Below are 54,946 nucleotides of genomic sequence, written 5' to 3' on the forward strand. Positions count from 1 at the left end.
CGCGGCCGGCTGGGCCCGCGCGAGGCGCTGCAGGCCATGCAGCCGGTGCTGTCCGCGCTGGGCGCCGCACACCGCGCCGGGCTGATCCACCGCGACGTCAAGCCGGAGAACGTCCTGCTCACCGCCGACGGGCAGGTGAAGGTCGCCGACTTCGGCCTGGCCCGCGCCGAGACCGCGAGCAAGCAGACGAAGACCGGCATGATCATCGGTACCGTCGGCTACCTCGCGCCCGAGCAGGTCATCTCCGGCGACGCCGACGCCCGTACGGACGTGTACGCCGCGGGCATCATGCTGTTCGAGCTGCTCACCGGCCGCCAGCCGTACGAGGGCGGCACGCCGCTGGCCGTCGCCTACAAGCACGTCAACGAGACGGTGCCGCTGCCCTCGAGCGTCATCCCGGGCCTGCCGCCGCAGATCGACGCGCTGGTGGCCAGCGCCACCAACCGCGACCCGGCGCGCCGGCCGTCCGACGCCGACCACTTCCACGCCGCGGCGGGCGAGGTCTACCGCCTGCTGCCGCCGGAGGTCGACGCGTCGCTGGCCGGAGTCGCGCCGGCACCGCCGCCTCCCCCGACCCCCGCGCTCCCGGCGCCGGCCGTCGGCCCCACGGTCACGGACGGCTCGACGCAGATGCTCGGCCACCACGCCGGCGGCTACGCGCCGCCGCACGCGGGGACGCAGATGCTGGGCGCGCACACGATGACGGTGCACCACGAGCCGCCGCCGCCTCCGACGATGCGCGACCGGCTGCTGCGGCCGCCGGGCGTGTACGGCGTCATCGCCGGCGCGCTCGCCATCGTCCTGCTGCTCGGCGGGATCGTGTGGTACCAGACGGTGGGCAACAAGGAGGCCGTGCCCAAGCTGGCGGGGTTGACCGAGGAGCAGGCCCGCGTCGCCGCGGAGAACGTCGGGCTCAAGGTCAAGGTCGGGTCCTCGCGGTTCGACCCGAAGATCCCCAAGGACAGGGTCGCCGAGGTCCAGCCGCAGGCGGGCACCAAGGTCGAGAAGGGCACCCTGCTCACGTTGATCCTGTCCAAGGGCAGGCAGCCGGTCGCGATCCCGGATGTCAAGAACGATCCGCTCGACACGGCGAAGCAGAAGCTCCAGCAGGCGGGGCTCACTCCTGGTGACGTGGTGAAGGACGCCAGCACCACCGTGCCGGTCGGCTCGGTGATCAGGACCAGGCCCGCCGCCAAGACGATGCAGAGCCCGGAGGACCCCGTCACGCTCGTGGTCAGCCGTGGCATCCAGATGCCGAAGCTGGTCGGCCTCAAGCGCGACGTCGCCGCCCAGAAGCTGAGCAAGCTCGGTCTCAACCCGCAGTGGCAGGAGCAGGACCCGGGCGACGGGCAGCAGCCGAACACCGTCATCAACCAGGACCCACCGTTCGGCCAGCAGCTCACCCCGGGCCAGACCGTCACCGTCACCGTGACCAAGGCGCAGAAGGACTGCGCGCCGCTGGACTTCGCCTGCCTGTGGCGGCGGATGCACGGCCACGACCAGCAGAACGGTCAGCCGGCGCCGGTCCCCGGGGTGCTGGGCCAGCCGATCGCCCAGGCCGCCCAGGCGCTCGTGGAGGCCGGTTTCCAGGTGCAGGTCACGGGCGGCCAGCCCGGCGACCCCGTGACCGGACAGGACCCGCCCCCCAACACCCCGACGCCGAAGGGCTCGGTCGTCAAAATCTGGCACTGAGCGTCCCGCCGGCACGGCGACCGCGCCGTGCCGGCCCGTCAGGACGGGCCGGGGCACTAGGCTGGATCGGTCATGGTCAGAGCAGATTTCAACGCGATCGGCGCCCACGTCCCGGTGGCGGGCGGGCTGGCGACCGGCGGGCTCCGCTACGCCGCCGAGATCGGGGCCGAGGCCGTCCAGGTCTTCGTCAGCAACCCACGGGGCTGGGCGCGAGCCGCCGGGAAACCCGAAGAGGACCGGCGGCTGCGGGAGCACAGTGAGCAGCACGACCTGCCGGTGTTCGTGCACGCGCCGTACCTCATCAACCTCGGGTCACCGAGTCCGGAGACGATCGACCACTCGGTCGCGTCGATCCGGCACGCCCTCCAGCGCGGTGCCGTGATCGGCGCGCGGGGCGTGGTCGTGCACACCGGCTCCGCGGTGTCGCAACCGCGCGAGGACGCGATGCGGCAGATCCGCGAGCACCTGCTGCCGCTCCTGGACGAGATCCCCGCCGACGGTCCCGACCTGCTCCTGGAGCCGATGGCCGGCCAGGGGCAGATGCTGTGCGCCACCGTGACCGACCTGGGCCCCTACCTCGACGCCGTCGACCGGCATCCCCGTGCCGGGGTCTGTCTCGACACCTGCCACGCCTTCAGCGCCGGGCACGACCTGACGGCGCCGGGAGGCGTCGCCGCGATGCTCGAGGCCCTGGCCGAGACCGTGGGGGCCGACCGGCTCAAGCTCATCCACGCGAACGACAGCAAGGACCCCTGCGGGTCGTGCCGGGACCGCCACGAGAACATCGGCGCCGGGCTGATCGGCGCGGCACCCTTCGCCGAGCTGTTCCGTCACCCGGTCAGCCGCGGGGTGCCTCTCATCATCGAGACGCCGGGCCGCAGCGCGGAACCGCACCGCGCGGACATCGAGACCCTCAAGAAGCTCCGCGCCGGCTGACCGCCGCCCGGCTCCCCGCCCGCGCCGCCTGACCGCCGTCTGGCCTCCGACCCGTGCCCGGCCGACCACCGCTCAGGCTCACGTCGTGCCCACGCCTCCCACGCCCGGCGCGGGGCCGGGCATGAAAAAGGCCTGGGTGCTGCTGAACAACCCCCCGACCGTTCAGCAGCACCCAGGCGCGCCGCCTGGCGTCCACCCCCCCGAGTCGGAGCCTGGCGGCCGTCCCGAGAACGTTGCTGTGTCCGAAACCCTAGGGTCCACGCGCCCCGCCGCGAAACCCATATGGCCCTCGCCTCGGCAAACGGTTCGTAGTGAGCGGTATACGTTCGGTAAGCGAGGGCCGAGCGGTCGGTGCGACGCGACGAACGGTCTCAGCCCGGCCCGCCCGGCTCGGCGTCCTCGGGCAGGTGCATGCGAGCCATGGCGCGCTCCGTGCGCTCGGGTACCTGCCCGGAGGTGAGCAGCGACACCGTGACGGTCACCGCGAAGGCCAGCGGCACGGTGACGATGGCCGGCTGCTCCACGAGCGTTCCCAGCCAGCCGGAGCCCGGGCCGGGGTCACTGAGCACCCGCGCCAGCCCGGCCGCGGCCGCCGGCACCCCGCCCGCGACGATCCCCGCCGTCACGGCGGGCGGCGTGAGCCGCCGCCACCACACCCCCAGGATGAGCAGGGGGCACAGCGACGAGGCGGCGACGACGAACGCGACGGTCACCAGGGCCGCCGACTGGGGGCTGCAGGCCCAGGGCGCGATGAGCAGGGGCACGGCGACGGCGACCAGGACGGCGGTACGGAAGCCGCGCGCTCCCCCGCCGAGTCCCTGCGCGATGCTGCCCGACACGGCCACCACGACGCCGCAGGAGGTGGAGGTGAAGGCCGCGAACGCGCCGGTCGCGATGAGGGCGGTCAGCAGGTCGCCGGTGACTCCGGGGACCATCCGGTGCGGCAGCAGGAGCAGCGTCGCGTCGGTCTCCCCGGTCATCAGCAGTTCCGGGGTGTACACCCGGCCGAGGGTGCCGAACAGCGCGGGGAACAGGGAGAACACCGCCAGCATGAGGACGACGAGCCCGGCCGTGCGCCGGGCGGTGCGCCCGCAGGAGTTGGTGTAGAACCGCACGGTGATCTGCGGTAAGCCCATCGTCCCGAGGATCGTCGCGAGGAGCACGGAGTACGTCGCGGCCAGCGGATGTTCGCGGCCGCCCGCGAACGGCGTCGCCCAGCGGTCGCCGCGCAGCAGCGCGATCCGCGACGTGTGCGGCACCGGCGCGCCGGCGGGGAACCGGATGCGGGTGCCGGCGCGGACCCGGTGCCGACCCGCCACGAGGCGCAGCCGCTCGCCGTGGTGACGACGGCCGTCGAGGACGCCGGTGACCGCGACCGCGACCGGCGCCGTCAGGTGGATGCCCGCGGCCGTGTCGGCGGTGACGGTGGTGTCGCGGTGGAAGTACGGCGGCCGGGCCGCGTCGGCGTCGTTCTGAAGTCGCCAGACGGCGATGAAGACGAGCGCGGGGATGGTGACGGCCATCAGCTTCAGCCAGAACTGCACGGCCTGCACGCCGGTGATGCTGCGCACCCCGCCCGGCAGGACGAGGACGACCACCGCCGCCACGACGACGAGCCAGCCCATCCACACGGGCAGTCCGCTGATCACCGACAGCGTCACGCCGGCGCCCTGGAACTGGGGCAGCAGGTAGAACCAGCCGATGACGAGCACGCACGCGCTGACGGCGCGGCGCACCCGCCGCGAACCCAGCCGCCACTCGGCGAAGTCCGACAGCGTGTACGCGCCGGAGCGCCGCAGCGGGGCCGTGACCGAGGCGAGCAGCACGACGTGACCGGCGGCGGCGCCGATGGGCAGCCACAGCATGTCCGCGCCGTACGCGAGGACCAGGCCGGCCATGCCGAGGAACGCCGCCGCGGAGACGTACTCGCCGCTGATCGCCGAGGCGTTCCACCACGGCGAGACCTCACGGGCGGCGGCGTACAGGTCGGCCACCTGGGTCGGCCGGCCCCGCGCCGGCACGATCGCGAGCGAGGCGATGAGCAGGGCCATCGCGAGCATTGTGATCATTTGTTCTCCTCGCCCGGTGGGGAGGTGTACGGCCACCCCGCGGGTACGGCGTCGACGCGGGCTCCGGTCATCGGCGCCGGGGCGGCTCCGGTCACTCGCGCCGGGCCATGGCCGCGAAGTCGCGCTCGGCCCGCTCGGCGAGGCGTACGTGCCGGCGCGCGACGGCGACCCACACCACCGGGACGACCGCGGACAGCACCAGCCAGGGCAGCCGGACGCCGAACAGCCGGACCCGCGACAGCGCGGGCTCCCACGCGAACAGCAGCGGCAGCCCGCCGCTGACCAGCGCCACGATCGCGCACGTCAGCGCGGCGTGCCCCGCCTGGACGCGCATGAGCGACCGGACGGGCGCCGGGTCCGGCTCGTCCCGGTCTTCGGCGGCACGGTGCGGAGGTCGCGGCGAGCCGCTGGGCGGCCCGGTGACGGTGACGCGTTCACTCATCGGGCGCGGGCGGCTCACCGGGCGACGGCGGCCGCTGCCGGAAACGACGGATCAGCAGGTCGCGAACCTCCCGGGCTTGGCGGCGGCTCACCGGCAGCCGCAGGTCGCCGATCTGGACGACCGTGCGGCCCTCGTCGAAGTGGAGCTCGGTGATGTGCGCGGCGGCGACGAGCGTCTTGCGGTGGATGCGGATGAACCCGGCGGCCTGCCACCGCTCGGCGAGCGCGGCGAGCGGCATCCGGAGGAGGTAGCTGCCCTCGGCGGTGTGCAGGCGGATGTAGTCGCCGTGCGTCTCGGCGTGGGTGACGTCGGCGCGGGAGATCAGCCGGGTGCGGCCGCCGAGCTCCACCGGGATCACCTCGTCCGCCTCCGGCTCGTACGGCGCGGTGTCCCGGTGCACGATCTCGTCGACGCGCCGTACGGCCTCGCCGAGGCGGTCGGGGTCGATCGGCTTCAGGAGGTAGTCGACGGCGCCGAACTCGAAGGCGGTGACGGCGAACTCGTCATGCGCGGTGACGAAGACGATGGCGGGCGGGTCGGCGAAGCCGGCGACGAGGCGGGCGAAGTCGATACCGTCCAGTGCGGGCATGCAGATGTCGAGGAAGACCGCGTCGAGCCGCTCCCCACTCTTGATCATCCTGCCGATCTCGCGCAGCGCCTCGGCGGCGTCGCGGGCGGGCGTGACGTGCTCGATTCGCGGATGCCGACGAAGCAGGTAGGTGAGCTCCTCCAGCGCGGGGGCCTCATCGTCGGTGGCGAGGACGCGAAGCATGGCAGGAGACTCCCTCTTTTACGCAGAGTATGCAACTCATTTCACAAAGTAGTTGTTTTTTATTACCGGGCGACGGCGGTGTGGCTCTTCGGCACGCGGAGGCTGACCTTCATCCCCGCCCCGACGGCGGTCTCGATGACCAGGCCGTGCCCCTCTCCGTAGACCTGACGCAGGCGGTGGTCGACGTTCACCAGGCCGATGCCGCCGTGCGGCGCGCTCTCCCGACCCTCCTCGAGGAGGTCTCGCAGCTTGCCGGGGTCCATCCCGACCCCGTCGTCCTCCACACTGATCGCCGCCTCGGCGCCGGCGTCCCCGGCGACGATCCGGACGTGCAGCCGCTCCATGCCGCCACACCGCATGCCGTGCCGGATGGCGTTCTCCACCAGCGGCTGCAGGGACAGGAACGGCACCGCGACCGGGAGCACCTCGGGCGCGATCTCGACGGTGAAGCGCAGCCGCTCGTCGCCGAAGCGCGCCCGCTCGAGGAGGAGGTAGCGGTGGATCGACCGCAGTTCCTCGGCCAGCGTCGTGAAGTCGCGCCGGTCGCGGAACGAGTAGCGCGCGAAGTCGGCGAAGTCGAGCAGCAGTTCGCGGGCGCGCTCGGGGTCCGTGCGGATGAAGGACGCGATCGTGGTCAGCGAGTTGTAGACGAAGTGCGGGGAGATCTGGGCGCGGAGGGCCCGCATCTCCGCCTCCATCAGGCGTGTCTTCGACGACTCCAGCTCGGCCAGCTCCAACTGCCCGGAGGCCCAGCGGGCGACCTCGCCGAGGGTCTGCAGGCGTTCGTCCCGGACCCCCGCGCCGTACGCCGCGAGGGCCCCGGCGACGCGGCCCTCGATGGTCAGCGGCGCGATCACCGCGGCCCGGATGGGGCAGTCGGGATCGCCGCACGCGATCAGCTCCGACACGACCACGCGGGGCCGCCCGGTGCCGAGCACCTGGGCGACGAGCGGGACCACGGTCTCGGCGTGGGCGTCCCCGGCGCCGTCCCAGGCGAGCAGGCGCTCGGTGTCGGTGACGGCGACGGCCGGGACGCCGAGGAGCTCCCGCAGGTGACGGGCCGCCCGGCGCGCCGACTCCTCGGTCAGGCCGGTCCGCAGGGAGGCCGACGCCAGCGAGATGGTGTGCAGGACGGCGAACGTCGCCTCACCGCTCGGCGCGCCCGGCCCGTCGCGCCGGCGGACCGAGCCGAGCGACCAACCGGCGGCGGCCGCCATCAGCGCCGCCGTGGCGGCCAGGACCGCCTCGACCGATATCCCCACCATGAACACAGACGGTAATGCCATCGTCACGGAAACGTCGGGATTTCGGCAACTCCTCTTACGCCGGAGGCTCGTCCTCCTGGTAGGAGTACCGCTGTTCGTGCCACGGGTCGGCGATGTTGTGGTAGCCCCGCTCCTCCCAGAAGCCACGGCGGTCCACGGTGAGGTACTCGATGGCGCGCACCCACTTCACGCTCTTCCAGCCGTACAGGTGCGGCACCACCATCCGCAGGGGCGCGCCGTGGTCGGGCGTGAGCGGCTCACCACCCTGATGGGTGGCCAGCAGCGTCTTCTCCTCAAGGAAGTCGATCATGCGCAGGTTGGCGCTGTAGCCGTACTCCGCCCACACCATGACGTGGGTCGCGTCGTCGGCCGGGGGCGCCAGCCGGACGAGCGTGGCCGTGAGGATGCCCTCCCACTCGACGTCGGGAACGGTGAACTTCGTGACGCAGTGGAAGTCGGCGCTGACCCTGCCCCGCGGCATCGCCTGGAGCTGCGGCCAGGTCCAGCGGTACTCCCGCCCGGCCTCGGTGGCGCCGTACACGCGCAGGTCCCAGCTGGCGGGGCGGAACTTCGGCACCGGGCCGTAGTGCAGGACGGGCCAGCCGCGCGGAACGTACTGTCCCGGCGGGAGGCGGTCGTCAGGCCCCACAGCGTCGTCCTCGACTCTCCGATTGCCCGCTCATGGTCATCGGCCATCCTGCCATCCCCCGCGCACGCGGTGTGCCGAACCCCTCCGCCCACGACGCTCGGCGCATCGGCTAGGCTGTCCTCCATGCACAACGTCTTCTCCTTTACCTATGGCGGGCCCGGGACACGGGTGACTGCCGGAAGGACGCTGCGCTAGAAGGCAACCACCGACAGATGCCCCGGGCCCGATGGGTCCGGGGCATCTGTCGTTTCCGGCCAAGAACCGACTGTTTCGGAAGAGGAAGCATCATGGTCGTTGTCATGTCCGCCGACGCGGAGGAAGCCGATATCCAGGCCGTCGTCACGGTCGTCGAGGGCGCGGGCGGCGAGGCGTTCGTCAGCCGGGGCGTCAACCGTACGATCATCGGGCTGGTCGGCGACGTCGAGCAGTTCGGCACCCTGAACCTCCACGCCCTGCGCGGCGTCACCGACGTCGTACGGATCTCGGTGCCGTTCAAGCTGGTCAGCCGGGAGAACCACCCGGACCGTTCGATCGTGCGCGTCGGCGGCGTGCCGATCGGCCCCGGCACCATGACGCTCATCGCCGGGCCGTGCGCGGTCGAGACGCCGGAGCAGACGCTCCAGGCCGCACGGATGGCCCAGGCCGCGGGCGCGACCCTCCTGCGCGGCGGGGCTTTCAAGCCGCGCACCTCCCCGTACGCCTTCCAGGGCCTCGGTGAGAAGGGCCTGCGCATCCTGGCCGACGTGCGCGCCGAGACCGGCATGCCCATCGTCACCGAGGTGGTGGACGCGCACGACGTCGAGCTCGTCGCCTCGTACGCCGACATGCTCCAGGTCGGCACCCGGAACATGCAGAACTTCGCGCTGCTGCAGGCCGTCGGCGGCGTCGGCAAGCCCGTCATGATCAAGCGCGGGATGAACGCCACGATCGAGGAGTGGCTGATGGCCGCCGAGTACGTCGCCCAGCGCGGCAACCTCGACATCGTGCTGTGCGAGCGCGGCATCCGCACGTTCGAGAAGGCCACCCGCAACACCCTCGACATCTCGGCCGTCCCGGTCGCGCAGCGGCTGTCCCACCTGCCCGTCATCGTCGACCCGTCGCACTCCGGCGGCCGGCGCGACCTCGTGCTGCCGCTGACCCGCGCGGCGATCGCGGTCGGCGCCGACGGGGTGATCATCGACGTGCATCCGAACCCGGAGAGCGCGCTGTGCGACGGCCCGCAGGCCCTCGTCGACGACGACGTCCGCGAACTGGCGCAGACGGTACGCGACCTGCCGCCCATCGTCGGCCGCACCCTCGCCACCGCCTGACCGCGGGCGGCGCGCCGCCCGCGGTCTCGCGGGCGGCGCGCCCGGTTCGGGGCCGGACGCCCCGGATGTGCATCGCGGTGCGCGAAAGGTAGTCTTCGCTGCATGGCGTACTACACCGCCCAGCTTGGGCCGCCCCGGTTCTGACCGGGGCCACCACTCCTACGCCCGGCACCGCCGGGCGCTTCTTCTGACGCCGCCGCCGAGCGGCTCTTCGGCGCGCCCCGGATCTCGCGTTCCCTGAACCGTTCGATATCTGGAGCGTTCTCCTTGACGACCACTGAGGTCTCCTCCGCCGCGCCCGTGCGCCGGCGGCTCGGCGGGTCCGCCGACATCGTCCTCGCCGCCTCCCTGTGGGGCACGACCGGCACCGTCCGCAGTTTCGTCCACGCCAGTCCGGTCGCCGTGGGCGCCGCCCGGCTCCTCATCGGCGGCGCCTTCCTGTTCGCCGTGGCCCTGCGCTGCGGCGGGCTGCGGCCCCTGCTCGCCCGCGGCACCCGGACCCGGCTGATCCTCCTCCTCGGCGCGGTGCTCGTCGCCGTCTACCAGGTGGCGTTCTTCAGCGCGGTCGCCCGCACCGGCGTCGCGACGGGCACCGTCGTCACGATCGGCAGCGGGCCCGTCTTCGCCGGCCTGCTGTCCCGGCTGCTGCGCATGGGCGCGCTGACCCGGCGCTGGCTGCTCTCCACAGCGGGGGCGGTCGCCGGGTGCGCCGCGCTCACCCTGGGCGGCCAGGCCGCCGGTGTCGAGCCCATCGGCGTCGCGCTGGCCCTGATCTCCGGGTTCGGCTACGCCGCGTACGCCACCGTCGCGTCGTACCTGATCACCCGGGGCGACGACAGCCGGGCGGTGCTCGGCGCGCTGTTCGGCGGGTCCGGAGTGCTGCTGCTGCCGGTGCTGCCCGTCGTCGGCTCCGGCTGGCTCCTCACCGGGCCGGGCGCGGCCGCGGCCCTCTACCTCGGCGTGATCACCACCGGGCTCGGCTACCTGTTCTACGGCCGGGGGCTGCGGACGACCCCGGTCGCCGCCGCCACCACCCTCACCCTGGCCGAGCCGGCGGTCGCGGCGGTCCTGGGCCTGTGCGTCCTCGGCGAGCACCTGGGCGCGCTCGCCCTCGCCGGCCTGGCCCTCCTCGCCGCCAGCCTGCTCGTCCTCACCGTGCCCACCCGCTCCCGCTGAGCCTGCCGGGCCGGGTGCCCACCCGTCGATTCCCGCGCCGTCTACTCAGGCGAGCTACCGTCTCGCCTGAGTAGACGGCCACGTCAGCGGCACCGGCACGGCCTCAGCCGGCCGTTTCAGAAGCCGCACTGAGCGATCAGACGTATAGCAAAGAAACGTCGTATTTCTGCACCATCGCGTCCCGGGTCACCAGCGTCAGGCCTTCGGACTGTGCCTGCGCTACGAGCATCCGATCAAACGGATCCCGGTGTATGGAGGGCAATCTCCCCGCGACCATCGCGTGGTGCGCCGTTATAGGGAGCTCCCGCAGATCGCAGGCCGCCACCTGCTCCGGAATATCGGCAGGACCGATCTTCTCCGTCGCCTGCTTGATCGCCAGTTCCCAGATGGAGGCCGCGCTGAGGAACACGTCGGGTTCTGTGTCGATCCGTTCCTTGACGTCGTCCGCCAACTCCGGGGCATCGGTCAGCCACCACAGGACGACATGTGTGTCCAGCAACAGTCTCACGGTCAGAGCCCGAAGTCGGTGGCGATGGCGGCATTCGTCTGGTCCGAGTCCCAGTCATCGGCGAGTGCAAGCCTGCCGCGCAATGACCCCCGCCCCTTGCGGTGGACCCGAGTGGCCAAAGGCACCACCTTGGCGACGGGCTTCCCCGCACGGCTGATGATGATCTCTTGGCCTTCCTCGACCCGATCTATGATCCGGGAGAGGTGTGTCTTGGCCTCGTGGATGTTGAACTGCTCCGCCGTTCGTTCGGACATGAGCACCTCCTGAGTCGACCAGACTAAGTCTAGTCAAGTAGGTTCCGGCCTACCGAGGTTCGCGAGATGACGACTTCCCCTCGGGAAGTCTCACCCTGCTCGCCATGCGCTTGCCTCGTCACGTAGGCGCCCCGATCTGCGCGACCTCGTCGGCCGTCAGAGTGACCTCTGGTGCGACGATGATGACGTGCACGGTCTTTCCGTGCTCCGCGTAAGTGACCCAGCGCGCAGCGGCCCCCTGGTCAACGATCGTTAAGCCGCGTCCGTGTTCCACGAGTTGGCCGCCCTGATCGCAGCCGAGCATCGGCCGGTGGTCGGGGTCGGTGACGGCCAGATGTACGCATCGCCCGGTGACCTTGATTGTGACGCGAATCGGATGCACGTCGTCCGGCCACGAGCGCAGAGCGGCAGTGGCGACGATCGCGTTGGTGACGAGCTCGCTCGTGATCAGACCGATCTCGTACGGGTCGCGGGGATAACCGAACACGGCCGTGGATGCGAATCGGCGCGCCTCACCGGCGTATTCGGGACGGGCGCGGAGCGCCAGCCAGGAGGACGACGGCGGCAAGCCGGGAGGGGCGGCGATCGCCGCAGGATCAGGGGCCACGGGGAACCATCTCCCTCGTCATTGGTCTGAGGTGGAGGAGCGTTGCATGGCCACTCTGCACCTAGCATGGTGACCTCGCCACCCATTCGACCACAGTCGGCCACAGTCCGATTGCTTTATGTAGCGATTGGATAGCCTCAGGCATGACCGAGCCCCACAGCCCCACCGTGCGCGGACGCAAGCTGGCGAGCGAACTGCGCCGACTGCGCAAGGACGTCGACCTCGCCGTCGAGGAGGCTGCCGCCCAGCTCGGCTGGAGCCGCTTCAAGGTCAGTCGGATCGAGAAGGCCCAGACGAAACCAACGATCGCCGACCTCCGCGCGATCCTCGACCTCTACGGCGTCGGCGACGCCAACCGCGCCACCCTCATCGAACTCCATAAGAATTCCTGGCGCCGGGGCTGGTGGACGGACTACTCCGATGTGTTTCGGGGCTCGTACGTGGCGTTGGAAGACGACGCCGTAACGATCGAGGAGTGGAGCCCGCAGCTGATCCCCGGACTACTGCAAACCGACGACTATGCTCGTGCCGTCATCCGCGCATCACTGCCTGGGGACGAGGCGGTCGTGCAGCGGCGAGTGCAGGCGCGCTCTGCCCGCCGGACCTTGCTCGGCCGTACCGACCGGACAGCGCCGACCTTCATTGCGATCATCGATGAGGCCGCGCTACGGCGGCCGATCGGTGGTCCCGAGGTCATGCGCAGCCAGCTCCGCGCGCTTCTGGACGCCGCTCGGCGACCGAACGTCAGCTTGCGCGTGATGCCGTACGCGACCGGCGCACACCCTGGCCTCGACGGGCCGTTCATCATCCTCAGCTTCCCTGAGCAGTTGGCACCGGACGTGGCGTACGTCGAGACGAAGGGTGGCGACATTTACGCGGAAAGCGCTCCTGACGTCCGCCGGTTTAGGGTGGATTTCGGCCACATCTCAGCTGCGGCGCTGAGTCCAGACGAATCGACGGAGTTCATCGCCGCCGTGATCAAGGAGTGAACCAGTTCATGGTGATCCCCGAGAGCGCCGTGCGCAGCCTGCCCTGGCGAAAGAGCAGCCGAAGCGGGAGCGGAAACGCGACCTGCGTTGAAGTCGCCGAACTCGACCTCGACTCCATCAAGTAGCCGTACGAACAGTGAGGCCCCGGCTCTGCCGGGGGCCTCACTCAAGTCCTGTCCGCGGTCGTCTCGGATGCTCAGGCGGTGGGCTCGCCGTAGGAGGGGCGGTGCTGCTGGAGGTTGGTGGCGAGCTGCTCGGCCATCTCGCCCGCGTCGAGGCGCTTCTCGATCTGGCGGAGGTCCTCGATCTTGGCGCGGGTCTCGGCGCGGCGGGGGGTGAGGACGGTGCAGCAGTCCTCGTCGGGCAGCTCCGAGATGCTCAGGGTGTGGATCTTCCGGGCCTCGGCCATGATCTCGGTCTTGTCCATGCCGATGAGCGGGCGCAGGATCGGCAGGCTCACCGCGTCGTCGAGGGCCGTGATGTTCTGCATGGTCTGGCTGCTGACCTGGCCGAGCGAGTCGCCGGTGATGAGCGCCGCGCCGCCGAGGTTCCCCGCGACGACCTCCGCCGTCTTCAGCATCAGGCGGCGCTGCGCGACGATCTGCAGCCGGTCGGCCCCGGAGGACTTGATCTGCTGCTGCGCCTTGCCGAACGGCACGACGAACAGCCGCGACCCGCCCTGGAACTTGTCCAGCTCGCGCACCAGGGCGTACGCCTTGTAGATCGACTCCGGGCCGGTGAACGGCATCCCGGAGAAGTGCAGGAAGTCGACCCGCAGGCCGCGGCGCATCATGCGGTATGCGGCGACGGGCGAGTCGATGCCGCCCGACATCAGCACCAGCGCCCGGCCGCTCATGCCGACCGGCAGGCCGCCGGCGCCGGGCGTGCCGTCGGTGAAGACGAAGACCTCTCGCTGGTCGACCTCGATGAACACCGCCAGGTCGGGGTGCTTGAGGTTGACCGGCAGGTCGTAGCGCTCCTTCACCTTCGCGCCGACGAGGGCGTTGAGGTCAGAGGAGGTGATCGGGAAGCGCTTGTCGCGGCGGCGCGCGCGGATGGCGAACGCGCCCTTGCGGGCCAGCGCGGGGTGCTGCGCGACGAGGTCGAGGGCCGCCTGGACGGTCGCGTCGACGTCCTTGTCGACCCGCCAGGCGCGGTGCACCCACACGATGCCCATCACGTCGGTGAGCCGCCGGGCGACGGCGTCGACGTCGGCCAGCTCGCCGCTCTCGGTGCGGACGACGATGACGCCCTCGCGCTGCCAGAGGTTGATCTTTATGCCGAGCCCCTTCACGGCGGCCCGGATGTTGTTCTGCAGCCGCCGCTCGAACAGCTCGCGGTTCTTGCCCTTGAGGACGATCTCCCCCAGTTTGAGGAGAACGCAGGGCTCACCGACGACGGCGGGCCGCTCGGCGTTCTGGGGCTGCGTCGTGGTTTCGAGCGTGGGCATGCGTCCAACCTCCAGCGGACACTGACGGGGTGCGAACATCAAGTGTCGCGCACGAACGCGACTGTCTGGACCGAACGCCCGGCCGGCGGTCGCTGTTCCCTTCCAGTGTCACCGATCGGACGGCCGTTCGAAATGATGAAGGCACCACACGGCGGTGCGGTGCCTTCAACGATCGTACGGGCGAGGAAGCCTCGGCGATCAGCCGAAGAAGACCTCGGCCTCCTCGTAGCGCTGGACCGGGACGGTCTTGAGCTGGTCGGTGGCGGCGCTCAGGTCGACGCGGACGATCTCGGTGCCCTGCAGGCCGACCATCTTGCCGTACGCCCCGTCGTGCACCGCGTCGATGGCGTGCACGCCGAACCGGGTGGCGAGCACGCGGTCGAACGCGGTCGGGGTGCCGCCGCGCTGGATGTGGCCGAGGACCGTGGTGCGGGCCTCCTTGCCGGTGCGCTTCTCGATCTCGGCGGCGAGCCGCTCGCCGATGCCGCCGAGGCGCACGTGACCGAAGGCGTCGAGCTCCTGCGTCTGCACGTCCATCTGGCCGTCGACCGGGTGGGCGCCCTCGGCGACCACGATGATGGGGGCGTACTTCGTCTGGAAGCGGCTCTCGACGTACCCGCAGACCTTCTCGATGTCGAAGGGCTTCTCCGGGATGAGGATGACGTTCGCACCCGACGCCATGCCGGCGTGCAGCGCGATCCAGCCCGCGTGCCGGCCCATGACCTCGCAGATCAGCGCGCGGTGGTGCGACTCGGCCGTGGTGTGCAGCCGGTCGATGGCCTCCATCGCGATGTTGACCGCGGTGTCGAACCCGAAGGTGTAGTCGGTGGCGTTGAGGTCGTTGTCGATGGTCTTGGGAACGCCGACCACCTTGACTCCCCTGTCGTGCAGCTGGCGCGCCACACCCAGGGTGTCCTCGCCGCCGATGGCGATGAGCGCGTCGACGCCCAGCCCGGCGAGGTTGTCCTTGATCCGCTCGACGCCGCCCTCGATCTTGATCGGGTTCGTCCGGGACGAGCCGAGGATGGTGCCGCCGCGCGGCAGGATGCCGCGGACCGCCTGGACGTCGAGCGGCGTGGTGTCGCCCTCGAGCGGACCACGCCAGCCGTCGCGGAAGCCGACGAACTCGTATCCGTAGACCTGGATGCCCTTGCGGACAACGGCGCGGATGACGGCGTTCAGCCCGGGGCAGTCACCGCCGCCGGTCAGCACTCCGACTCGCATGCCCAACTCCTCCGTGTAACCCTGGATTCACCCGCCAGCCTAGTGGCGCGGGTAGGACCTGATCGAAGATGGCGCGCCCACCGGGCACACCTCTCCGATTGGTCTAGACCATAGCGGAAAGCGGCCCCTCTGATCAGCCCTTCGAGGTGTTTGATGCTCCCTCGGCACCCTGCTCTTCCGCTCGGGTGAGATCGTCCGCCGGTTCCTCCGCCACCGCGGGACCGGGCGCGGCGTCGTCCTTGACGTCCGCGGCGTAGCGGTCGACGTACTCCTGGCCGGACAACCGCATGATGGCGTACATGATCTCGTCGGTGACCGCGCGCAGCACGACCCTGTCGTGCGCCATGCCGTAGTACCGGGAGAAGTCGAGCGGCTCACCGAACCGCACCTCCGGGCGCGGGCGCAGCTTGGGCAGCGGCCGCCCGGCGGGCATCAGCTCGAACGTGTTGATCATGGCCATCGGGACGACCGGCGCGCGCGACTCCAGGGCCAGCCGCGCCACGCCCGTCTTGCCGCGGTACAGCCGGCCGTCCGGGACGCGCGTGCCCTCCGGGTAGATGCCGAGCAACCGGCCCTCGGCCAGCACCCGCAGCCCGGTCCGCAGCGCCGCCTCGCTCGCCCGGCCGCCCGTACGGTCGATGGGCACCTGCCCGACGCCGCTGAAGAACAGCCGGCTGAGGAGGCCCTTCAGCCCCGTCCCGGTGAAGTACTCGGCCTTGGCCAGGAACGTCACCTTGCGCGGCAACGGCAGCGGCCCGAAGAAGTGGTCGGCGAAGGAGAGGTGGTTGCCGGCCAGGATGGCCGGACCGTGCCGCGGAACGTTGCGCGTGCCGTGCGCCCGCGGTCGCCAGACCAGATACAGAATGGGACCCAAGATGGCCTTGACGACCCAGTAGAACAACGCCCCGCCTTTCGTTACCCCCTGCCGTTCACCCGTCCGTGGGATGATAATCATCTTCCCATCTCAGGCCGGACACACCCACACCCACACACGGCACGTTTTCGACCTTGCGCGGCGCGGGGGCCGTAGGCTCATCTTTGAAGCGTCGGCCGATGGCAGTTCGAGGGGAGGCGCCATGGCGTTGACGCCGGACGTCCGGTCGCGCGTGACCGACGTGCCGCACGACGGCCTGGCCACGATGCGACGGGAGACCGGGGTATGAGTCGGCGGGGCAACGGACTCACGGCGGACGCCTACGTCCCGCTCGCCGACCTGTCTCCGCAACTCGCCGACGCGATGCTGTCCGCCCTCCGGGAGGCGGGCATCGCCGCCTACGCCGCCCCGGCGCCGGGCAAGACCGGCGGTTACCTCGACGTGCGGCTGCCCGAAGAGCCCACCGACCGGCTGTACGCCGACGCGGAGGCCCGGCAGGCCGCCGAGGACATCCTGGAAAGGCACCTCCCCGAGCTGCGCGCCGACTACGCCGCCTCCCGCGACGAGGACGAGATCTTCGCCGAGATCGTGGCCGGGTTCGACCTGCCGACGATCGAGGGCGAGACGCCCTGGCCCGCCGAGGAGAACCTCGACGACGGTCCGGAGGACACGGCCGGGCCCGCGCTGGAGGACTCCGGGTCGGAGCGCACCGCGACGGCCCGCGTCGTCAAGCCCGCGGCCGAGGACGAGGACGAGCACTTCGTTCCGCCTCCCCCGCCACCGCTGCCGAAGGCGGACCCGATGACGCGGTTCGCGTGGATCGCGCTGCTCGGCGGTCCGGTGTACCTCGTGCTGTCGGTGTTCCTCGGCTGGGCCGTGCCGAGCTGGGCGGCGTTCGCCGCCGTCGCGGCGTTCATCGGCGGCTTCGTGGCACTTGTCCTCCGCATGGGCGACGATCCCCCGGACGACGACGGCGCCGTCGTCTGACGGAGATCACGGTGGAGACACCTCGCGCGTGAACGCCCGGCGGCGTCCCGTTTCGTATCGCTACGATCGGCGGCCAGGCCGTTCGAAAACCGCGAGGTATCTCATGCCCGGCGAAGAGCCACCACTGCGCGAAGAGCACGAACCGCCCGGGGAGGTGCCGGCGGCGCCCAGCGAGCACGCACCGCCCGCCGAACAGGCATCGGCGGCGCCCGGTCCCTCCGGGCCCCCGCCCGGAGAGGCGCAGGCGGCGCCCGGCCCGTACGGCCCGCCGCCCGCCTATCGGCCGCCGGTCGATCCGGCGGCCGCGCCTCCGTACGGACCGGTGCCGGGCGATCAGGCCTCCGGCCCGGTGCTGCCGCTCGCGCATCGGGGCAAGCGGCTCCTGGCCCGGATGATCGACGCCGTGCTCATGATGGCCGTCGCGGCGGTGCCGGTCGCGCTCGTGTGGGTCTGGGTGGGCTACCTGGCCCCCGACGGCGACTCCGGCCTGGCCGCGATCGGCGCCGTGGGCTCGGTCCTCATCGTGACCATGGTCATCGTCCTGTACGAGGGCGCACAGCTCGCCGCGTGGGGGAAGACCCTGGGCAAGCGGTGGCTGGGTCTTCGCGTCGTGCGGGCGACGCCGCCCGGCGCCCCGCTGTCCCCCGGGAAGGCGTACCTGCGCGCGGCGGTCTATCCGCCCGGATTCGCCGTCCTTCAGGTGGTGCCGATGGTGGGCCTGCTGAGCATGCTCAACGTGCTGTGGCAGTTCTGGGACCCGGCCCTCCACCAGTGCCTGCACGACAAGGTCGTCGGCACCGTGGTCATCGACGACCGGGCCACGCGTCGCGCCCTCGCCGGCGGGTGATCGGTCCGGCGCGGAGCGGGCGTCAGCCGACGCGCAGCTCGGCGAGGACGGGACGGTGGTCGGTGGCGGCCGGGTAGTCGGTGAGCAGCTCGGGGTCGTCGGGTACGCCGCAACGCAGGACCTCGATGCCGTGGTCGGCGAAGACGCCGTCGATCCGGCGCGTCGGGTTCGCGGCGCTGAACGTCTCCCGGAGCCCGTACGGCGCGGTCGCGCCCGCGTCCTGGAAGCGCTCGGCGAACAGGTCCCAGGCCGCGCCCCCGGCCTCCTCGTTGACGTCCCCGGCCACCACGACCGGCGCGCCGGTCTCCGCGCGGACGCGGTCGAGCTCCTCGATGATCTCCTCGGCGTGGCGGCGGCGCGGCTCGGCGGCGAGGTCGAGGTGGACGCCGGCGGCGACCAGGCGGACGCCGCCGACGTCGAACAGCGCCAGCGCGAGGCCGCGCTGGTGCATGCCGGGCACCGGCGACAGCAGGCGGTGCCGTCCGTGCAGGGCGCTGACCCGCGCGCCGGCGTACAGCTGCAGCCCGGCGACGCGGCCGCGCCGCAGCGCCACCGGGACGAGCGCGGCACGCCGGGCGAGCCACCTCCGCCGGTACCGCCAGAGCTGGAAGCGCGGAGCCTCCTGCACGCAGAGGATGTCCGGCCGCAGCCGCCGGACGACGCGGACGAGCGCCGCCCGGTCGTCCCGCATCGACCGGATGTTGTAGCTGACCAGTCGAACGGTGGGCATCCAGGAGGTCCGGTGGCTCGCTGCCCTAGCGGGAGCGCGCGAGGTCGGCGGCGCCGACGATGCCGGCGTCCGGGCCGAGCTCGGCGATCCTGATGTCGGCGAACGCGCGGTGGCCCCGGCCGGTGAGGGCGTTCTCGAAGGCCTCCCGCGTCGGCCCGAGCAGCAGGTCGCCCGCCTCCGACAGGCCGCCGCCGATGACGAACGCCCCGGGGTCGAGGATGGCCGTGAGGTCGGCGAGTCCCTGCCCGACCCAGCGGGCGATCGTGCGGAAGCACTCCAGCGCCGCGCTGTCGCCCTCGCGTGCCGCCTCGGTGATCTCCGGGCCGCTGATGCCCTCGGGCCTGCCGTCGCCCAGCTCGAGCAGCCGGCCGGCGAGCGCCGGGGAGACCCGGGCGATCTCGCGGGCCTCGGCGACCAGGGCGTTGCCGGAGGCGTACTGCTCCCAGCAGCCGCGGTTGCCGCAGCCGCAGCGCCGGCCGTCGGGGACGACGCGGTAGTGCCCGAACTCCGCCCCGATGCCGAAGCGGCCGCGGTACAGCTCGCCGCCCAGGATCAGGCCGCCGCCGATGCCCGTGCCGAGGGCGACGAGGATCATGTGGTCCTCGCCGCGGCCGGCGCCGAACTTCGCCTCGCCCCAGGCGATGGCGTTCGCGTCGTTCTCCACGACGACCGGGAGGCCGACCTCGCCCTCGACCTTCTTCTTGATGGGCTCGTCGCGCCAGGCGAGGTTCGGGGCGAAGAGCACCGTGGCGCGGCTCTCGTCCACGAACCCGGCGGCGCCGAGACCGACCGCCTCGACCTCGCCGAAGCGGCTCTTGAGGAGTTCGACGACCTCCGCGATCACCCGGGCCGTCTCGTGCGGGCTCGTGGACGGCGTCGGCCGACGCACCTTCTCCAGAATCCGCCCACGGTCGTCGACCACTCCGGCGGCGACCTTCGTACCGCCGACATCCACACCAATGGTCAGCGTCATGGACGCTTCTCCTCCGTCAACCCGTCGCCGTGCCGGCGCCCGCCGGGTCGTCGCCCGCCGCGCGGGGGCGCGGCCGCGTGCGCTCGAACCCTGCCATCGCCTCACGGACCGCCGAGTAGAGCTGCTCACCCGCCGCCATCACGTGGGAGAGGACCTCCGGACCGGACTCGCGCGACGCCGCGATCGCCCGGCACACCGGGCAGTAGCGGCACTCGGGCGCGCCGGTCGCGAAGTGGTCGCCCCACGCTTCGCTGGTGGCCTGGCTCCATACGTCGTCCTTCGACCCGCCGCCGGCGTTGAACCGCCGACGGAGCGTGTCGACGAGGCGCACGGCCTCGTACAGCACGGATGGTGGCTGCTCACTCATTGGTCATCATCTACCTATCGTCCGGCGTGAAACCGTACCGTCTCGGAGGGTGCGCGCGCGCCACGGGGTGGCCCGCGGCGGCCGGGGCCGCGCCCGCTCTCGGTGCCCGTCGCATCGGCTATCCCTCGACACGTCGTTTCAGCCCTTTGAGGGCCGTGTCGATGATGCGCTTCTCCGCCTTCCGCTTGACCATACCGATCATGGGAACGCGCACGTCCACCGCGAGCTCGTACGTCACCTCCGTGTCGCCGTCGCGCTCGGCGAGGCGGTAGGCGCCGGTCATGCCGGTGAGCATGGTGCCGCGCTCCGCGAGATGCCAGTGCACCGCTTCGTCGTCGTCCCAGTCATAGGCCAGGACATAGGTGTCCTTGATCGGCCCAGCCTCCAGCGTGATCCGCACGTGTTCGGCGCGGCCGTCGTCTCCGGCGGCGACGACCTCGGCCGCGGTGATCCCCTCCGCCCATTCAGGGTATTCCGCAAAATCGGCGATGACCGCCATGATCTCTGGCTTTTCAGCCTCGATGGTGATGCTGGAGCTCGTACGGTCCGCCATCGGCGTTTCCTTCTTTCGACTTTCTTCCGGGCGATAAATGGGTGCGGCGCTTCGCCTTGAGCGGAGCGTAGTCTCTAGAACTCCAGAACGTACGGAACCCCGCGTGCGCGGAAGTGACCGACGTTCACGCACTCGGTGCGGCCGATGCGGGTGCGGCGGACGAGCGGCTGGTGGACATGGCCGAACAGCGCGTATCTCGGCTGCGTCTCCTGGATGGCGCGCAGGACCGCCTCGCTGCCGCGTTCGAATCGCCGGGCGACCGTGTCGTACAGCAGTTCGGGAACGGCGGGCGGAATGTGGCAGCACAGCACGTCGACCGCGCCGATCGCCGCGACCTTGGCGGCGTAGACCTCGTCGTCGAGTTCGTACGGCGTGCGGTATTCGGTGCGCAGCCCACCGCCGACGAATCCGAAGCGCAGGCCGCCGATCTCCACGACCTCCCCGTCGAGCACCCGCTGGCCGGGCCGCAGGCTCTCCGCCCACAGCCGGGGGATGTCGACGTTGCCGTAGGTGAGGTACGCGGGCGTGGGCATGGCGCCGAACAGCTCCTTGTACTGCCGGCGCACGGCGGCCTCGATGTACGGTCCGGCGTCGCCCTCCAGAGTCGCCCACATCGAGCGGGAGAACGCCCGTGCCTCGTCGAATCGCTTCTGGGTGCGCAGTTCGATGAAGGTCGAGGCGTGCTCCGTCCCGAACAGCTCGGCGAAGATGCCCTTGCCGTGGTCGTCGTAGTCGATGAACAGGATCAGATCCCCGAGGCAGATGAACGCGTCCGCCCCGTCACCGGCCAGGGCGAGCGCGTCCGCCCGTCCATGCACGTCGCTGACCACATGAACCCGCATGCGCCAACTGTAAGACCCGCCGGCGATACGGCACGTCGCCGCGGACCGGCGACCGCGGCCGGCGCCCGGCCGGCGCCGGCGTTCCGCCGCGCTCGGCGCCCCGGCCGCGGTCAGTGGTCGGCGGCGTAGACGAGGCTGCGCCACTCGCGGACGCGCACGGCGTCGACCGGGGCCTGGGGCCCGCCGCCCACCGGCCGTACGGCGTCGCCGACCTGGAAGGCCCGGACCCCGGCCGCCACGAGGGCCGGAACGTGGCGGCGCCGCAGGCCGCCGCCGACGAGCATGAGCCGCGCGTCGTGGGCGGCCCGGCGCAGCAGTGCCTCCATGCCCGCCCCCACGCCGCCCGCCGCCCCCGCGCACAGGACGGAGTCGAGGCCGCGCAGCAGGCGGAGGGTTCGCCAGGCGGCCTCCGGCTCGGCGGCGTGGTCGATCGCGCGGTGGAACGTCCACGGCAGCGGCAGCACCGTGTCGGCGAGCCGGGCGGTCGCGGACAGGTCGACCGTGTGGTCGGCGTGCAGGAAGCCGAACACGAAGCCGTCCGCCCCGGCGTCGGCGTGGGCGGCCGCGGCGCGGCAGAGCCTGCCGAGCTCCGATTCGGTCGTCCGGAAGCCGTTCTTGGCCCGGAGCACCACCCGGATCGGCAGCGAGGTCGTCTTGCGCATCGCGGCGACGGTCTTGGGATCCGGGGTCAGGCCGCCGGCCTGCCGGTCGGCGACCGCCATGATGCGGTCGGCACCGCCCGTCTCGGCGGCCTCGGCGTCCACCTCGTTCATCGCGACCACCTCGAGCAACGACATCGCCTCCCCCGCGCACCGGCGCCGCGATCCCCGCGGTGAGGCGTATTCTGGCCCGGCCCCTTCGCCACCGTCCCCGGACCTGACCTGCCTTTAGGCCGAACAGACGAGGTCGTTACCGCTTCGTTCCGCTATCGCGACCACGAGACCGGCCCGCGAACGCGCATCAACGAGGTCGTTACACGCGTGGTAAGAAGAAATGCGAGACGTGTCACCGCGCCAAAGGCTACCGATCAGTATCTTGAGGCGATAGCGTCCGTGCGAATGCCCGCCGTATCAGCTGAGGAGAAGTCGTGCGCGAGTACAGCGTTCCCGCACAAGTGACGATCGCCGACTCGGCGAACCTCACCGACACGCTCTTCTCCCGGGCCGCCGAGGAGCCGGACCGCGTCGTCATTCGGCGCAAGTCCGGATCCGGGTGGCGGGACGTCACCGCGCGCGAGTTCGCCGAGGAGATCGCCCGGGTCGCCAAGGGGCTGATCTCCGCCGGCGTCGAGCCGGGCGACCGCGTGGCGCTCATGTCCCGCACCCGGTACGAATGGACCGTCGCCGACTACGCGATCTGGGCGGCCGGCGGCGTGACCGTGCCGATCTACGAGACGTCCTCGGCCTCGCAGGTCGAGTGGATCGTCGGCGACTCCGGGGCCAAGGCCGTCTTCGTCGAGACGGACGAGCACGCCAAGGCGGTCGAGAGCGTCCGGGAGCGGCTGCCCGAGCTCGCGCACGTCTGGCGGATGGACGACCTGCCGAGCGGCACGGGGTCCGACCAGGACCTGACGGAGCGGCGCGAGTCGCGGTCCGTCGCCGACCTGGCCACGATCATCTACACGTCGGGCACGACCGGCCGCCCGAAGGGCTGCGAGATCACCCACGGCAACCTGCTCGCGACCGCGCGGAACGTCACCGAGGGCGCGCTGACGGAGGTGTTCGGCCTGAAGAGCGGCTCGACGCTGCTGTTCCTGCCGCTCGCCCACGTCTTCGCGCGGCTCATCGAGGTCGGCTGCGTCGAGGCGGGCGTGACGCTCGGCCACACGGCCGACATGGCGCACGTCGTCGACGACCTCGCCTCCTTCCAGCCGACCTTCCTGCTCGCGGTGCCCCGTGTCTTCGAGAAGGTCTACATCGGCGCCGAGCAGAAGGCCAATGCCGACGGCAAGGGCCGCATCTTCCGCGTCGCGGCCGACACCGCGATCGCCTACAGCCGCGCCGACTCCCCCGGGCTCGGGCTGCGGCTCAAGCACGCGCTGTTCGACCGGCTGGTGTACGGCAAGCTGCGCGCCGCGATCGGCGGCCGCGTCACCCACGCCGTCTCGGGCGGCGCGGCGCTGGGCGAGCGGCTCGGCCACTTCTTCGACGGCGTCGGCATCACGATCCTCGAGGGCTACGGCCTCACCGAGACGACCGCCCCGGCGGCGGTCAACCTGCCCAGCGACAACCGCATCGGCACCGTCGGCAAGCCGATCCCCGGCAGCACGCTGCGCATCGGCGACGACGGCGAGGTGCTCGTCAAGGGGCCGAACGTCTTCGCCGGCTACTGGCACAACGAGGAGGCGTCCAAGGCCGCCCTCGAGGACGGCTGGTTCCACACCGGCGACGTGGGCGAGCTCGACGAGGACGGCTACCTCCGGATCACCGGCCGCAAGAAGGAGATCATCGTCACCGCGGGCGGGAAGAACGTCGCGCCGGCGCCGCTGGAGGACCGGCTACGCGCGCACCCGCTGATCAGCCAGTGCATGGTGGTCGGCGACGCCCGTAAGTTCATCGGCTGCCTGATCACCCTCGACCCCGAGGCGCTCGAGCCGTGGAAGGAGCAGCACGGCAAGACCGGGCTGTCCACCGCGGAGCTGGTGAAGGACCCGGATCTGGTGAAGGAGATCGACGCGGCGGTGGCCGACGCCAACACCACGGTGTCCCGGGCCGAGGCGATCAAGAAGTACCGGATCCTCGACGTGGACTTCACCGAGGAGTCCGGCCACCTCACCCCGACCCTGAAGGTCAAGCGCAACCTCGTCGAGAAGGACTTCGCCGACGAGATCGAGGCACTCTACGCCTGACCTTCCGAGGTCGCCGGGCGGTCAGGCCGGTGTCTCGCGGACGACGGCGGACCGCGCGAAGTCGATCAGGTGGGCGCGCATCGCGTCCCGGTCGTCGGCGTCCGGCCCCAGCACGAGCCGGGTGATCTGGGGTACCGCGTTCGGCCAGCCGGCCATGCCGCACAGCGTCACCAGGGCGCGCCCGACGTCGACCGACGGCTCCGCCCCCAGGCGGCTCGCGAGCGCCTCCATCTTCTTGCGGTAGTGGGCGCGCCGGCCGTCGTCGTAGTCGCGCTGGTCGCCGTACTGCAGGGCCTCCCACAGCATCAGGCGGAGTAGTTCGGGATGCGCCCGGTGGTAGTCGTACATCCCGGCCACGTAGTCGCCCGGATCACTGAAGTCCTGCGCCACCATCTCGATGACCTCGTCGAGCACCTGACTCATGACGGCGTCGAACAGCTTCTCCTTGTTGCCGAAGTGGCCGTAGATGCGCTCCTTGTTGACGCCCGCGCGCTCGGCGATGCGGTCCACCCGCGCTCCGGCGATGCCGTACGCGGCGAACTCCTCCCGCGCGGCACTGAGCAGGGCTTCCTTCGTGGCGGCGGCGGTGTCTCTGGGCATGCGATGAGCTTACCCGAAGGTCAATCCAACTAGTTGGTTGACACCCAACCGGTTGGTTGGATACCTTCCTCGGCATGACGACGTTGATCTCCGCCGGCCGTGCCGGAACGACCGCCCCCCAGGCGGAGCCCGCCCACGCCCACGCCCCCTTCGTGGCGACCCTGGTGACGTTCGTGGCGACGGCCCTGCTGGCCACCGGCCAGCTCTACGGTGTGATCCCCCTGCTGGGCGCGATGGGCCGGGAGTGGCAGGCGCCAGCCTCCGCCCTGACGTGGATGGCCAGCGCGTTCGGCTTCGGATACGCGGCCGGTTTCCTGGTGTTCGGCCCGCTGTCGGACCGGTTCGGTCGGCGCCGGATCATCGTGACGGGCATCGCCGCCACCGCGGTGACGACCGCCCTGGTGGCCCTGTCCCCGAGCCTCGGCATGGCGATCGGCCTCCGGGTCCTGCAGGGCGTGACCACCGCCGCGTTCGCCCCCGTCGCGTTCACCTACATCGCCGAACGCGCCGAACCGCGGCACCGCCCCACCCTGTTGTCCGCGGTGGTCGGCGCGTTCCTCGCGGCGGCGGTGTTCGGTCAGCTCGCCGCGCAGGGCATCGCGGCGGTGGCGGGCTGGCGCGCGGTGTTCGCCGTCTTCGCGGTCGCCTTCGCCCTCGTCGCCACCGCGCTGCGGCGGGTGATGCTGCCCGGCCGTCCCGGCACCACGGGCTCTCCGCTCGACGCGTACCGCGCCATGCCGGGCCTCCTCGCCCACCGCCGCCTCATCCCGCTCTACCTGGCGAGCCCGGTGGTGCTCGGTTCGTTCGTCGCCCTCTACACCGGCCTGGCCCTCACCGGCGCGGCGGGCGGGGCGGCGGCGCTGCTCGCCCTGCGCGCGGCGGCGCTTCCGGCGATCCTCGCGATCCCCTTCGTGACGCCCGTCCTGCAGCGCGTCCCCGGAGCGCGCCGCGCGACCGGGGCGCTGACGCTGTCCGCCGTGTCGGCCGCGCTGATCGGACTGACCCACCCGGGCACCCTGGGGCTCGCGATCCTGCTGAACGCCTTCGTCGCCGGTGTCGGCCTCACCGCCCCCGCCCTGATCGAGACCATCGGCGGCCACGCCGGTGCGGCGCGGGGCACGGCGGTCTCCCTGTTCACCTTCATCCTCTTCGTCGGCGCCAGCGTCGGCCCGCAGGTCGCCGGTGCGCTGAGCGCGCACGGCCTGTCCGCCCTGGCGTACGTCCTCGCCGCCCTGCTCGCCCTGGGCGCGACGCTCACGCTGACCGCCCGCCGCTGACCGCCCCGACTCACGGACCACCGTCCGCTCGGATCTCCGAGGGGACGATGGCCCGTTCGTCATGACGTGGTGGTGACGGCGCGGCGGTACAGACCACCTATGAAACGCGGGCGGTGCGCGTGGCCGCGTCGGCGTCGGGTCACCACTGGCCGATGAGCGGCGTGTCCGGTCCGTGCCGCCGCCAGGCTTGGGTGAGGCGGGCGAGGCGGGTAGGGGCGGCGATGCCGCGCACGATTGCGATCTTGCCGCCGGTGATGTCGAACGTCACGGCGCCGATGACCCGGTCGCCGAGCACGAAGAGGATGGCGGGGGCGCCGTTGACGAGCGCGTAGTGGAGGGCGGGCGTGCCGCCGGCGAATCGCCGTTTCGCGGGTGTGGGCCTGAAGCCGGCCCGTACGACGGCGGCGATGCGCTGCGGAGCGTCGTACCGCACCAGCGTCTCGGCCAGGCCGGCGCCGTCGGAGATCGCGGTCGCGTCGTCGGTGAGCAGCGCCACCAGCCGTTCGGTGCGGCCCGAGGAGGCGGCGGCGAGGAATTCCTCGACGATCTTGCGGGCGGATGCCGGGTCGACTTCGCCGCGGCGCGCGGCGGTGACGCGGCGCCGGGCCCGGTGGAGGTGCTGCTGGCTCGCGGACTCGGTGATGCCGAGGATCTCTGTGATCTCGGCATGGCTGTAGGAGAACGCTTCGCGCAGGACGTAGACGGCCCGCTCGAGGGGCGACAGGCGCTCCATGAGCGTCAGCACGGCCAGGGAGACCGACTCGCGCTGCTCGAACGAGTCGGCCGGGCCGAGCATCGGGTCGCCGTCGAGGAGCGGTTCGGGCAGCCAGGCGCCGGCGGTGCGTTCGCGGCGGGCTCGTGCCGAGCGGAGCCGGTCGAGGCACAGGTTGGTGACGACCTTGGTCAGCCATGCTTCCGGCACCTTGATCCGCTTCCGGTCGGCGGCCTGCCAGTGCAGGAACGCATCCTGCACGGCGTCTTCGGCGTCGGCGGCGGAGCCCAGCAGCCGGTAGGCCAGTGAGGCCAGCCGGTTCCGGCTGGCCTCGAACCGGCTGGTGTCGAAGCGATCAGCGGCGATGCTGTCCACGCGGGCCACCCTATGAGGCGGCTACGCGAGCCTTCTCGGCGTACGCGACCGCCTTCTCACCGGCCGCGTCCGGCGCGGCGGCCAGGCGGTGCTTGCGCTTGGGCAGGCCGAAGGTCGGGTGCGAGGTGGCCCACAGCGACATCCTGACGATGCCCGCCTTGACCCGCGCGGCCTTCCGGCCGCCCATGTACTTCGGCTTCGCCCGCCCTTCGTCGTCGACCATCTGCAGAATCCCGTCCCGCCGCCCGAGACTGATGTGGTTGCCGTAGTAGAGCAGCTTGGTGTGGGGGACCTTGCCCCCGGTCAGGCGTCCCACGATCGCCTCGACAGCCTGCCGGCCGGTGTAGCCGGCCGAGGCGCAGGACATCGGCAGCGGCCGGCCGTTGTCGCCGATGGCGAAGGCGCTGTCACCGGTCGCGTAGACGTTCGGGTGCGAGACCGACCGCATGGTGCGATCGACGACGATCTGACCGTCCTCTGTGACCTCCAGCCCGCCGGCGGCGGCGATGGGGTCGACCGCGAACCCGGCCGTCCACACGGTCGCGTCGGACGCCAGAGCCGTACCGTCGGCGCACAGCACTCGCGTCGATTCGACGGCTTCGACGCTGGTGTGCTCCAGGACGGTGATGCCCAGCCGGTCGCAGGCCTGGCGCAGGTGGCCGCGGGCCCCGGCGGAGAGCCGGGCGCCCAGCTCGCCGCGGGCGACCAGCGTCACCGACGGGCCGGGCCGGGATTCGGCGATCTCGGTGGCGGTCTCGATGCCGGTCAACCCGTCGCCGACGACCAGCACACGCGCGCCTTCGCCCCGCCTGCCCAGGCTGTCCAGGCGCTCGCGCAGGCTCAGCGCCGAGGGCCTGGCGGCGACGTCGAAGGCGTGCTCGGCCGCGCCGGGGACGGCGCTGTCGTCGCCGTGGCTGCCGAGCGCGTACACGAGTGTGTCGTAGCCGAGTTCGCCGCCGCCGTCGGCGTCGGCCACGGCGACGACCTGGCGCTCGGGGTCGACGGCGGTGACACGGGCCACGCGCAGCCGTATCCCCGTGCCCGCGAAGACGTCGGCGAGCTTCGGAGCCTCGATCTCCCGGCCGGCCGCCAACTGGTGCAGCCGCAGCCGCTGGACGAAGTCCGGCACGGCGTTGACCACGGTGATCTCGGTGTCCGCCGGAGACAGCCGGCGGGCCAGGTTCCCGGCCACGTAGGCCCCGGCATAGCCGGCGCCGAGGACGACGATGCGGTGCTTCATGTGATGCTCCCGTCGGTTCGCTTGCTCCCGGTCACTTGAGCGGAACAGCGCCCCGATTGCTGACAGGAACCGCATGTGGCATGGGTCACAGCCCGGTAGCCGACAGCTCCCGATCCTCGGTGTTCACCGTCCCTGGAGGGCGGTGAACACCAGGGATGAAGTGGCGGGTCAGCCCATCGTCTTGGCGCCGTCGAGGGACTCGCGGATGATGTCGGCGTGGCCGGAGTGCTGCGCGGTCTCGGCGATCACGTGGAGCAGCACCCGGCGGACGGACCAGCGGGCGCCCGGCTCGAACCACGGCTCGTCGGGCAGCGGCCAGGAGGCGTCCAGGTCGGGCAGCGTGGCCAGCAGCTCGTCCGTACCGGCGGGCCGTCTCCTCGTACGCGTCGAGCAGCCCCGACAGGGTCTCCCCCTCCGCCATGCGGAAGTAGCCCGCCCAGTCGATCCCGTCGCTCGCCATCGCGGCGGGCCCGCGCGAAAGGGTCGGTCGGGATCCGTTGAGCACAACGCCAGGCCGCAATGCGGCCGGTTTCCGGCCTCAATTCGCCGCGACTTCGATCGACGGCCGGTCACGGCCGGGTGGTAAAGGCCCGGCGGTACGCGGACGGTGACGTTCGCATGGCCCGCCCGAAGTGCGAGCGGAAGGTGACGGGGCTGGCGAACCCGACCGCGCGGGCGATCTCCTCGACGGGCGCGGAGGTCTTCTCCAGGAGCGGCAGGCTGGCCTGGATCCGCTGGCCGATCAGCCACCGGGTGGGGCTAGTCCCCATGCAGCGCGCGAAGTGGCGCAGGAACGTGCGGGCGGACATGTGCGCGCGGGCGGCGAGGACGTCCACGGTGATCTCCTCCCGCAGGTTGGCCAGCGCCCAGGTCGTCACCTGGGCGATCCGGTCGTCGTCGGCGTCGACGGTCACGGGCGCCTCGATGAACTGCGCCTGGCCGCCGTCACGGTGCGGTGGGATCACCAGCCGCCGCGCCACCGCGTTGGCGACGCTCGGACCGTGGTCCCGGCGGACCAGATGCAGGCACAGGTCCAGGCCCGCGGCGCTGCCGGCGCTGGTCAGGACGTCGCCGTCGTCGATGTACAGGACGTCGGGGTTCACCTGGACGAGGGGGAAGCGACGGCGCAGCAGACCGGCGTACTGCCAGTGGGTGGTCGCCGGGCGGTGGTCCAGCAGGCCGGCGGCGGCCAGGGCGAACGCGCCGGAGCAGATCGACACGACGCGGGCGCCCCGCTCATGGGCCAGGCGCAGGGCCGTGACCAGCTCCGGCGAGGACTCACCGCGTACGTCGGGGACGCCGGGGACGATGACGGTGTCGGCGGAAGCGAAGGCGTCCAGGCCGTGCTCGGTGTGGATGGTGGCGCCGCCGACGATCCGGACCGGACCGGGCCGCTCGGCGCACACGGCCAGGTCGTACCACGGCACGTCCAGCTCCGGCCTCGGCAGCCCGAACACCTCGGTGACGATGCCCGTCTCGAACGGCGACATGCCCTCGTAGGCGAGCACCGCCACCGCCGACCCCGGCCTCGACCGCATGGCGGGATCCTAGCGGTGAGCGACGTTGACGCCACTGTTCCCCCGGAGAGGACGTCGGCCACGATGACCGGTATGTCCAGTGTTCTCAGCACCGCGCCGGCTCCTCCCGAGGAGGCCGCCCGCCACTTCGCCGCCCGCCTGTCCTTCGAGACCGACGTGTCCGACGTCCACGCCGACCTGGAGGCGGGCGTGCCCGGCCTGGTCGTCGTCGACTCTCGCGGCGTCGAGGCATGGGAGCAGGGCCACCTCCCCGGCGCCCTGCACCTGCCGACCGCGCTGATCGGGGAACGTGCCCCCGCCCTCGTCCCTCCGGGCACGACGGTCGTCACCTACTGCTGGGGTCCGGGGTGCAACGGCGCGATCCGCGCCGCGCTGGCCTTCGCCCGGCTGGGCTACCGGGTGAAGGAGATGATCGGCGGCTACGAGTACTGGGCGCGCGAGGGGTTCGTGGTCGAGACCGCGACCGGGCGCGCCGGCAGGCCGGTCGATCCCCTCACCGCACCCGTGGCGGGCGCGTTCTGCGGCTGCTGACCCCGGCCGGACCGGGGGCGACCCTGCGGCCGGCCTCAGGGGCGCAGGAGGGCGGCGAAGCGGGCGGCCTGGACCTCCCAGCGCCACTCGCGCTCGACCCACGAACGCCCCTGCTTGCCCATCGCCTGCGCCGCGGACGGGTCGCGCAGCAGGCCGGTGACGGCGTCGGCCACCGCGCCCACCGAGTGGCCGTCGACCACGACGCCGGTCTCACCGTCGAGAACGGCGTCGGGGGCGCCGCCGGAGTCGCCCGCCACCACCGGCAGAGCGGTGGCGGACGCCTCGAGGTAGACGATCCCCAGGCCCTCGACGTCGAGCCCGCGATGGCGGGTCCGGCAGGGCATGGCGAACACGTCACCGGCGTCGTAGTGCGCGGGAAGCTCCTCCCAAGGGACCGTGCCGGTCAGGCGCACGGCGTCCGCCACGCCCAGCTCGGCGCGGAGCCGGTCGAGGGTGGTGCGGTAGGGGCCGCCGCCGACGATCAGGAGGGCGGCGTCCGGGACGGCCCGCAGCACCTGCGGCCAGGCGCGGATCAGCACGTCCTGCCCCTTGCGCGGGACCAGCCGGGAGACGCAGACCACGACCGGGCGGTCCGCCAGGCCGTACCGGGCCCGGATCTCCTCTCCCCCGGCGCCGGGGCGGAACACCGTCTCGTCGACACCGGGGGCCAGCCGCCGCATCCGCGCCGCCGCCGCGGGCGACAGCGCGCGGGCCATCCGGCTGCGGGTGTACTCGCCCAGGTAGGTGAGCACGTCGACCTGGTCCCCGATCCGGCGCAGCAACCGGCGCGACCCGGGCAGCGCCGCCCACCCCGCCTCGTGACCGTGCGTGATCCCGACGAACCGCTCGACGCCGGACCGCCGCAGGCGCGGGGCCAGCAGCCCGAGGGGCGCCGCCGCGCCGAAGACCACCGAGTCACAGCCCTCCGCGCGGACGATCTCGGCGGCGCGCCGCAGCACGGACGGGACCGGGAGCATCAGCGGCCGGGGGTGCCGGACCACCGGGAACGGCTGTGCGGCGTCGAACTCCGGCGCGCCCTCCCACGCGGGGGCGTACACGATGAGGGATCCCGGCGGCCGGCGGACCGCCAGGTTGTGCACGAACGCCTGGATCCCGCCCGGCCTGGGCGGGAAGTCGTTGGTCAGGACGAGCGTCTTCCCCATCGTTGTCAGCATCGCATGTGTTCTGTGATCACCTTTACGCGGCCCCGTGACCAGAGCGAAACAGGGAGTTAATGTGGTTACGCGCGTCCTGGCCGCCCGGTCCCCGCCCGGCCTGCGAAGTGTGCATGGCGGACCCGACGAGGCACGGCGGTGAGCTTCACGACGAGGAGGAGCCACCCATGACCGAGACCCCCCGACCCCCGACCCCCCTCTCCACGATCGCCGATCCCGCCCCGCTCGGGCTGGCGGCGTTCGCGCTGACCACCTTCCTTCTCTCGGCGAAGAACGCCGGGTGGACCGACGGCACGGACGCCTGGCTCGGCTACGCGTTCGCGTACGGCGGCCTGATCCAGCTGCTGGCCGGCATGTGGGAGTTCCGCAACCGGAACGTCTTCGGCGCGACCGCGTTCGCCTCCTACGGCGGGTTCTGGATCGGCCTCGGGCTGTACGTCCGCTGGGTCGCGCCCACGGCCGCGGCGACGGCGGCGGCCACGAAGGCGAACCCGGAGCACCTCATCCAGAACGACCTCGGCTGGATCCTGCTGGCGTTCGCGATCTTCAACACGTACATGCTCCTGTGGAGCACCCAGGTGACCGCGGCGGTCTTCGGGGTGTTCCTGACCCTGGAGCTCACCGAGGTCATCCTGTTCATCGGCAACCTGTCGCACAGCAGCGGCGTGATCAAGTTCGGCGGCTGGGTGGGCGTCCTCACCGCCCTGGTCGCCTGGTACGCCTCCGCGGCCGGCGTGGTCAACGGGATGGGCGGCCGGTACGCGCTGCCGGTCGGCGGGCCGCTCGGCGGGCCTCGCGCCGTGGAGACGGCCCCGGTCACGCAGTAACCGCCGCGCTCACCATCCGTACGCCCCCGACCACGGCCGGCCGTGGTCGGGGGCGTACGCGGTGAGAGGCGCGGGCCCGGTCAGGGACGGACGCTCGGCGGGGGCACCGCGACGTGGTGCAGGCGGGCCCACGCGCGGCCCATCGCGATGCGCTCCGGTCCGGAGGGGTGGGTGTTCCAGAGCGCGTAGGCGAACGGGCTCGGGGACAGGTCGTCGAGGTTGCGGAGGCTGAGCGACCGCTGCATCGCCGCGAACGTCGCCGGATCCCGCGTCAGCTCGAGGGAGTGCACGTCGGCCCGTGCCTCGATGTGGCGGCTGACGAGGTTCTGCGCGGGCGCCGCCGCCTGGGCGAGAACGGTGACCGCGGCCAGCAGCAGCGCGGTCGACCGCGGGTCGGCCGCCGACCGTACGCCGGCCCGGCGCAGCAGGCGCGGCGAGGTCATCACCAGGTAGAGGACGCAGGCGCCGGTCGCGACCCCGAGGCCGCCGACGAGGGTGCCGGTCAGCACGTCGTTCCGCTTGGCGTGGCCGAGCTCGTGTGCGACGACGAGCTCGACCTCCTTCGGCGACTGGGACGCCAGGAGCGTGTCGTAGACGACGATGCGCCGGGTCGAGCCGAACCCCGAGACGTAGGCGTTCAGCTCCGTCGTGCGCTTCGACGCGTCGGCGACGAGCACGTCGCTCACCGGTACGCCGTCCGCGCGCGCCATCCGGAGCAGGTCCGTGCGCAACGGCCCGGCGGGCATCGAGGTGAAGTCGTTGAACAGCGGCTCGACCACCACCGGGTAGGCGTACGAGACGGCGGTGACGAGCAGGAAGCCGCCGATGGCCGCGCCCGCCCACCAGTGCCGCGGGAAGCGGCGGATGAGCAGGTGCAGGCCGAGCAGCGCGACGATCCAGATGACGAGGCTCACCCCGAACCCGGTGAGCCGGTCGCCGAACCACGATCCCCAGCCCTGGGTCGACAGGCCGTACCGTCGCAGCACCGACTCCGACCACGCGCCGAACGGCAGCGCGACCAGCTGGGTCAGCGCGGACAGCACCAGCGCGACGGCGATCAGCCGCAGGCCCCACCGCCACGGCGCGGGCCTGGCGTCCGACGGGGACGGCCGCCTGACGACCCTGCCGAGCAGCCGGGCGCCCCAGGGCGTCAGGCCGAGGACGAGGACCACCACCAGGCCGGCGGCGAGCCCGGCGTACGCCGGACCGTCCATGGCCGCGCTGAACCTCTCGTTGCGCGCGATCTGCTCCCGCGTGAAGTCGAGCGCGGGGTCCGCGGCGGCCCGCCCGCCGGACAGCGGATGCCAGGGGGTCACCACCGCCACGACGACGACCAGCAGCGCGCCCAACGCCGCGGCGGCGACGGCCGCGGCGCGCCGGGGCGCCCCGCGCGGTTCCGCTCGGGGAGCGGACCCGAGATCGGCCTCGGTGCGCACGGGCGACCCGGCGCCCTCCTGCTCGCCGGCCTCCGTCAAGTGAGCTCCTTCCGCAGGTAGGCCCGCCACTGCGCGGCGAACCGGCTCGCGTCGACGCCGAGCACGTCACGCAGGGCGCGGTCCTCGATGCGCGGGTCGCCGGCGTCGCCGGGTACGGCCGCGGCGGTCCGGTACACCCGGACCAGCCTGCCCTCACCGTAGCGCTCCGCGATCATCCGGCAGGCCAGCCACGCCTCCTCGTACGCGGCGGACAGGCGTTCGCCCGACCCGGTGAAGGCGCTCCGACCCGGCGGCGCCGCCGGCAGGCCGTCGGAGGAGATCAGACCGGCCAGCTCGCGCGCCGCCGCCCGCGTCGAGACACCGGCGTCCTTGTAGCCGACGTAGTCGGCCAGCCCTTCGACCAGCCACATGGGCGTGTGGCCGTCGCGGGCGCCGCCCATCGCGACGTGGACGAGTTCGTGGGTGAGGACGACGTGCCGGCCGAGGCCGTTCAGCCGGCCGAAGGCGGTGGGGGTGATGACCACGCGGTCCACGCCGCCGTCGGCCTCGCCCGCGCCGCCGCTGACGGTCGCGAGCGCGGCGATGTCGCCGAGGTTCCGGACGTCCCCGACGAGCTCCTCGGCCTGCTGCTCCGTCGCGGGCGCGAGCGCCACGACGCGCCGTGCCCAGCGGTCGCCCACGACCTTCGAGACCAGGCCGACCCCGGTGTCCAGCCGCCGGGCGATGTCGCGGAGTTCGGCGGTCCGCGTCTCGCCCTCGGTGACTCCGGTGCCGTCCCCGACCCCCGTGCCGCCCTCGCCGAGGACCAGGCTGCGCTTGCCGCGGATGACGGTCAGGTCCGGTCCGTCCCAGATCTGCGGATCGTCGCGCAGGCCGTGCGTGGAGCCGTCGCCGGACACGACCCAGCCGGTGCCCTGGTGCCGCTGGAAGGTGAGGTACTGGGTGTAGGCGGCGTCCTTCGTGTCGAAGGCGCGCAGCCGGTAGGTGAGCGTCAGCCGCGCCGTCCAGCCGTCGTCGGCGGCCGCCGCGGCACGGGTGTCCGCGAGCGACTCGCGCCACGCCGCCAGGGGGACCTTCGCCAGGTTGTCGAACAGCGTCTCCTGCCCGGCGCGGAACGCCTGCGCCGACGGGTCGACGGTGGCGAGGAAGGCCGTGCGGTCATGAGTGAGGACGGCGCGGGACCGGCGTTGCAGCAGCGCCGTCACCGTCGCAGGGCTCGGCGCGGGCACCGTGGCCGCGCTCCGCAACGAGGCGGCCGCGTGCCCCGTCTCACGGTGCAGGGCCGCGTAGCCGACCGCGGTGACCAGTTGCAGCGCGATCGCCACCCCGGTCAGCGCGGCGACCCGTCCCTGCCAGGTGCCCGCCGATGACATGCGCGTGATGGTAGCGGGCGAAACTGAGAACGCCGGGGCCGTCCGTGCGGACGACCCCGGCGGTGATCAGCGGACTCGGCACCGTGGCGTGCCGGTCCGGCGGACGGCCCGGCTCAGTACGGGCGGGCCGCGCCGTAGAACGCGTGCTTGTAGTAACTGTTGTTGTCGATCCGGACCTGCTTGATCCGCGTGCCGGTGTGCGACGCGTGGATCATGTAGATCTTGTGGCCGACGACCTTGGAGATGATCCCGGTGTGCTGGTTGCCGTTGAAGTACACCAGGTCACCGGCCGCGAGGTTCTTCCAGCGAATGTGCCGCTTGAGGTGACGGTGCTGCTGGCCCGCGGTGCGCGGCAGCCGGACGCCGGCCTTGCGGTAGGAGTACTGCACCAGACCGGAGCAGTCGAACGTCGTGGGCCCGGCGCCCCCATAGCGGTACCACTTGCCGATCTGCTTGCGGGCGATCGCGACCGCCTTCAGACCGACCTTGTGCCGCTGGCTCCAGGACTTGTGCTTCGTCGTCGCCTTGGCAACGGTGACGGCCGTCTGGGGGGCCGCGGCGTGCGCGGCGGTGGCCGTCAGGGCGACGGGTGCGAGGACCGCGCCCGCGGCGACCATGCCTCCGGCGAGGCGGAGGCGCAGGGACGAAGCGGTCGAGGGGTTGCGAGACAGAGGTCTCTCCTTCCACTACGCCTACCGGGTTAGCTGTCGGGTTCGGGCTGGAAGCCGCCCTACGGCATGCCTGCGGGAGAACAGGCGCCCCGATTCACCCCCGTGAAATCCGCGCCTTTCGGCGCGATCGGTTCCCCGGCTCCGTGTGCCCACGGATTAGGCGTCCACGGTCACCCGCGGCCCGGTCGGGCCACTTCGGTGATGACCGTTTCTCTGCATCTCTGACAGACCGAAAGCGGCACGTTCGCACGGCGCGTGTCGAACCGCGCCCCGCTGACCGAGGCCCCCTCCGGCCGAGCGGCACATGGCGTGCGCCGCGATCCGCACCGTCGGTGCGGAAGATTCGAAAGGTGTCGACGCCGGCAGGCCGACCGGATCCGGTCCGCGCCTCGGTGCGCCGGCCGGGAGTCCGTCCCCCCGGCCTGTCGGCGTCCGTTGTTCAGTTGTCGGTCGGTCTCAGATGAGCCGGCCGCCGCCCATGAAGGTCGAGGTGTACCAGGCGTCGCTGAGGTTGGAGATCTTCACGACGTCGCCGGTGTGCGGGGCGTGCAGGAACTTGCCGTTGCCCAGGTAGAACCCGACGTGCCCGAGGTCATGGAAGAAGACGAGGTCACCGGGCTGCAGGTCGGCCTTGGAGACCCGGCGGCTGGCGTCCCACTGGTCCGGCACCCAGTGGTTGAGCTTGATGCCGACCTTGCGGTAGGCGACCATCGTGATCCCGGAGCAGTCCCAGGTGCTCGGGCCCGAGCCGCCGAAGACGTACGGCTTGCCGAGCTGGGCGCAGGCGAACTGCAGCACGATCTCCGCCTTGCCCGAGGCGAGGACCGAGCAGTTCTCCTTGGAACTGCCCGGATCGATGCCGGCGCCGAGCTTGCGGACCAGCTTGAGCTGCCGCTGGATGGCCGCGTTGGCCTGCTTGCGCTGCGCCTCGAGCTGGTTCTTCTTGGCCGTGAGCTGCTGGGCGGCCTGGACGCGCAGCGCCTGCTCACGCTCCAGCCGCTGCGCGGAGGCGAGGTACTGCTGGAACTCCGCCGACCGGTTGTGCGCGATCTGGTTGAACGCCGACATCTGCGAGAGCACGGCGTCCGGGTCCTTGGAGCTCACCAGCTCGGGGATCGAGCCGTTGTCCCCGGTCTTGTAGGCGTCGACGGCGAGCTGCGCGACCCGCAGCCGCAGCTGCTGGAAGGTCTTGCGCTCGGCCTGCACCGACTTGCTCAGCGCGTTGACCCGGCTCTGGGCCGCCTTCCAGTCCGCCTTGGTCTGGTTGTACTGGTTGCTCAGTTGGTCGACCTTGTCGTTCAGCTGCGCGAGCTCCTTCTTCGCCGCGCTCAGCGAAGAGCCGGGGTCCGCGTGCGCGGGAACCACCGGCAGGGTGAGCCCCGCGACGGCGACGAACCCGACGGTCGTCAGGAACCGGCGGCCGGTCCTGGGCATGATCGTACGCTCCTTGGCCATGATGATCCGTTCCTAGAGCGCGCCCGCGCCGACGTAATGCGAGCTGTACCAGGGGTTGCTCAGGCTGTCGATCTTGACGTACGAGCCCGTGTGCGGCGAGTGGATGAACTTGCCGCCGCCCACGTAGATGCCGACGTGCCCGAGGTTGTCGAAGAAGACCAGGTCCCCTGGGGACAGGGCGGACTGGGGAGTGACCCTGCTGGTGGCGTCGTACTGGTCCGGGACGACGCGGGGAATGGTCCTGCCCGCCGCCGCGTAGGCCTTCATCGTGAAGCCGGAGCAGTCGTACCGCGGGCCGGTGCCGCCGTAGAGGTACGGCGTGCCGCACTTGCTGTAGGCCCACTCGAGCACGGTCCGCGCCTTGCCGGTCGCCGAGCCCTGGTAGCCGCCGCCGCAGTTGCTCGCCACGGGACCGGTGTCACCGCCGCCACCGGAGTCCGCCGCCGGGCCCAGCTTCTTGACCAGGGCCTTCTGCTGCTCGACCGACTTCTCGATGCTCTTCTTCTTGGCGAGGAGGGCGTTCTTCTTCTGCACCAGGTCGGTGGTGCCCTGCTCGGCCTGCGCCTGCTGCCGCTGCAGCAACTGGGCGGCGTTGAGGAACTGGGTGAGCTCGGTGGAGCGGTTCTTGGACACCTGCGCGAAGGCCGACATCTGGTCGAGCACCGTCTGCGGGTCCTTGGCCGAGACCAGGGCGGGGATGTCGGCGCCGTTCGAGCCGTTCTTGTACGCGGACGCGGCCATCTGCGCGACGCGGACGCGGAGCTCGGCCCACGACTGGCGCTGCTGCTTGACCGAGGCCTTGAGCGCCTTCAGCTTCTTGTCGGCCGCCGCCCACTGCTCTTTGGCCTTGTTGTAGTCGTTGTCCAGGTGGTCGACCTGGGAGTTCAGCTTGGCCAGCTTGGCCTTCGCCTGGCTCAGCGTCTCCTTGGGCTTCGCCTCGGCCGTACCGGCCGGCAGAGCCAGCGCCGCCGAGGCGGCGACGCACAGGGTGGCCAACGTGCGACCGCGGATCCAACCGCTCATCGGCCGTCCGACGGCCGAACCGTCGGCACTGCGCTCTGTTGCCACGATTTGCGGCACGCCCCTCTCCCACTGTCCGCCTACCGGGTTAGCTGACGGATTCGGGCGTGGAAGTCGCCCTACGGAGCGCACAGCACTCCGATTCACCCCTGAAACCTGGTTCCCCGGCTCGTCGTGCCGGTGAGGATCCTACGGCCCGGAGCCCGGGCGTCCTCACCGAACGTGACGACTCGGCGGAAGCCGTCGCCGTCGCCTGGGGGGCGACGAACCAGCGACCGGCTCAGCGCGTGAGACTAGTCAAGTCTCACGCTGGTAACAACCGCTTCTCCGGGAATTCGAGCAATTCACGTCATTTGAGCAACAGGGCGCGCGCGGATGGTCACGATGCGCGGTCGATGGAGATCGTCATTCGCAGGGGCGGGATCAGCCCCTCCGCGGCGAGAATGCCCAGCGCGCGGCGCTCGAGCGGATCAAGGTCCAGGCCGGGCTCGGGGATGGCGGGCATCATGGTGACGACGCAGTCGGCACAGCCGACGTTGCGTAGCTCACACTTGTCGCAGTCGATGAGCACGAATTCCTCCTCGTGTCGTCGTCATTGCCAGACGTTACGAGGACCCACCGACAATTCCCCGCGCAATATCGCGCGGGCCAGGGCGGGAACGGACGGTCAGGTGCGGCCGAGACGGCGGAGGAGGAGCGACGACGGCGCCGGCCGGGCGTCGGCCCGCCTGGCCGAGTCGCAGACCTCCTGATCGGAGGAGATGACCACCACGGCGCGCCCGCTCGGCTCGGCGCGGACCAGGTGGCCGATCAGCTCGTCGGCCGTCTGACCGGGCTCGCTGAACAGCACGCGCACACCGCGCGGCGCCTGCACGGCGACGGGGGCGTTCAGCTCCGCGCCGTCGAAGACCACCGTCACCTCCGCCTTGGTCTGCGCGTGCAGCACGCCCAGGCCCGAGACGAGGCGGGACCGCTGGTCGGCGAGCGGCAGGTCGCCGTACCCGGTCTTGGTGACGTTGTAGCCGTCGACGATGAGGTGGACCTGCGGAAGGGTGAGCAACTGGTCCAGGAGCGCCGGGTCGCTGTCGGCCAGCGCCCGTCCGGGCAGCGTGCGGTGCCCGGGGCGACTGGGTGTGATGCCGCCGACGCTGTCGGCCGGCCGGGTGATGCCGGTCGGCAGCGCGATCTCGTCGCGGAGCCCCTTGGCAGCGTCGGTGAGGGCGTCGAGGAGGACGCGCAGCCGGGCCTCGTCGACGTTGCGGCCCTCGCGGGCGGCGCGCCGGGCGCTCTCGGCGGCGGCCTCGGCGTGTGACAGGCGGCTGCGCAGCCGGCGCAGCTCCGCCTCGGCGCCGGCCGCCGCGACGGAGGACGCGGCGCGCTCCTCCCCCAGCCTTCGGTCGAGCTCCTCCGCCCGCGCGTGCTCCCGCTTCGCCTTGCCCCGCGCCTCGTGCAGCCGCTTGCGCAGCTCGGCGTTCTCGGTGCGCAGCTCACGCAGCTCGGCGCGGAGCTTCTCGGTCTCCTCCGACCGGGTGGCCTTCACCGCGGCGATCTGATCCCGGAGCTCGGCGACCTGGCGCATGACCTTGGCGTCCTCGGCGGCCGCCGCCGACCGCTCCAGGTCCCGGCGCGCGGTCTCGATCCGCTCGGCCCAGTCCGGCGGGCGCAGCAGGTACGCGAGGGCGGCCACGGTCACCGGGTCCGCGGCGGGCGGCACGGCGCCCGAGCCGACCGCCTCGGCCAGCACCGGCTCGCTCTCCCGTACGACGTCGGCGACGCGCTCGCGGAACCCGCTGTCGTCCTCGAGCTGGGCGGCGATCAGCGTCGCGGCCAGCCGGGCACGGCGCCGGGGCTCGAACCGGGCCACCCGCCGGAGCGGCGCCGGGACCTCGTCGGGGCGCAGCCCGCCGATGACGCCGGCCGCGGCCTCGACGACACGCTGGCGCACCGCTTCGGGGAGCGGCTGATCGAGGTGTTCGCCCGGGCCGGTGTCGATGGTCTGCTCCTCATGGTCGCGGGGCCGTGCGCCGGGACGCGTGCGCCGGGCTCCGTGTCGCCGTCGCTGCCCAGCGTAGACGCCTCGGCGACCTGCGGTCCGCAATCCCTCCGACGAATACCACAAGGTATCCGCGCGCGGGGTCGCCGCGCCGAATGTGGATACCGCGAGGTGGCCCCCGCACCCGGCCGCCGGAACGATTGTCGGTCTTCCCGCGTACGGTTCCGCCATGGCCTCCGTCGGCCCTGCGGTGCAGGGCACCCTCGATGACCTCGGCACCCCGCTTGCCGGCGTCACCTTCGTCGTCGTCGACCTCGAGACCACCGGAGGGTCGGCCAAGGAGGACGCGATCACCGAGATCGGCGCGGTCAAGGTGTGCGGCGGCGAGATCGTGGGCGAGTTCGCCACCCTCGTCGATCCCGGGATGGCGATCCCTCCCTTCATCTCGGTGATCACCGGCATCACGCAGCAGATGGTCGTGGCGGCTCCCCGCATCGGCGAGGTCCTGCCGTCGTTCCTGGAGTTCGCCAGGGGCGCGGTCCTGGTCGCGCACAACGCGCCGTTCGACATGGGCTTCCTGAAGGCCGCCTGCGCCGCGCAGGAGCGGCCCTGGCCGGCGCCGCCGGTGGTGGACACCGCCGACCTCGCGCGCCGCGTCCTCACCCGCGACGAGGTCCCCAACTGCAAGCTCGCCACCCTCGCCCGCTTCTTCCGGGCCCGTGTCGAGCCCTGTCACCGCGCGCTCACCGACGCCCGTGCGACCGTCGATGTCCTGCACGGCCTGCTGGAGCGCGCCGGGGCGTTCGGCGTGGAGACCCTGGAGGAGCTCACCGGCTTCCAGCGGGCGCCGACGCCGGAGCAGCGGAGCAAACGCCACCTGGCCGACGGTGTGCCCGCCGCGCCGGGCGTCTACCTCTTCGAGGACGCGCGCGGCGAGGTGCTCTACGTCGGCAAGAGCGGCCGGCTGCGCAGCCGCGTCACCTCCTACTTCACCGCCTCGGAGACCCGCCGGCACGTCCGCGAGATGATCGGCATCGCCGAGCGGGTCCGCACCATCGTGTGCGCGAGCCCCCTCGAGGCCGAGGTCCGCGAGCTGCGGCTCATCGCGGCGCACAAGCCGCGCTACAACCGCCGGTCGCGCCACCCGGAGCGGGCGGTCTGGCTGAAGCTCACCGCCGAGCCCTTCCCCCGGCTGTCGATCGTCCGGGAGGTGCGCGACGACGACGCCGCCTACCTCGGCCCGTTCGGCAGCACCCGCACGGCCGAGGAGGCGCGCGCCGCCGTGCACGACGCCGTCCCCCTGCGCCAGTGCACCCAGCGGCTCACCCTGCGGCTGATCGAGACCCGCCGGGCCGCCACCTGCGCGCTCGCCGAGCTCGGCCGCTGCGGTGCCCCGTGCGAGGGCCGGCAGGCGCCGGAGGACTACTCCCGCCACGCCTCCCTGGCCCGGCGGATCCTGGAGGGCGACGTCCGCCCGGTCGTCGCCGCCGCGCGGGCCCGCATCGACCGGCTCGCCGGCGAGCTGCGGTACGAGGAGGCGGCGGTGCAGCGCGACCGGCTGGCCGCCTTCGTCCGCGGCGCGGCGCGCTGCCAGCGCCTGTCCGCCCTGGCCGGGCTCGCTCAGCTGGTCGCGGCCCGGCCCGCCTTCGACGGCGGCTGGGAGCTGCACGTCGTCCGCCACGGGCGCCTCGCCGCCGCCGGCACCGTCCCCCCGCACGCCCACCCCGTCCCGTACGTCGAGGCACTGGTCGCCACCGCCGAGACCGTACGGCCCGGCATCGGGGCCACCCCGCGAGCCTCCGCCGAGGAGATGGAATGCGTGCTGCGCTGGCTCGACTCCCCCGGCGTGCGCCTCGTCGAGGTCGAGGGCACCTGGACCTGTCCGCCGCACGGCGCCGAGAGCGTGCGTCAGTGGATCGAGAGCGCCGTCGTACGCCCCGATTCCCGTAAGGTTGACCGCGCCGGTCGGCCGATGCGATAGGAGCAGGTGTGGCGCTGCCGCTGTACGACAACCAGCCGACGCGGCGCGCGCCTCTGGTCACCTACCTGCTGATCGCCGCCAACGTGGTCATCTTCCTGCTGTCGCCGATCGCCTCGATCGGCCACCACGACGAAGGCGTCGAACAGCGCCGGTGCGAGCAGGTGACGTTCCTGCTGAAGTACGGTGCCGTCCCGAAGGAGATGGTCTCGAACCGGCAGAGTCCGGTGCCGGAGGAGGTCGCCCACGTCTGCGCCCCGAAGCCGTTCCACAAGCGGCCGTGGCTCTCCGCGCTGTCGTCGATGTTCCTGCACGGCGGCGTCGCCCACATCCTCGGCAACATGGTGTACCTCTTCATCTTCGGCGCGGCGACCGAGGACCGCCTCGGACGGCTCCGGTTCCTGGTCTTCTACCTCCTGGTCGGCTACATCGCGGCGTACGGTTTCGCGATCACGTACCCCGGCTCCGACACCCCCCTGGTCGGCGCGTCGGGCGCCATCGCAGGCGTGCTCGGCTCCCACCTCGTGCTCTATCCGCGGTCGCGGACGATCGCGCTGATCCTGTCGATCTTCCCGTTCCGGCTGCCGTCCTGGACGCTGCTCGCCCAGTTCTTCGTGTTCCAGTGGCTCAGCCTCGGCGACAGCCAGAGCCAGACCGCGTACGTCGCGCACATCTACGGCTTCGTCGCCGGGGTGATCGTCGGCCTGCTCGTCCGGCGCGGCACCGTGGCCCGCAAGTCGGCCGCCCTCAGCTGGACGTAGCGGGCGCCATCCAGCACAGCCCGCTCCACTAGGCTTTGCGACGGGCGACCCGACATCGCGCGCAACCCACGCAGGAGGCATTCCGTGATCACCGCCATCGTGCTCATCAAGGCCGACGTCTCGCGCATCCCGGAGGTCGCCGAGATCATCGCCGGCCTCGACGGCGTGAGCGAGGTCTACTCGGTGACCGGGGAGTTCGACCTGGTCGCGCTGGTGCGCGTGCGGCAGTACGAGCAGATCGCGGATGTCATTCCCGGCGGCCTGAACAAGGTCGCCGGTGTGACGCACACCGAGACCCACATCGCCTTCCGCACGTACTCCCAGCACGACCTGGAGGCCGCGTTCGCCCTCGGCCTGCCGGACGGGGACTGACCAGGCCGGGGCGAGCGGCGCCGGCGAGTCCGCCCGTGCCCGCCCCGGCGATCACGCCGCGGCCCGCGTAGGCGAGTCGCCCCTCGTGCTCGGCGCCTCTCCTTCCAGAACACGCGGAACGGCCCGCCACCCGGAATCGGGTGGCGGGCCGTACTCGTGTGCGGGCGGCGGCGTCAGTGGTGGCTGATCGCCCTGCTGCCGCCGGTGCCGCCGGGCTCGACGCCGCCCGGCTGGAGGTCCTCCTCCGCGTGCGGGCTGGTGTCGTCGTGCCCCTCGTCGTGGCCGTCCACCGGGACGTCGTCGACGGTGAAGGCGCGGTTGAGGTTCTTGCGCAGCTTGCCCAGCGGGCCACGCGCGGACGGCGCGGGAACGCCGTTCTCGTCCTCGTCCTCGATCTCCAGCTCCGGCAGCGGCTTCTTGCCGGTGAGCACCGCCTTGTCCTCGTCGCGCGCCGGCTCGTGGACCTCGATGAACTCGCCGCTCGGCAGCCGCATGATGACGCCGGACTCGACACCGTGGTGCAGGATGTCCTGATCCTTGCGCTGCAGGCCGAGGCAGAGCCGCTTGGTGACGAAGTACGCGATGGCGGGGCCGATGAAGACGGCGAACCGGAAGAACCACGTCGTCGCGTACAGGGACACGTGGAACTTGTCGGCGAGGACGTCGTTACCGCCGGCCAGCCACAGCAGACCGTAGAAGGTGACCGCGGTCATGCCGACGGCGGTACGGAACGGGGCGTTCCGCGGCCGGTCGGCGATGTGGTGGATCCGCTTGTCGCCGGTGGCCCACTGCTCGATGAACGGCCACAGGGCCGCGCCGGTCATGATGAGCCCCAGTGGCACGAGCGCGGGAACGAGGACGTTCCACGAGACCGTGTGACCCCACAGGTTGGTCTCCCAGTTGGGCATGATGCGCAGCGAGCCCTCGAGGAAGCCCATGTAGAAGTCGGGCTGCGAGCCGGCCGTGATCGCGTCGGGCGTGTACGGGCCGAACAGCCAGATCGGGTTGATCTGGGCGAACGTTCCGAGCAGCGCGATGACCGCGAAGGTGAACATGAAGAAGGCACCGGCCTTGATCATGAACACCGGGTAGAACGGCTTGCCGATGACGTTCTTCTCCGCGCGGTTCTTGCCCGGGAACTGGGTGTGCCCCTGGTGCCAGAGGATCATGAAGTGCGCGCCGACCAGCGCCAGCAGGATGCCGGGGATCAGCAGGACGTGCACCGTGTACAGGCGCGGGATGAAGTCGTGACCCGGGAAGTCGCCGCCGAAGGCGAAGTAGAACAGGTACGTCCCGACCAGCGGGATCGACTGCATGACGCCCTGGGTGATCCGCAGACCGGTGCCGGAGAGCAGGTCGTCCGGCAGCGAGTAGCCGAACAGGCCCTCCAGCAGCGCCAGCGTGAACAGGCCCAGGCCGATCAGCCAGTTGACCTCGCGCGGCTTGCGGTACGCGCCGGTGAAGAAGACGCGCAGCATGTGCACCGTGAGCGAGGCCACGAACATGATCGCGGCCCAGTGGTGGATCTGCCGCATGAGCAGGCCACCGCGCACGTCGAAGCTGATGTTCAGCGTCGAGCTGTACGCCTCGCTCATGTGCACGCCGACGAGCTTGGTGTAGTGCCCGTTGTACACGACCTCGGACATGCTGGGCTTGAACCACAGCGTCAGGAACGTGCCCGTCGCGAGCAGGATGATGAAGGAGTAGAGCGCGATCTCCCCGAGCATGAACGACCAGTGGTCGGGGAAGACCTTCTTCATCTTGCCGCGGAGGAATCCCGCGGTGCCGAAGCGCTCGTCGAGGAAGCCGATCGCGCCGTCGACCGCCTTCGGGGGTGCTTGCGTCGTCATTGGTCGCTCACCGATCCTCGCTCATCGAATCGGTCGCCGATGAGGGTTGTCATGCCTTGGGCCTCCCCCGCTCCCAGAAACTGGGTCCGACCGGCTCGTGGAAGTCGCTCGTCGCGATGAGGTAGCCCTCGGAGTCGACGCCGATGGGCAGCTGCGGCAGCGGCCGGGCCGCCGGACCGAAGATGACCTTGGCGGCGTCGAGCGCGTCGAACGTCGACTGGTGGCAGGGGCACAGGATGTGGTGCGTCGTCTGCTCGTACAGCGCGGCCGGGCAGCCGACGTGCGTGCAGATCTTGGAGTAGGCGATGATGCCGCCGACGTTCCAGTTCTCCCGGCCCTTCTTGACCTTGAGCTGGTCCTCCGGAACGTTGATCAGCAGCACCGTGGCCTTGGCGAGCTCGTCGAGGTTGTCCTCGGCGCCCTCCGGGATGACGGTGATGATGCCGCCCGGGGAGTTGAAGTCGGACGGCTTCAGCGGCTGGCCGGTGCCGTCGACGACGAGCCGGGTGCCCTTCTTCCACGAGGTGTGGCGGAGCTTCTTCTCCGGCAGCGGGCCCAGGTCGCGCAGCAGGATCAGCGGGAGCAGACCCAGCGGCGCGGAGGCCAGCAGCAGCGAGCGGCGCAGCAGCGGCCGCTTGGTGATGCCGCTCTCCTCGGCGCCCTGGAGGAAGTACTCGTTGAAGACCTGCCGGTCCTCGGCCGGCGACTCCAGGTCGTGCCGCTCCTGGATGATCTCCTTGGTCGTCATCAGGTGACGAACCCAGATCGTCATGCCGACGGCCATGCCGAGGAAGATCACCGTGAGCGCGCTGCCCAGGGCGTAGTTCGAGTGCATCGCGCGGACGATGTCGTCGTTGCCGACGTGGCCGGGCCACACGGCGTAGAAGACGATGAACGCGACGCCCGCGAGGAAGGTCAGGAAGAAGAAGAACGCCGCCGCACGCTCGGCCTTGCGCGCCTTCACCGGATCCAGCTTGTACCCGGTGCTCTCCCCGCCGTCACCCTCGGACGGCAGCAGGTCATGGCTCTGCACCTGCGCCGGAGTTCCGATGACGCGCTTGGGCGCCCGCTCCTCTTCGGAGGGCGCTCCGTGAGTCTCGTTGGTCTCAGACATTGTGCTTCTTCTTGGGCTTCCTGGCGGTGATCCACATCGCCGCGATGACGATCAGTCCGAGTCCGACCAGCCAGCCGGCCAGGCCCTCGGCCACCGGGCCGACCCGGCCGAGACCGTTGCCGCCGGGGTTCGGCTCGCTGCGGGTCTGGGTGACGTACGCGATGACCGCCCGCTTCTGCGCCGGCGTCAGCGTGGTGTCGTTGAAGACCGGCATGGCCTGCGGACCGGTGAGCATGGCCTCGTAGATCTGCTCGGGCGTCGCCTTGGTCAGCGGCGGGGCGTACTTGCCTCCGGTCAGTGCCCCACCGGAACCGGCGAAGTTGTGGCACTGCGCGCAGTTCGCCCGGAAGAGCTTGCCGCCCATGGCCGCATCGCCGCTCGCCGGGTCGACCTGGTCCTTCGACGGGATCGCGGGGCCGCCGCCGAGGGAGGCGATGTACGCGGCGATCTGACGCGTCTGCTCCTCGTTGAAGACCGGCTTCTTGCGCGGAATCTGCGCGCCGAGGTTCATGGCGGGCATCCGCCCGGTGCTGACCTGGAAGTCGACCGAGGCCGCGCCGACGCCGAGCAGGCTGGGGGCGTTCTTCGTACCCTCGGCGTTGGCTCCGTGGCAGCTCGAGCAGGCCTGGTTGAACAGCTGCTTGCCCTTGGCCACGTCCTGGTCCGACGCCGCCGCGGCGGCCGCCTGTGCTCGGTCAGTGCGCGGCGAAACACCGGCGTAGGCGACGCCGATGATCGCGAGCGCGGCCAGCACAACGGCGTAGCCCGCCCACGGGCGCCGTCGCCATGCGGTGATCCATTTCACGGAAGAGATCCCTCGTTCTGGGTCAGGTGAAGATCTTGTCGATCCCGTAGATGGTGAAGAACAGCCCCACCCAGACCGCATCGACAAAGTGCCAGTAGTAGGACACGACGATGGCGCTCGTCGCCTGCTCATGTGTCCAGCGCTTCGCGGCGTACGTGCGTCCCAGCATGAAGATGAACGCGATCAGTCCACCGGTCACGTGCAGGCCGTGGAAGCCCGTGGTCAGGTAGAAGACCGAGCCGTACGCGCTGCTGGAGATCGTCGTGCCCTCGTGAATGAGACTGCGGTACTCATTCAGCTGGCCGGCCACGAAGACCGCGCCCATGAGGAAGGACAGGACGTACCACTCGCGCAGACCCCAGCGCTTGAGGTTGAAGATCGACCCCAGGCGCCTGACCTGACCCCGTTCCGCGGCGAACACGCCCATCTGGCAGGTCACACTGGACATCAGCAGGATGAAGGTGTTGGCCGAGGCGTACGGGATGTCCAAGTGGGCCTGGGGCCACGCGCCGCCGTCCCCCTTGGTCACCGACCGGATGGTGAAGTACATCGCGAACAGCGCCGCGAAGAACATGAGCTCAGACGACAGCCACACGATCGTGCCCACGCTTACGAGGTTGGGCCGGTTGGCGTGGGACCGGGGTGCCGTTTCTGTCGCGGTTGCTGTTGCCACGGGCAGCATTATTGCGGCACCTGCCCGCGCTCCGTGCAGGACCCCCCTGTAGAGGCGATTCGCCTCCTCACAGCACGTCGCCCGCGCCCCGGACGGACGGCCCTACCCGCCGCCCCGCGCCATCTCCCGGTAGCATCGGGCACGTATCACGCGACCACGTAACCCATGGATGAGCCGATGAGCACCGAAGAGACCATGAAGGTCCTCGTTTACAGCGACGACGCGAACACCCGCAACGAGGTGCGACTCGCGATCGGCCGCCGCCCCGCGCCCGGCCTGCCGAAGGTCGAGTTCGTCGAGGTCGCGACGGAGCCCGCGGTTTTCGTCCACCTCGACAGGGGCGACATCGACGTGGTGATCCTCGACGGCGAGGCGCGCCCGGCCGGCGGCATGGGCATCTGCCGGCAGGCCAAGGACGAGATCTACCACTGCCCGCCGATCATGGTCATCATCGCCCGCCGCGACGACGGCTGGCTGGCGACCTGGTCCCGCGCCGACGCCGTGGCCTCCCAGCCGATCGACCCGGTCGCGCTGGCCGAGGGCGTCGCCGACCTGATGCGCCGCCGCCTGGAAGGGCGCGTCGGCGACTCCGAGCCCCGCCTGTCCGTCCAGTAGCCGTCCGCCGCCGCGGACGCCGGCGTACCCCGAAGAGGCACCCATGGACCCGCGTACGACGTGGCCCGCGCTCCTCAACGCGCTGATCGACGGCGAGTCGCTGTCATCGGACGAGACCGCCTGGGCGATGAACGAGATCATGTCCGGTCAGGCGACCGACGTGCAGATCGCCGGTTTCGCGGTCGCGCTGCGGGCCAAGGGCGAGACCGTCGCCGAGGTCGCGGGGCTCGCCGAGGGCATGCTCGGACACGCGCGGCCCATCACCGTGCCCGGGCGCGCGGTCGACCTCGTCGGCACCGGCGGGGACCGCGCGCACACCGTCAACGTCTCCACCATGGGCGCGATCGTCGCCGCCTCCGTCGGCGCGCGCATGGTCAAGCACGGCAACCGTGCCGCGTCGTCGTCCTGCGGCGCCGCGGACCTGCTCGAGGAGCTCGGCGTCGTCATCGACCTGCCGCCGGAGGCGACGGCGCGGGTCGCCGACGAGGTCGGCATCACGTTCTGCTTCGCGCCGCTCTACCACTCCGCGCTCAAGTACGCCTCGAAGACGCGGGCCGAGCTGCGGGTGCCGACGGTGTTCAACTTCCTCGGGCCGCTCACCAACCCGGCCCGGCCCTCCGCTCAGGCGGTGGGCGTGTTCCACCCGCGCATGGCGGGGATCATGGCCGGCGTGTTCGCCGAGCGCGGCTGCTCGTCGCTGGTGTTCCGCGGCGACGACGGGCTCGACGAGCTGACCACCACCTCCACGTCGGTCATCTGGGTGGTCCGCGACGGCACCGCCACCGAGACCGTCTTCGACCCGGCCGACCTCGGCATCCCCCGCGCCACCCCGGACGACCTGCGCGGCGCCGACGCCACGCACAACGCCCGCGTGGCCCACGCGGTGCTGGGCGGGGAGCGCGGCCCGGTGCGCGACATCGTGGCCCTCAACGCCGCAGCGGCGCTCGTGGCGGCGGAGGGCGCCCCTCAGGCCGACGCGCTGACCGAGACCCTCGCGGCGGCGTACGCCCGCGCCCTGGAGGCCATCGACTCCGGTGCGGCCGCCGCCCTGCTGGACCGCTGGATCGCCGCCACCCGCCGCCACGCGGCCTGAGGCCCACCGCGCCGCCTGTATTCCGCGGCGAGCCACGACGCACGCCGTCGGCCGCCCGGACCGCGCCCTGCCCGCCCCGCGCCGCGACCCGGCCTAAGGCGCGGGTGCGGGCTCTCAGTGCGTGCGCGGAATGCTCGGTGAACGTCGCGCGCCCGACCGCGCACGTGGGGCGAAGCCCGGCCAAACCGGGCGGGCCGCCGTGGTGTTCGCCGAGACTTCTGTACGGCCCAGGACATACGGAAGGCCGGCACCACCTGCGCGGTGCCGGCCTTCCGTTACCTCTGCCTCAGTGCGAGAAGTGGCCTCGGTAGTACTCGAAGACGAACCCGATCGCCGCGAGGACGACCCCGAGCATCCCGATGAGCAGCAGCCACCAGCCGAACACGGCGCCGAGCGCGGCCGTCGCGGCGGCGAGCGCCGTGAACAGCGGCCACCAGCTGTGCGGGCTGAAGAATCCGAGCTCACCGGCGCCCTCGGCGATGTCGGCGTCCTTGTCGTCCTCCGGCCGCGGGTCGATCCGCCGGCCGGTGAACAGCAGGTAGAAACCGGTGAGGCCCGCCAGGCCGATGGTCAGCGCCAGCGCCGTCGTACCGGTCGGGTCGTGCGACCACAGCCAGTAGATGGCGTCCATCACCGCGAAGAACAGGGCGCAGAAGACGAACAGGTAACCCTCGATCTTCATGTCAGTCCTCCTTCCCGGCTCCGGCCGTCACCGCGGCCTGGTCCGTGTGCGGGTAGTGCAGATCGAACGCCGGGCGCTCCGACCGGATCCGCGGAATCGAGGTGAAGTTGTGCCGCGGCGGCGGGCAGGACGTCGCCCACTCGAGCGAGTTGCCGAAGCCCCACGGGTCGTCGACGTTCACCCGCTTGCCGCTCTTCGCCGTGATGAAGACGTTCCACAGGAACGGGATCATCGACACTGCGAGGATGAACGCGCCGATGGTCGAGACGACGTTCAGCGCGGTGAACTGCTTGGCGTAGTCCGGGACACGCCGCTGCATGCCCTCCGCGCCGAGCCAGTGCTGGACCAGGAAGGTGGTGTGGAAGCCGATGAACAGCAGCCAGAAGTGGATCTTCCCGAGGGTCTCGTTGAGCATCTTCCCCGTCATCTTGGGCCACCAGAAGTAGAAGCCCGCGAACATCGCGAAGACCACGGTGCCGAACAGCACGTAGTGGAAGTGCGCGACGACGAAGTAAGAGTCGTTGAGCTGGAAGTCCAGCGGCGGCGAGGCCAGGATGATGCCGGTCAGGCCACCGAACAGGAACGTCACCAGGAAGCCGATCGACCAGAGCATCGGCGTCTCGAACGTCAGGTGCCCGCGCCAGATCGTGCCGACCCAGTTGAAGAACTTCACACCGGTCGGGACCGCGATCAGGAACGTCATGAACGAGAAGAACGGCAGCAGCACCTGGCCGGTGGGGAACATGTGGTGCGCCCACACGGTCACGGACAGGCCCGCGATCGCGATGGTGGCGCCGACCAGGCCGATGTAACCGAACACCGGCTTGCGGCTGAACACCGGCAGGATCTCGGTGATGATGCCGAAGAACGGCAGCGCGACGATGTAGACCTCTGGATGGCCGAAGAACCAGAACAGGTGCTGCCAGAGCATCGCACCGCCGGTGGCCGGGTCGAACACGTGCGCGCCGAGCTTACGGTCGGCCTCCAGGGCCAGCAGCGCGGCGGCGAGGACCGGGAACGCCATCAGCACGAGGATGGAGGTCAGCAGGATGTTCCACGTGAAGATCGGCATCCGGAACATCGTCATGCCCGGCGCCCGCATGCAGAAGATCGTCGTGATGAAGTTGACGCCACCGAGGATCGTGCCGAGGCCGGAGAGCGTCAGACCCATGATCCACAGGTCGCCTCCGACCTCCGGGGACCGGACGATGTCCGAGAGCGGGGTGTAGGCGTACCAGCCGAAGCTGGCGGCGCCGCCCGGCGTGAGGAATCCGATGAGCGTGATGCTGCTACCGAACAGGAAGAAGTAGAAGCTCAGCATGTTCATGCGCGGGAACGCCACGTCCGGCGATCCGATCTGCAACGGCATGATGACGTTGCCGAAGCCGATGAACAGCGGCGTCGCGAACATCAGCAGCATGATCGTGCCGTGCATGGTGAACAGCTGGTTGAACTGCTCGTTGCTCAGGAACTGCAGGCCCGGCTTGGCCAGCTCGCTGCGCATGAGCAGCGCCATGATGCCGCCGATGCCGAAGAACACGAACGACGTGATCAGGTACATGTACCCGATCACCTTGTGGTCCGTGGACGTGAGCCACGACACGAGGACGCGGCCCTTGCTCGGCCGCGGCCGGAACGCCGGCGCGGAGGGGGTGGAATGAGTGATGGTCGTGGTCACTGAGCGCTCCCGCTCGCCTGGTGGCTCGAGATGAACTGCTGGAACTCCTGCGGCGTGACGATCTTCACCTGGAAGAGCATCCGGCTGTGGTCGACGCCGCAGAACTCAGCGCAGCGTCCCTCGAACGTCCCCGTCTTGGTCGGGGTGACCTCGAAGTCCTGTCCGCTGCGGGCACCGGGAAGGATGTCCCGCTTGAAAATGAACGAAGGGACCCAGAAGGAGTGGATGACGTCCGTCGAGACCAGGTGGAAGCGTACCCGCTGCCCGACCGGGATGACGAGGACGGGCTTGTTGGTGGCGTCGGGGCTCGTGGGCTGACCGACGATCGGCTTCGTGTGGTACTGCGGGTAGTCGAACTGCCAGCTCCACTGGAAGGCGGTCACGTTGACCTGCGTGACCTGGCCCGGATCGTTCGTCTTGCTGACCTTGTTGAGATACGTCTCGTCGCGCGCGGTGAAGTAGAACAGCACCGCGATGATGATGAACGGCACGACGGTGTAAAGCATCTCGATCGGCAGGTTGTACCGGACCTGTGGCGGCAGCTGGTCAGAACGCTTGCGGTGGAACAGCACCGCCCAGATGATCAGCCCCCACACGAGCGCACCGACGACGAACGCCGCGATCCATGACCCCTGCCACAGGGTCACGACGCGCTTGGCCTGCTCGGTCACCGGTGTCGGCAGACCGAGACGCTTGCCTTGGCCTGAGCACGCCGTCGTGGCGAGCGCCAACATGGAGAGCACCACGGCGCCCTGCAGCATGCGTCGCCGCGGGCTCGGCGCTCCAGTGCGCACGTGCATGTGCCGCTTCCTACGGCGGGTCGGACTCACGGATTGCCTTCCCACGATGAAGCCCGAATCTCCGGGCGATCAGTTCGATGTTCACGCTTGTCGACCAAACATTAGCGTGAGGGTCGCGGACACCCACTTGGGACCCCCATTAGTGTCTTCTTCGTGGCCTACTTCGATGCGGCGTCCACCGAATCCCTGCATCCGGCGGCCCGGGACGCCCTTGTCTCCGCGCTGGACGGCGGCTGGGCCGACCCGCAGCGGCTCTACGGCGACGCGCGGCGCGCCCGGCTGCTGCTCGACCAGGCCAGAGCCAAGGTCGCCGTCGCGTTCGGCGTGCGCCCCGACGAGACGTACTTCACCTCCTCCGGCACCCAGGCGGTGCACCTGGCGATGCTGGGCGCCCTGTCGGCCCGCCGCCGGACCGGCCGCCACCTGGTGGTCGGCGCCGTCGAGCACTCCAGCGTCCTGCACACCGCGGCGCTGCACGAGCGCGAGGGCGGGAAGGTGACCACGGTCGGCGTGGACCGTACGGGCCGGGTCGACCCGGAGGAGTTCGCGGCGGCGCTGCGCCCCGACACGGCACTGGCCTGCCTGCAGTCCGCGAACCACGAGGTCGGCACGCTGCAGCCGGTCGCGGAGGTGGCCGAGGCGTGCCGCGCGGCGCGCGTCCCGTTGTTCGTCGACGCCGCGCAGTCCGCCGGCCGGATCGAGGTGCCCACCGGCTGGTCGCTGCTCGCCGCCAGCGCCCACAAGTGGGGCGGGCCGCCGGGCGTCGGCGTCCTCGTCATCCGGAAGAACACCCGGTGGCGGTCGCCGCTCCCGGAGGACGAGCGTGAGGGCCGCCGGGTCCCCGGGTTCGAGAACGTCCCCGGAGCCGTCGCCGCCGCCGCGGCGCTGGAGGCGTACGCGGCCGAGCTGGAACGCGACGGCCCGCGGCTGTCCTCGCTGGTCGACCGGATCCGCGACCGCGTGCCGCAACTCGTCGAGGACGTCGAGGTCATCGGCGACCCCGTACGCCGCCTGCCGCACCTGGTGACGTTCTCCTGTCTGTACGTCGAGGGCGAGGCGCTCCTCACCGAACTCGACCGGCTCGGTTTCGCCGTTTCTTCCGGCAGTTCCTGTACGGCCGATACGCTGCGTCCCAGCCACGTCCTGGAGGCGATGGGGGTGATTACCCACGGGAACGTCCGGGTATCGCTCCCTCGCGGAACCAGCGCGACCGACGTCGACCGTTTCCTCGCGGTTCTTCCCGGAGCCGTGGCCAGACTCCGCCGTACGGCGGGGGTGACCAGTCATTGAGTAGGGAGATGCGATGGGGCTGAGGCGCCGCCGGGCCGAGCGGGAGACGCCGCGGGAGGCGACGCCCCCGGCGTATCACGGGCCGCTGCCGGTCCTGACGATCGACGCGCTCGGCCGTAAGTGCCCCATCCCGATCATCATGCTCGCGGAGCGCATCGGCGAGGTGCCGGTCGGCCAGATCATCGCGGTGCAGGCCGACGACGTAGCCGCGCGCACCGACGTGCCCGCGTGGTGCCGGATGAAGTCCCAGGACTTCGTCCGCGAGGAGACCCTCCCCCGCGGCTGGGCCTTCCACGTACGCCGCACCTATTGAATGGCGCCCGCTCCGCGAGCGCGGTTCGCGGCGCCCAATGCGCCGTCTTCCCTCGTCGCTCCGGTCGCTACGCTCCCTGCGCTCCTCAGTCCAGACGGCGCGCGCCGCTCACGCTCTAGTTGCTGCGTTGCCGCCGCTCTTCAATCTCGATGGCGCGCGGCCGCTGACGGGTGAGCGCTCGCTCCGGCGAATGGCGGCGGAGCGAGCGCTTCGGGTACTGGTCAGAGGTGCTGGGCGACCTCGGCGGCGGCCTGCTCGCCGTACGCGTCGGCGAACCGCTCGACGAAGCGCTCGCCGTGGAGGGTGTACTCCTGCGGGCCGGCGACCTCCAGCGC

Annotated in this window: 57 protein-coding genes and 2 riboswitches (2 of these 59 only partly in view); of the genes, 19 read left to right on the top strand and 38 right to left on the bottom strand. The window is 71.4% G+C overall.

The genetic code is table 11. The features are described from left to right. Together pknB and AB0L00_RS34075 are read left to right on the top strand one after the other, a co-directional pair. Positions 1-1,692, top strand: partial view of a Stk1 family PASTA domain-containing Ser/Thr kinase gene (gene pknB, locus AB0L00_RS34070; RefSeq protein ID WP_364441295.1) — the 3' portion only. 327 nt of this gene lie to the left of the window's left edge; only the last 1,692 of its 2,019 coding nucleotides appear in the window; its start codon lies off the left edge, out of view; its stop codon occupies positions 1,690-1,692. Between the two features lie 72 nt (positions 1,693-1,764). Beyond that, the gene (locus tag AB0L00_RS34075) at positions 1,765-2,628 is read left to right on the top strand and encodes a deoxyribonuclease IV (RefSeq protein ID WP_364441296.1); all 864 of its coding nucleotides are present in this window, start codon (positions 1,765-1,767) and stop codon (positions 2,626-2,628) included. 371 nt (positions 2,629-2,999) lie between these two features. Here AB0L00_RS34075 and AB0L00_RS34080 read toward each other — a convergent pair whose 3' ends face one another. The 5 genes from AB0L00_RS34080 to AB0L00_RS34100 form a co-directional block, all read right to left on the bottom strand. Next, on the bottom strand, positions 3,000-4,697 hold the full coding sequence (locus AB0L00_RS34080; RefSeq protein WP_364441297.1) for a cation acetate symporter: 1,698 nt from the start codon (positions 4,695-4,697) through the stop codon (positions 3,000-3,002). Between the two features lie 91 nt (positions 4,698-4,788). After that, positions 4,789-5,139 carry a hypothetical protein gene (locus tag AB0L00_RS34085; protein ID WP_345358067.1) on the bottom strand — a complete coding sequence of 117 codons (351 nt, stop codon included), beginning with the start codon at positions 5,137-5,139 and terminating at the stop codon, positions 4,789-4,791. After that, positions 5,132-5,911 carry a LytTR family DNA-binding domain-containing protein gene (locus AB0L00_RS34090; protein WP_364441298.1) on the bottom strand — a complete coding sequence of 260 codons (780 nt, stop codon included), beginning with the start codon at positions 5,909-5,911 and terminating at the stop codon, positions 5,132-5,134. The genes AB0L00_RS34085 and AB0L00_RS34090 overlap by 8 nt, the downstream gene beginning before the upstream one ends. 62 nt (positions 5,912-5,973) lie before the next feature. After that, entirely contained in the window at positions 5,974-7,176 is a 1,203-nt protein-coding gene (locus AB0L00_RS34095) for a histidine kinase (RefSeq protein ID WP_364441299.1), read from the bottom strand. Positions 7,177-7,231: 55 nt separating this feature from the next. Continuing rightward, entirely contained in the window at positions 7,232-7,825 is a 594-nt protein-coding gene (locus AB0L00_RS34100) for a sulfite oxidase-like oxidoreductase (protein ID WP_364441300.1), read from the bottom strand. A 287-nt stretch (positions 7,826-8,112) separates the two neighbouring features. Here AB0L00_RS34100 and aroF point away from each other — a divergent pair, with 287 nt between their 5' ends. Together aroF and AB0L00_RS34110 are read left to right on the top strand one after the other, a co-directional pair. After that, complete coding sequence (gene aroF, locus AB0L00_RS34105) at positions 8,113-9,135, top strand: 3-deoxy-7-phosphoheptulonate synthase (protein WP_364441301.1); 1,023 nt, start codon at positions 8,113-8,115, stop codon at positions 9,133-9,135. A gap of 267 nt (positions 9,136-9,402) precedes the next feature. Next, on the top strand, positions 9,403-10,311 hold the full coding sequence (locus tag AB0L00_RS34110; RefSeq protein ID WP_364441303.1) for an EamA family transporter: 909 nt from the start codon (positions 9,403-9,405) through the stop codon (positions 10,309-10,311). Between the two features lie 136 nt (positions 10,312-10,447). On the opposite strand, the gene AB0L00_RS34115 is transcribed toward AB0L00_RS34110, so the two are convergent. The 3 genes from AB0L00_RS34115 to AB0L00_RS34125 form a co-directional block, all read right to left on the bottom strand. Beyond that, a complete protein-coding gene (locus AB0L00_RS34115; RefSeq protein ID WP_364441305.1) occupies positions 10,448-10,810 on the bottom strand; it encodes a type II toxin-antitoxin system VapC family toxin in 363 nt (120 codons plus the stop codon). 11 nt (positions 10,811-10,821) lie between these two features. After that, complete coding sequence (locus AB0L00_RS34120) at positions 10,822-11,073, bottom strand: type II toxin-antitoxin system prevent-host-death family antitoxin (protein ID WP_364398021.1); 252 nt, start codon at positions 11,071-11,073, stop codon at positions 10,822-10,824. Between the two features lie 118 nt (positions 11,074-11,191). After that, a complete protein-coding gene (locus AB0L00_RS34125) occupies positions 11,192-11,680 on the bottom strand; it encodes an ATP-binding protein (protein ID WP_364441306.1) in 489 nt (162 codons plus the stop codon). Positions 11,681-11,823: 143 nt separating this feature from the next. Here AB0L00_RS34125 and AB0L00_RS34130 point away from each other — a divergent pair, with 143 nt between their 5' ends. Both AB0L00_RS34130 and AB0L00_RS34135 read left to right on the top strand, forming a co-directional pair. Then, entirely contained in the window at positions 11,824-12,669 is an 846-nt protein-coding gene (locus AB0L00_RS34130; RefSeq protein ID WP_364441308.1) for a helix-turn-helix transcriptional regulator, read from the top strand. 8 nt (positions 12,670-12,677) lie between these two features. Further along, positions 12,678-12,794 carry a DUF397 domain-containing protein gene (locus AB0L00_RS34135; RefSeq protein ID WP_345358049.1) on the top strand — a complete coding sequence of 39 codons (117 nt, stop codon included), beginning with the start codon at positions 12,678-12,680 and terminating at the stop codon, positions 12,792-12,794. A gap of 71 nt (positions 12,795-12,865) precedes the next feature. Here AB0L00_RS34135 and thiI read toward each other — a convergent pair whose 3' ends face one another. The 3 genes from thiI to AB0L00_RS34150 form a co-directional block, all read right to left on the bottom strand. Next, positions 12,866-14,119 carry a tRNA uracil 4-sulfurtransferase ThiI gene (gene thiI / locus AB0L00_RS34140; protein WP_364398017.1) on the bottom strand — a complete coding sequence of 418 codons (1,254 nt, stop codon included), beginning with the start codon at positions 14,117-14,119 and terminating at the stop codon, positions 12,866-12,868. A 198-nt stretch (positions 14,120-14,317) separates the two neighbouring features. Next, on the bottom strand, positions 14,318-15,343 hold the full coding sequence (locus tag AB0L00_RS34145) for a 6-phosphofructokinase (RefSeq protein ID WP_345358043.1): 1,026 nt from the start codon (positions 15,341-15,343) through the stop codon (positions 14,318-14,320). A 133-nt stretch (positions 15,344-15,476) separates the two neighbouring features. Next, positions 15,477-16,244, bottom strand: coding sequence for a lysophospholipid acyltransferase family protein (locus tag AB0L00_RS34150; protein ID WP_345358040.1), 768 nt, complete (start codon positions 16,242-16,244; stop codon positions 15,477-15,479). 258 nt (positions 16,245-16,502) lie between these two features. Between AB0L00_RS34150 and AB0L00_RS34155 the strand changes: the two genes are divergently transcribed. Both AB0L00_RS34155 and AB0L00_RS34160 read left to right on the top strand, forming a co-directional pair. Continuing rightward, positions 16,503-17,204 (top strand): hypothetical protein, encoded by a 702-nt coding sequence (locus AB0L00_RS34155; RefSeq protein WP_364441311.1) that lies wholly within the window; start codon positions 16,503-16,505, stop codon positions 17,202-17,204. A 103-nt stretch (positions 17,205-17,307) separates the two neighbouring features. Further along, on the top strand, positions 17,308-18,051 hold the full coding sequence (locus tag AB0L00_RS34160; protein ID WP_364441313.1) for an RDD family protein: 744 nt from the start codon (positions 17,308-17,310) through the stop codon (positions 18,049-18,051). Positions 18,052-18,073: 22 nt separating this feature from the next. Here the strand turns inward: AB0L00_RS34160 and AB0L00_RS34165 are convergent, their stop codons facing one another. From AB0L00_RS34165 to AB0L00_RS34190, 6 genes are all read right to left on the bottom strand, one after another. Beyond that, the gene (locus AB0L00_RS34165; RefSeq protein WP_364441315.1) at positions 18,074-18,781 is read right to left on the bottom strand and encodes an endonuclease/exonuclease/phosphatase family protein; all 708 of its coding nucleotides are present in this window, start codon (positions 18,779-18,781) and stop codon (positions 18,074-18,076) included. A 25-nt stretch (positions 18,782-18,806) separates the two neighbouring features. Continuing rightward, the gene (locus tag AB0L00_RS34170) at positions 18,807-19,754 is read right to left on the bottom strand and encodes an ROK family glucokinase (RefSeq protein WP_364441317.1); all 948 of its coding nucleotides are present in this window, start codon (positions 19,752-19,754) and stop codon (positions 18,807-18,809) included. A 16-nt stretch (positions 19,755-19,770) separates the two neighbouring features. Beyond that, the gene (locus tag AB0L00_RS34175; RefSeq protein ID WP_345358025.1) at positions 19,771-20,121 is read right to left on the bottom strand and encodes a hypothetical protein; all 351 of its coding nucleotides are present in this window, start codon (positions 20,119-20,121) and stop codon (positions 19,771-19,773) included. A gap of 118 nt (positions 20,122-20,239) precedes the next feature. Beyond that, the gene (locus AB0L00_RS34180; RefSeq protein ID WP_364441319.1) at positions 20,240-20,674 is read right to left on the bottom strand and encodes an SRPBCC family protein; all 435 of its coding nucleotides are present in this window, start codon (positions 20,672-20,674) and stop codon (positions 20,240-20,242) included. A 74-nt stretch (positions 20,675-20,748) separates the two neighbouring features. Next, positions 20,749-21,516, bottom strand: coding sequence for a metallophosphoesterase (locus tag AB0L00_RS34185; RefSeq protein WP_364441321.1), 768 nt, complete (start codon positions 21,514-21,516; stop codon positions 20,749-20,751). A gap of 110 nt (positions 21,517-21,626) precedes the next feature. Beyond that, positions 21,627-22,313 carry a copper homeostasis protein CutC gene (locus tag AB0L00_RS34190; protein ID WP_364441323.1) on the bottom strand — a complete coding sequence of 229 codons (687 nt, stop codon included), beginning with the start codon at positions 22,311-22,313 and terminating at the stop codon, positions 21,627-21,629. A gap of 290 nt (positions 22,314-22,603) precedes the next feature. On the opposite strand from AB0L00_RS34190, the gene AB0L00_RS34195 reads away from it, so the two are divergent. Next, positions 22,604-24,364, top strand: coding sequence for a long-chain fatty acid--CoA ligase (locus AB0L00_RS34195; RefSeq protein ID WP_364441324.1), 1,761 nt, complete (start codon positions 22,604-22,606; stop codon positions 24,362-24,364). Between the two features lie 21 nt (positions 24,365-24,385). On the opposite strand, the gene AB0L00_RS34200 is transcribed toward AB0L00_RS34195, so the two are convergent. After that, complete coding sequence (locus tag AB0L00_RS34200; protein ID WP_345358010.1) at positions 24,386-24,964, bottom strand: TetR family transcriptional regulator; 579 nt, start codon at positions 24,962-24,964, stop codon at positions 24,386-24,388. 74 nt (positions 24,965-25,038) lie between these two features. Here AB0L00_RS34200 and AB0L00_RS34205 point away from each other — a divergent pair, with 74 nt between their 5' ends. Beyond that, positions 25,039-26,241, top strand: coding sequence for an MFS transporter (locus AB0L00_RS34205; protein WP_364441326.1), 1,203 nt, complete (start codon positions 25,039-25,041; stop codon positions 26,239-26,241). A 139-nt stretch (positions 26,242-26,380) separates the two neighbouring features. Here the strand turns inward: AB0L00_RS34205 and AB0L00_RS34210 are convergent, their stop codons facing one another. From AB0L00_RS34210 to AB0L00_RS34225, 4 genes are all read right to left on the bottom strand, one after another. Beyond that, on the bottom strand, positions 26,381-27,328 hold the full coding sequence (locus tag AB0L00_RS34210; protein WP_364441328.1) for a sigma-70 family RNA polymerase sigma factor: 948 nt from the start codon (positions 27,326-27,328) through the stop codon (positions 26,381-26,383). A 10-nt stretch (positions 27,329-27,338) separates the two neighbouring features. Then, positions 27,339-28,568, bottom strand: a complete 1,230-nt coding sequence (locus tag AB0L00_RS34215) for an FAD-dependent oxidoreductase (protein ID WP_364441329.1) — start codon at positions 28,566-28,568, stop codon at positions 27,339-27,341. A 168-nt stretch (positions 28,569-28,736) separates the two neighbouring features. After that, the gene (locus tag AB0L00_RS34220; RefSeq protein ID WP_364441331.1) at positions 28,737-29,141 is read right to left on the bottom strand and encodes a DUF664 domain-containing protein; all 405 of its coding nucleotides are present in this window, start codon (positions 29,139-29,141) and stop codon (positions 28,737-28,739) included. After that, positions 29,138-30,106, bottom strand: a complete 969-nt coding sequence (locus AB0L00_RS34225) for a helix-turn-helix domain-containing protein (protein WP_364441333.1) — start codon at positions 30,104-30,106, stop codon at positions 29,138-29,140. Before AB0L00_RS34225 ends, AB0L00_RS34220 begins: the two co-directional genes overlap by 4 nt. 63 nt (positions 30,107-30,169) lie before the next feature. Between AB0L00_RS34225 and AB0L00_RS34230 the strand changes: the two genes are divergently transcribed. Next, positions 30,170-30,637, top strand: a complete 468-nt coding sequence (locus AB0L00_RS34230) for a rhodanese-like domain-containing protein (RefSeq protein ID WP_364441408.1) — start codon at positions 30,170-30,172, stop codon at positions 30,635-30,637. A 35-nt stretch (positions 30,638-30,672) separates the two neighbouring features. Here the strand turns inward: AB0L00_RS34230 and AB0L00_RS34235 are convergent, their stop codons facing one another. Further along, complete coding sequence (locus AB0L00_RS34235) at positions 30,673-31,800, bottom strand: glycosyltransferase family 4 protein (RefSeq protein WP_364441334.1); 1,128 nt, start codon at positions 31,798-31,800, stop codon at positions 30,673-30,675. 179 nt (positions 31,801-31,979) lie between these two features. On the opposite strand from AB0L00_RS34235, the gene AB0L00_RS34240 reads away from it, so the two are divergent. Continuing rightward, a complete protein-coding gene (locus AB0L00_RS34240) occupies positions 31,980-32,639 on the top strand; it encodes an acetate uptake transporter (RefSeq protein WP_364441335.1) in 660 nt (219 codons plus the stop codon). A gap of 80 nt (positions 32,640-32,719) precedes the next feature. Here AB0L00_RS34240 and AB0L00_RS34245 read toward each other — a convergent pair whose 3' ends face one another. The 7 genes from AB0L00_RS34245 to AB0L00_RS34275 all read right to left on the bottom strand — a co-directional run bounded on the left by AB0L00_RS34245 (position 32,720) and on the right by AB0L00_RS34275 (position 40,539). After that, on the bottom strand, positions 32,720-34,114 hold the full coding sequence (locus AB0L00_RS34245) for a M48 family metallopeptidase (RefSeq protein WP_364441336.1): 1,395 nt from the start codon (positions 34,112-34,114) through the stop codon (positions 32,720-32,722). Beyond that, positions 34,111-35,448: a hypothetical protein gene (locus tag AB0L00_RS34250; RefSeq protein WP_364441337.1), complete on the bottom strand. Its 1,338-nt coding sequence runs from the start codon at positions 35,446-35,448 to the stop codon at positions 34,111-34,113. Before AB0L00_RS34250 ends, AB0L00_RS34245 begins: the two co-directional genes overlap by 4 nt. Positions 35,449-35,561: 113 nt before the next feature. Beyond that, positions 35,562-36,065 (bottom strand): C40 family peptidase, encoded by a 504-nt coding sequence (locus tag AB0L00_RS34255; RefSeq protein ID WP_364441338.1) that lies wholly within the window; start codon positions 36,063-36,065, stop codon positions 35,562-35,564. Between the two features lie 57 nt (positions 36,066-36,122). Continuing rightward, positions 36,123-36,292, bottom strand: a riboswitch (cyclic di-AMP (ydaO/yuaA leader). Between the two features lie 283 nt (positions 36,293-36,575). Further along, on the bottom strand, positions 36,576-37,574 hold the full coding sequence (locus AB0L00_RS34260; protein ID WP_364441339.1) for an NlpC/P60 family protein: 999 nt from the start codon (positions 37,572-37,574) through the stop codon (positions 36,576-36,578). A 12-nt stretch (positions 37,575-37,586) separates the two neighbouring features. Further along, the gene (locus AB0L00_RS34265; protein WP_364441340.1) at positions 37,587-38,597 is read right to left on the bottom strand and encodes an NlpC/P60 family protein; all 1,011 of its coding nucleotides are present in this window, start codon (positions 38,595-38,597) and stop codon (positions 37,587-37,589) included. Between the two features lie 58 nt (positions 38,598-38,655). After that, positions 38,656-38,787, bottom strand: a riboswitch (cyclic di-AMP (ydaO/yuaA leader). Positions 38,788-38,973: 186 nt separating this feature from the next. Then, entirely contained in the window at positions 38,974-39,165 is a 192-nt protein-coding gene (locus AB0L00_RS34270; protein ID WP_364441342.1) for a hypothetical protein, read from the bottom strand. A 96-nt stretch (positions 39,166-39,261) separates the two neighbouring features. After that, the gene (locus AB0L00_RS34275) at positions 39,262-40,539 is read right to left on the bottom strand and encodes an NYN domain-containing protein (RefSeq protein ID WP_364441344.1); all 1,278 of its coding nucleotides are present in this window, start codon (positions 40,537-40,539) and stop codon (positions 39,262-39,264) included. A 277-nt stretch (positions 40,540-40,816) separates the two neighbouring features. Between AB0L00_RS34275 and AB0L00_RS34280 the strand changes: the two genes are divergently transcribed. From AB0L00_RS34280 to AB0L00_RS34290, 3 genes are all read left to right on the top strand, one after another. After that, complete coding sequence (locus tag AB0L00_RS34280) at positions 40,817-42,568, top strand: DEDD exonuclease domain-containing protein (RefSeq protein WP_364441346.1); 1,752 nt, start codon at positions 40,817-40,819, stop codon at positions 42,566-42,568. Positions 42,569-42,576: 8 nt separating this feature from the next. Beyond that, a complete protein-coding gene (locus AB0L00_RS34285) occupies positions 42,577-43,326 on the top strand; it encodes a rhomboid family intramembrane serine protease (protein WP_345357971.1) in 750 nt (249 codons plus the stop codon). 84 nt (positions 43,327-43,410) lie between these two features. Continuing rightward, positions 43,411-43,698: an Lrp/AsnC ligand binding domain-containing protein gene (locus AB0L00_RS34290; protein ID WP_345357968.1), complete on the top strand. Its 288-nt coding sequence runs from the start codon at positions 43,411-43,413 to the stop codon at positions 43,696-43,698. 173 nt (positions 43,699-43,871) lie between these two features. Here the strand turns inward: AB0L00_RS34290 and AB0L00_RS34295 are convergent, their stop codons facing one another. The 4 genes from AB0L00_RS34295 to AB0L00_RS34310 are packed head-to-tail and all read right to left on the bottom strand — an operon-like array spanning position 43,872 to position 48,149. Next, a complete protein-coding gene (locus AB0L00_RS34295) occupies positions 43,872-45,548 on the bottom strand; it encodes a ubiquinol-cytochrome c reductase cytochrome b subunit (protein ID WP_364441348.1) in 1,677 nt (558 codons plus the stop codon). A 49-nt stretch (positions 45,549-45,597) separates the two neighbouring features. Next, a complete protein-coding gene (locus tag AB0L00_RS34300; protein WP_364441350.1) occupies positions 45,598-46,662 on the bottom strand; it encodes a Rieske 2Fe-2S domain-containing protein in 1,065 nt (354 codons plus the stop codon). Then, positions 46,655-47,467, bottom strand: coding sequence for a c-type cytochrome (locus AB0L00_RS34305; protein WP_364441353.1), 813 nt, complete (start codon positions 47,465-47,467; stop codon positions 46,655-46,657). The genes AB0L00_RS34300 and AB0L00_RS34305 overlap by 8 nt, the downstream gene beginning before the upstream one ends. 22 nt (positions 47,468-47,489) lie before the next feature. Beyond that, positions 47,490-48,149, bottom strand: a complete 660-nt coding sequence (locus tag AB0L00_RS34310) for a heme-copper oxidase subunit III (RefSeq protein WP_345357956.1) — start codon at positions 48,147-48,149, stop codon at positions 47,490-47,492. 168 nt (positions 48,150-48,317) lie between these two features. Between AB0L00_RS34310 and AB0L00_RS34315 the strand changes: the two genes are divergently transcribed. Further along, complete coding sequence (locus tag AB0L00_RS34315) at positions 48,318-48,755, top strand: hypothetical protein (RefSeq protein ID WP_364441354.1); 438 nt, start codon at positions 48,318-48,320, stop codon at positions 48,753-48,755. 43 nt (positions 48,756-48,798) lie between these two features. Continuing rightward, complete coding sequence (gene trpD / locus AB0L00_RS34320; RefSeq protein WP_364441355.1) at positions 48,799-49,848, top strand: anthranilate phosphoribosyltransferase; 1,050 nt, start codon at positions 48,799-48,801, stop codon at positions 49,846-49,848. A 286-nt stretch (positions 49,849-50,134) separates the two neighbouring features. Here the strand turns inward: trpD and AB0L00_RS34325 are convergent, their stop codons facing one another. The 3 genes from AB0L00_RS34325 to coxB are packed head-to-tail and all read right to left on the bottom strand — an operon-like array spanning position 50,135 to position 53,008. Beyond that, a complete protein-coding gene (locus AB0L00_RS34325; protein WP_345357947.1) occupies positions 50,135-50,530 on the bottom strand; it encodes a cytochrome c oxidase subunit 4 in 396 nt (131 codons plus the stop codon). A gap of 1 nt (position 50,531) precedes the next feature. Then, positions 50,532-52,208 carry a cytochrome c oxidase subunit I gene (gene ctaD, locus AB0L00_RS34330; protein WP_345357944.1) on the bottom strand — a complete coding sequence of 559 codons (1,677 nt, stop codon included), beginning with the start codon at positions 52,206-52,208 and terminating at the stop codon, positions 50,532-50,534. Further along, positions 52,205-53,008 (bottom strand): cytochrome c oxidase subunit II, encoded by an 804-nt coding sequence (coxB, locus tag AB0L00_RS34335; protein WP_345357941.1) that lies wholly within the window; start codon positions 53,006-53,008, stop codon positions 52,205-52,207. Before coxB ends, ctaD begins: the two co-directional genes overlap by 4 nt. Positions 53,009-53,161: 153 nt before the next feature. On the opposite strand from coxB, the gene AB0L00_RS34340 reads away from it, so the two are divergent. Both AB0L00_RS34340 and AB0L00_RS34345 read left to right on the top strand, forming a co-directional pair. After that, positions 53,162-54,298, top strand: coding sequence for a cysteine desulfurase family protein (locus tag AB0L00_RS34340; protein WP_364441356.1), 1,137 nt, complete (start codon positions 53,162-53,164; stop codon positions 54,296-54,298). An 85-nt stretch (positions 54,299-54,383) separates the two neighbouring features. Further along, a complete protein-coding gene (locus AB0L00_RS34345) occupies positions 54,384-54,611 on the top strand; it encodes a sulfurtransferase TusA family protein (RefSeq protein ID WP_364441409.1) in 228 nt (75 codons plus the stop codon). Between the two features lie 221 nt (positions 54,612-54,832). On the opposite strand, the gene AB0L00_RS34350 is transcribed toward AB0L00_RS34345, so the two are convergent. Beyond that, on the bottom strand, positions 54,833-54,946 hold the 3' portion of the coding sequence (locus AB0L00_RS34350; protein WP_364441357.1) for a carbohydrate kinase family protein. It continues 852 nt past the right edge of the window; 114 of the gene's 966 nt are visible here — the last part of the coding sequence; its start codon lies off the right edge, out of view; the stop codon is at positions 54,833-54,835.

The organism is Actinoallomurus sp. NPDC052308 (assembly GCF_040679195.1).
Lineage (GTDB): Bacteria > Actinomycetota > Actinomycetes > Streptosporangiales > Streptosporangiaceae > Actinoallomurus > Actinoallomurus liliacearum.

Excerpts from the sequence above, each read along its gene's own strand:
- AB0L00_RS34085 (WP_345358067.1), bottom strand. The coding sequence starts at position 5,139 with ATGAGTGAACGCGTCACCGTCACCGGGCCGCCCAGCGGCTCGCCGCGA.
- AB0L00_RS34200 (WP_345358010.1), bottom strand. The coding sequence starts at position 24,964 with ATGCCCAGAGACACCGCCGCCGCCACGAAGGAAGCCCTGCTCAGTGCC.
- AB0L00_RS34240 (WP_364441335.1), top strand. The coding sequence starts at position 31,980 with ATGACCGAGACCCCCCGACCCCCGACCCCCCTCTCCACGATCGCCGAT.
- AB0L00_RS34145 (WP_345358043.1), bottom strand. The coding sequence starts at position 15,343 with ATGCGAGTCGGAGTGCTGACCGGCGGCGGTGACTGCCCCGGGCTGAAC.
- AB0L00_RS34080 (WP_364441297.1), bottom strand. The coding sequence starts at position 4,697 with ATGATCACAATGCTCGCGATGGCCCTGCTCATCGCCTCGCTCGCGATC.
- AB0L00_RS34300 (WP_364441350.1), bottom strand. The coding sequence starts at position 46,662 with ATGTCTGAGACCAACGAGACTCACGGAGCGCCCTCCGAAGAGGAGCGG.
- AB0L00_RS34180 (WP_364441319.1), bottom strand. The coding sequence starts at position 20,674 with ATGGCGGACCGTACGAGCTCCAGCATCACCATCGAGGCTGAAAAGCCA.
- AB0L00_RS34120 (WP_364398021.1), bottom strand. The coding sequence starts at position 11,073 with ATGTCCGAACGAACGGCGGAGCAGTTCAACATCCACGAGGCCAAGACA.
- AB0L00_RS34185 (WP_364441321.1), bottom strand. The coding sequence starts at position 21,516 with ATGCGGGTTCATGTGGTCAGCGACGTGCATGGACGGGCGGACGCGCTC.
- trpD (WP_364441355.1), top strand. The coding sequence starts at position 48,799 with ATGGACCCGCGTACGACGTGGCCCGCGCTCCTCAACGCGCTGATCGAC.
- AB0L00_RS34130 (WP_364441308.1), top strand. The coding sequence starts at position 11,824 with ATGACCGAGCCCCACAGCCCCACCGTGCGCGGACGCAAGCTGGCGAGC.
- AB0L00_RS34155 (WP_364441311.1), top strand. The coding sequence starts at position 16,503 with ATGAGTCGGCGGGGCAACGGACTCACGGCGGACGCCTACGTCCCGCTC.
- aroF (WP_364441301.1), top strand. The coding sequence starts at position 8,113 with ATGGTCGTTGTCATGTCCGCCGACGCGGAGGAAGCCGATATCCAGGCC.
- AB0L00_RS34225 (WP_364441333.1), bottom strand. The coding sequence starts at position 30,106 with ATGCGGTCGAGGCCGGGGTCGGCGGTGGCGGTGCTCGCCTACGAGGGC.
- AB0L00_RS34215 (WP_364441329.1), bottom strand. The coding sequence starts at position 28,568 with ATGAAGCACCGCATCGTCGTCCTCGGCGCCGGCTATGCCGGGGCCTAC.
- AB0L00_RS34280 (WP_364441346.1), top strand. The coding sequence starts at position 40,817 with ATGGCCTCCGTCGGCCCTGCGGTGCAGGGCACCCTCGATGACCTCGGC.
- AB0L00_RS34095 (WP_364441299.1), bottom strand. The coding sequence starts at position 7,176 with ATGGTGGGGATATCGGTCGAGGCGGTCCTGGCCGCCACGGCGGCGCTG.
- AB0L00_RS34090 (WP_364441298.1), bottom strand. The coding sequence starts at position 5,911 with ATGCTTCGCGTCCTCGCCACCGACGATGAGGCCCCCGCGCTGGAGGAG.
- thiI (WP_364398017.1), bottom strand. The coding sequence starts at position 14,119 with ATGCCCACGCTCGAAACCACGACGCAGCCCCAGAACGCCGAGCGGCCC.
- AB0L00_RS34260 (WP_364441339.1), bottom strand. The coding sequence starts at position 37,574 with ATGGCCAAGGAGCGTACGATCATGCCCAGGACCGGCCGCCGGTTCCTG.
- AB0L00_RS34160 (WP_364441313.1), top strand. The coding sequence starts at position 17,308 with ATGCCCGGCGAAGAGCCACCACTGCGCGAAGAGCACGAACCGCCCGGG.
- AB0L00_RS34170 (WP_364441317.1), bottom strand. The coding sequence starts at position 19,754 with ATGACGCTGACCATTGGTGTGGATGTCGGCGGTACGAAGGTCGCCGCC.
- AB0L00_RS34205 (WP_364441326.1), top strand. The coding sequence starts at position 25,039 with ATGACGACGTTGATCTCCGCCGGCCGTGCCGGAACGACCGCCCCCCAG.
- AB0L00_RS34235 (WP_364441334.1), bottom strand. The coding sequence starts at position 31,800 with ATGGGGAAGACGCTCGTCCTGACCAACGACTTCCCGCCCAGGCCGGGC.
- AB0L00_RS34135 (WP_345358049.1), top strand. The coding sequence starts at position 12,678 with ATGGTGATCCCCGAGAGCGCCGTGCGCAGCCTGCCCTGGCGAAAGAGC.
- AB0L00_RS34075 (WP_364441296.1), top strand. The coding sequence starts at position 1,765 with ATGGTCAGAGCAGATTTCAACGCGATCGGCGCCCACGTCCCGGTGGCG.
- AB0L00_RS34325 (WP_345357947.1), bottom strand. The coding sequence starts at position 50,530 with ATGAAGATCGAGGGTTACCTGTTCGTCTTCTGCGCCCTGTTCTTCGCG.
- AB0L00_RS34230 (WP_364441408.1), top strand. The coding sequence starts at position 30,170 with ATGACCGGTATGTCCAGTGTTCTCAGCACCGCGCCGGCTCCTCCCGAG.
- AB0L00_RS34310 (WP_345357956.1), bottom strand. The coding sequence starts at position 48,149 with ATGCTGCCCGTGGCAACAGCAACCGCGACAGAAACGGCACCCCGGTCC.
- AB0L00_RS34295 (WP_364441348.1), bottom strand. The coding sequence starts at position 45,548 with ATGACGACGCAAGCACCCCCGAAGGCGGTCGACGGCGCGATCGGCTTC.
- AB0L00_RS34265 (WP_364441340.1), bottom strand. The coding sequence starts at position 38,597 with ATGAGCGGTTGGATCCGCGGTCGCACGTTGGCCACCCTGTGCGTCGCC.
- coxB (WP_345357941.1), bottom strand. The coding sequence starts at position 53,008 with ATGCACGTGCGCACTGGAGCGCCGAGCCCGCGGCGACGCATGCTGCAG.
- AB0L00_RS34165 (WP_364441315.1), bottom strand. The coding sequence starts at position 18,781 with ATGCCCACCGTTCGACTGGTCAGCTACAACATCCGGTCGATGCGGGAC.
- AB0L00_RS34250 (WP_364441337.1), bottom strand. The coding sequence starts at position 35,448 with ATGTCATCGGCGGGCACCTGGCAGGGACGGGTCGCCGCGCTGACCGGG.
- AB0L00_RS34190 (WP_364441323.1), bottom strand. The coding sequence starts at position 22,313 with ATGTCGTTGCTCGAGGTGGTCGCGATGAACGAGGTGGACGCCGAGGCC.
- AB0L00_RS34255 (WP_364441338.1), bottom strand. The coding sequence starts at position 36,065 with ATGGTCGCCGCGGGCGCGGTCCTCGCACCCGTCGCCCTGACGGCCACC.
- AB0L00_RS34315 (WP_364441354.1), top strand. The coding sequence starts at position 48,318 with ATGAGCACCGAAGAGACCATGAAGGTCCTCGTTTACAGCGACGACGCG.
- AB0L00_RS34175 (WP_345358025.1), bottom strand. The coding sequence starts at position 20,121 with ATGAGTGAGCAGCCACCATCCGTGCTGTACGAGGCCGTGCGCCTCGTC.